The organism is Luteolibacter sp. (assembly GCF_039920825.1).
In the GTDB taxonomy this organism is placed as follows: Bacteria; Verrucomicrobiota; Verrucomicrobiia; order Verrucomicrobiales; family Akkermansiaceae; genus Luteolibacter.
Map to the genome: position 1 here is coordinate 1 of NZ_JBDSCX010000063.1, position 56,999 is coordinate 56,999.

General features: G+C 58.5%; 49 protein-coding genes (1 of these 49 running past the window's edge). 24 read left to right on the forward strand and 25 right to left on the reverse strand.

Annotation, left to right across the window (positions count from 1 at the left end; all coding sequences use genetic code 11):
• The first annotated feature begins 251 nt into the window (after positions 1–251).
• The 4 genes from ABIQ96_RS18505 to ABIQ96_RS18520 all read left to right on the forward strand — a co-directional run bounded on the left by ABIQ96_RS18505 (position 252) and on the right by ABIQ96_RS18520 (position 2,371).
• Positions 252–692 (forward strand): hypothetical protein, encoded by a 441-nt coding sequence (locus ABIQ96_RS18505; protein ID WP_348216114.1) that lies wholly within the window; start codon positions 252–254, stop codon positions 690–692.
• A 116-nt stretch (positions 693–808) separates the two neighbouring features.
• Positions 809–1,204 (forward strand): hypothetical protein, encoded by a 396-nt coding sequence (locus ABIQ96_RS18510; RefSeq protein WP_348216115.1) that lies wholly within the window; start codon positions 809–811, stop codon positions 1,202–1,204.
• A gap of 137 nt (positions 1,205–1,341) precedes the next feature.
• A complete protein-coding gene (locus ABIQ96_RS18515) occupies positions 1,342–1,881 on the forward strand; it encodes a hypothetical protein (RefSeq protein ID WP_348216116.1) in 540 nt (179 codons plus the stop codon).
• A 25-nt stretch (positions 1,882–1,906) separates the two neighbouring features.
• Positions 1,907–2,371: a hypothetical protein gene (locus ABIQ96_RS18520; protein WP_348216117.1), complete on the forward strand. Its 465-nt coding sequence runs from the start codon at positions 1,907–1,909 to the stop codon at positions 2,369–2,371.
• Positions 2,372–2,475: 104 nt separating this feature from the next.
• Here the strand turns inward: ABIQ96_RS18520 and ABIQ96_RS18525 are convergent, their stop codons facing one another.
• Positions 2,476–4,410 carry a hypothetical protein gene (locus tag ABIQ96_RS18525; RefSeq protein WP_348216118.1) on the reverse strand — a complete coding sequence of 645 codons (1,935 nt, stop codon included), beginning with the start codon at positions 4,408–4,410 and terminating at the stop codon, positions 2,476–2,478.
• Positions 4,411–4,529: 119 nt separating this feature from the next.
• Between ABIQ96_RS18525 and ABIQ96_RS18530 the strand changes: the two genes are divergently transcribed.
• Genes ABIQ96_RS18530 through ABIQ96_RS18540 form a run of 3 tightly spaced genes read left to right on the forward strand, consistent with a single transcriptional unit; the run spans position 4,530 to position 6,734 of the window.
• A complete protein-coding gene (locus tag ABIQ96_RS18530; protein WP_348216119.1) occupies positions 4,530–5,468 on the forward strand; it encodes a UbiA family prenyltransferase in 939 nt (312 codons plus the stop codon).
• 46 nt (positions 5,469–5,514) lie between these two features.
• Positions 5,515–5,934: a SufE family protein gene (locus tag ABIQ96_RS18535; RefSeq protein WP_348216120.1), complete on the forward strand. Its 420-nt coding sequence runs from the start codon at positions 5,515–5,517 to the stop codon at positions 5,932–5,934.
• Positions 5,931–6,734 (forward strand): TerC family protein, encoded by an 804-nt coding sequence (locus ABIQ96_RS18540; protein ID WP_348216121.1) that lies wholly within the window; start codon positions 5,931–5,933, stop codon positions 6,732–6,734. Before ABIQ96_RS18535 ends, ABIQ96_RS18540 begins: the two co-directional genes overlap by 4 nt.
• Positions 6,735–6,741: 7 nt before the next feature.
• On the opposite strand, the gene ABIQ96_RS18545 is transcribed toward ABIQ96_RS18540, so the two are convergent.
• Complete coding sequence (locus ABIQ96_RS18545; RefSeq protein ID WP_348216122.1) at positions 6,742–9,270, reverse strand: hypothetical protein; 2,529 nt, start codon at positions 9,268–9,270, stop codon at positions 6,742–6,744.
• 131 nt (positions 9,271–9,401) lie between these two features.
• Here ABIQ96_RS18545 and ABIQ96_RS18550 point away from each other — a divergent pair, with 131 nt between their 5' ends.
• The gene (locus ABIQ96_RS18550; RefSeq protein ID WP_348216123.1) at positions 9,402–10,733 is read left to right on the forward strand and encodes a DUF1501 domain-containing protein; all 1,332 of its coding nucleotides are present in this window, start codon (positions 9,402–9,404) and stop codon (positions 10,731–10,733) included.
• Positions 10,708–13,149: a PPC domain-containing protein gene (locus ABIQ96_RS18555; protein ID WP_348216124.1), complete on the forward strand. Its 2,442-nt coding sequence runs from the start codon at positions 10,708–10,710 to the stop codon at positions 13,147–13,149. The genes ABIQ96_RS18550 and ABIQ96_RS18555 overlap by 26 nt, the downstream gene beginning before the upstream one ends.
• Before the next feature lie 10 nt (positions 13,150–13,159).
• Here the strand turns inward: ABIQ96_RS18555 and ABIQ96_RS18560 are convergent, their stop codons facing one another.
• From ABIQ96_RS18560 to ABIQ96_RS18595, 8 genes are all read right to left on the reverse strand, one after another.
• Complete coding sequence (locus ABIQ96_RS18560) at positions 13,160–14,536, reverse strand: hypothetical protein (RefSeq protein WP_348216125.1); 1,377 nt, start codon at positions 14,534–14,536, stop codon at positions 13,160–13,162.
• Positions 14,533–15,879 carry a hypothetical protein gene (locus ABIQ96_RS18565; RefSeq protein WP_348216126.1) on the reverse strand — a complete coding sequence of 449 codons (1,347 nt, stop codon included), beginning with the start codon at positions 15,877–15,879 and terminating at the stop codon, positions 14,533–14,535. Before ABIQ96_RS18565 ends, ABIQ96_RS18560 begins: the two co-directional genes overlap by 4 nt.
• Positions 15,866–17,389 carry a hypothetical protein gene (locus ABIQ96_RS18570; protein WP_348216127.1) on the reverse strand — a complete coding sequence of 508 codons (1,524 nt, stop codon included), beginning with the start codon at positions 17,387–17,389 and terminating at the stop codon, positions 15,866–15,868. Before ABIQ96_RS18570 ends, ABIQ96_RS18565 begins: the two co-directional genes overlap by 14 nt.
• Positions 17,386–18,402, reverse strand: coding sequence for a prenyltransferase/squalene oxidase repeat-containing protein (locus ABIQ96_RS18575; protein WP_348216128.1), 1,017 nt, complete (start codon positions 18,400–18,402; stop codon positions 17,386–17,388). Before ABIQ96_RS18575 ends, ABIQ96_RS18570 begins: the two co-directional genes overlap by 4 nt.
• Before the next feature lie 8 nt (positions 18,403–18,410).
• Positions 18,411–19,034 (reverse strand): hypothetical protein, encoded by a 624-nt coding sequence (locus ABIQ96_RS18580; protein ID WP_348216129.1) that lies wholly within the window; start codon positions 19,032–19,034, stop codon positions 18,411–18,413.
• The gene (locus ABIQ96_RS18585) at positions 19,031–21,670 is read right to left on the reverse strand and encodes a hypothetical protein (RefSeq protein WP_348216130.1); all 2,640 of its coding nucleotides are present in this window, start codon (positions 21,668–21,670) and stop codon (positions 19,031–19,033) included. Before ABIQ96_RS18585 ends, ABIQ96_RS18580 begins: the two co-directional genes overlap by 4 nt.
• A 315-nt stretch (positions 21,671–21,985) precedes the next feature.
• Positions 21,986–22,915, reverse strand: a complete 930-nt coding sequence (locus tag ABIQ96_RS18590; RefSeq protein WP_348216131.1) for a 2-dehydropantoate 2-reductase — start codon at positions 22,913–22,915, stop codon at positions 21,986–21,988.
• Entirely contained in the window at positions 22,912–23,904 is a 993-nt protein-coding gene (locus ABIQ96_RS18595; protein WP_348216132.1) for a hypothetical protein, read from the reverse strand. The genes ABIQ96_RS18590 and ABIQ96_RS18595 overlap by 4 nt, the downstream gene beginning before the upstream one ends.
• Before the next feature lie 167 nt (positions 23,905–24,071).
• Here ABIQ96_RS18595 and ABIQ96_RS18600 point away from each other — a divergent pair, with 167 nt between their 5' ends.
• Positions 24,072–24,803, forward strand: a complete 732-nt coding sequence (locus ABIQ96_RS18600; protein WP_348216133.1) for an outer membrane lipoprotein-sorting protein — start codon at positions 24,072–24,074, stop codon at positions 24,801–24,803.
• Between the two features lie 106 nt (positions 24,804–24,909).
• Here the strand turns inward: ABIQ96_RS18600 and ABIQ96_RS18605 are convergent, their stop codons facing one another.
• The gene (locus tag ABIQ96_RS18605) at positions 24,910–28,002 is read right to left on the reverse strand and encodes a glycoside hydrolase family 2 TIM barrel-domain containing protein (RefSeq protein ID WP_348216134.1); all 3,093 of its coding nucleotides are present in this window, start codon (positions 28,000–28,002) and stop codon (positions 24,910–24,912) included.
• Between the two features lie 183 nt (positions 28,003–28,185).
• On the opposite strand from ABIQ96_RS18605, the gene ABIQ96_RS18610 reads away from it, so the two are divergent.
• Positions 28,186–28,980 (forward strand): TatD family hydrolase, encoded by a 795-nt coding sequence (locus ABIQ96_RS18610; RefSeq protein ID WP_348216135.1) that lies wholly within the window; start codon positions 28,186–28,188, stop codon positions 28,978–28,980.
• A 130-nt stretch (positions 28,981–29,110) separates the two neighbouring features.
• Here the strand turns inward: ABIQ96_RS18610 and ABIQ96_RS18615 are convergent, their stop codons facing one another.
• Positions 29,111–29,569, reverse strand: coding sequence for a hypothetical protein (locus ABIQ96_RS18615; protein ID WP_348216136.1), 459 nt, complete (start codon positions 29,567–29,569; stop codon positions 29,111–29,113).
• Between the two features lie 278 nt (positions 29,570–29,847).
• On the opposite strand from ABIQ96_RS18615, the gene pdxH reads away from it, so the two are divergent.
• Positions 29,848–30,483, forward strand: a complete 636-nt coding sequence (gene pdxH / locus ABIQ96_RS18620) for a pyridoxamine 5'-phosphate oxidase (RefSeq protein ID WP_348216137.1) — start codon at positions 29,848–29,850, stop codon at positions 30,481–30,483.
• Between the two features lie 139 nt (positions 30,484–30,622).
• On the opposite strand, the gene truA is transcribed toward pdxH, so the two are convergent.
• From truA to ABIQ96_RS18640, 4 genes are all read right to left on the reverse strand, one after another.
• Positions 30,623–31,384, reverse strand: a complete 762-nt coding sequence (truA, locus tag ABIQ96_RS18625) for a tRNA pseudouridine(38-40) synthase TruA (RefSeq protein ID WP_348216138.1) — start codon at positions 31,382–31,384, stop codon at positions 30,623–30,625.
• 37 nt (positions 31,385–31,421) lie between these two features.
• Positions 31,422–31,898, reverse strand: a complete 477-nt coding sequence (msrB, locus tag ABIQ96_RS18630) for a peptide-methionine (R)-S-oxide reductase MsrB (protein ID WP_348216182.1) — start codon at positions 31,896–31,898, stop codon at positions 31,422–31,424.
• Positions 31,899–32,056: 158 nt separating this feature from the next.
• The gene (locus tag ABIQ96_RS18635) at positions 32,057–32,809 is read right to left on the reverse strand and encodes a succinate dehydrogenase/fumarate reductase iron-sulfur subunit (RefSeq protein WP_348216139.1); all 753 of its coding nucleotides are present in this window, start codon (positions 32,807–32,809) and stop codon (positions 32,057–32,059) included.
• 334 nt (positions 32,810–33,143) lie between these two features.
• A complete protein-coding gene (locus ABIQ96_RS18640; RefSeq protein WP_348216140.1) occupies positions 33,144–33,587 on the reverse strand; it encodes a hypothetical protein in 444 nt (147 codons plus the stop codon).
• 32 nt (positions 33,588–33,619) lie between these two features.
• Here ABIQ96_RS18640 and ABIQ96_RS18645 point away from each other — a divergent pair, with 32 nt between their 5' ends.
• Positions 33,620–33,775 (forward strand): hypothetical protein, encoded by a 156-nt coding sequence (locus ABIQ96_RS18645; RefSeq protein ID WP_348216141.1) that lies wholly within the window; start codon positions 33,620–33,622, stop codon positions 33,773–33,775.
• 40 nt (positions 33,776–33,815) lie between these two features.
• Here ABIQ96_RS18645 and aspS read toward each other — a convergent pair whose 3' ends face one another.
• From aspS to hisS, 3 genes are all read right to left on the reverse strand, one after another.
• Entirely contained in the window at positions 33,816–35,636 is a 1,821-nt protein-coding gene (aspS, locus tag ABIQ96_RS18650) for an aspartate--tRNA ligase (protein ID WP_348216142.1), read from the reverse strand.
• A gap of 67 nt (positions 35,637–35,703) precedes the next feature.
• A complete protein-coding gene (locus ABIQ96_RS18655) occupies positions 35,704–36,117 on the reverse strand; it encodes a GxxExxY protein (RefSeq protein WP_348216143.1) in 414 nt (137 codons plus the stop codon).
• Positions 36,118–36,142: 25 nt separating this feature from the next.
• Complete coding sequence (gene hisS, locus ABIQ96_RS18660; protein WP_348216144.1) at positions 36,143–37,438, reverse strand: histidine--tRNA ligase; 1,296 nt, start codon at positions 37,436–37,438, stop codon at positions 36,143–36,145.
• Between the two features lie 423 nt (positions 37,439–37,861).
• Between hisS and ABIQ96_RS18665 the strand changes: the two genes are divergently transcribed.
• Both ABIQ96_RS18665 and ABIQ96_RS18670 read left to right on the forward strand, forming a co-directional pair.
• Positions 37,862–39,397 (forward strand): hypothetical protein, encoded by a 1,536-nt coding sequence (locus ABIQ96_RS18665; RefSeq protein ID WP_348216145.1) that lies wholly within the window; start codon positions 37,862–37,864, stop codon positions 39,395–39,397.
• Entirely contained in the window at positions 39,397–40,707 is a 1,311-nt protein-coding gene (locus tag ABIQ96_RS18670; protein WP_348216146.1) for a hypothetical protein, read from the forward strand. The genes ABIQ96_RS18665 and ABIQ96_RS18670 overlap by 1 nt, the downstream gene beginning before the upstream one ends.
• Before the next feature lie 5 nt (positions 40,708–40,712).
• On the opposite strand, the gene ABIQ96_RS18675 is transcribed toward ABIQ96_RS18670, so the two are convergent.
• Complete coding sequence (locus ABIQ96_RS18675; RefSeq protein WP_348216147.1) at positions 40,713–41,111, reverse strand: DCC1-like thiol-disulfide oxidoreductase family protein; 399 nt, start codon at positions 41,109–41,111, stop codon at positions 40,713–40,715.
• Positions 41,112–41,197: 86 nt separating this feature from the next.
• Between ABIQ96_RS18675 and radC the strand changes: the two genes are divergently transcribed.
• From radC to ABIQ96_RS18710, 7 genes are all read left to right on the forward strand, one after another.
• A complete protein-coding gene (radC, locus tag ABIQ96_RS18680) occupies positions 41,198–41,953 on the forward strand; it encodes a DNA repair protein RadC (RefSeq protein WP_348216148.1) in 756 nt (251 codons plus the stop codon).
• 45 nt (positions 41,954–41,998) lie between these two features.
• Complete coding sequence (locus tag ABIQ96_RS18685) at positions 41,999–44,482, forward strand: AsmA-like C-terminal region-containing protein (RefSeq protein WP_348216149.1); 2,484 nt, start codon at positions 41,999–42,001, stop codon at positions 44,480–44,482.
• Between the two features lie 108 nt (positions 44,483–44,590).
• Positions 44,591–45,031 (forward strand): hypothetical protein, encoded by a 441-nt coding sequence (locus ABIQ96_RS18690; RefSeq protein ID WP_348216150.1) that lies wholly within the window; start codon positions 44,591–44,593, stop codon positions 45,029–45,031.
• A 144-nt stretch (positions 45,032–45,175) separates the two neighbouring features.
• Positions 45,176–45,520, forward strand: coding sequence for a phage holin family protein (locus ABIQ96_RS18695; RefSeq protein WP_348216151.1), 345 nt, complete (start codon positions 45,176–45,178; stop codon positions 45,518–45,520).
• Positions 45,478–45,885, forward strand: a complete 408-nt coding sequence (locus ABIQ96_RS18700; RefSeq protein ID WP_348216152.1) for a hypothetical protein — start codon at positions 45,478–45,480, stop codon at positions 45,883–45,885. Before ABIQ96_RS18695 ends, ABIQ96_RS18700 begins: the two co-directional genes overlap by 43 nt.
• Before the next feature lie 9 nt (positions 45,886–45,894).
• Positions 45,895–46,977, forward strand: a complete 1,083-nt coding sequence (locus tag ABIQ96_RS18705; protein ID WP_348216153.1) for a type IV pilus twitching motility protein PilT — start codon at positions 45,895–45,897, stop codon at positions 46,975–46,977.
• Positions 46,978–47,048: 71 nt separating this feature from the next.
• Complete coding sequence (locus ABIQ96_RS18710; RefSeq protein WP_348216154.1) at positions 47,049–48,158, forward strand: PilT/PilU family type 4a pilus ATPase; 1,110 nt, start codon at positions 47,049–47,051, stop codon at positions 48,156–48,158.
• Positions 48,159–48,214: 56 nt separating this feature from the next.
• On the opposite strand, the gene ABIQ96_RS18715 is transcribed toward ABIQ96_RS18710, so the two are convergent.
• The 4 genes from ABIQ96_RS18715 to ABIQ96_RS18730 form a co-directional block, all read right to left on the reverse strand.
• Entirely contained in the window at positions 48,215–49,216 is a 1,002-nt protein-coding gene (locus tag ABIQ96_RS18715) for an alpha-L-glutamate ligase-like protein (RefSeq protein ID WP_348216155.1), read from the reverse strand.
• A complete protein-coding gene (locus ABIQ96_RS18720) occupies positions 49,209–50,741 on the reverse strand; it encodes a UUP1 family membrane protein (protein WP_348216156.1) in 1,533 nt (510 codons plus the stop codon). Before ABIQ96_RS18720 ends, ABIQ96_RS18715 begins: the two co-directional genes overlap by 8 nt.
• Before the next feature lie 24 nt (positions 50,742–50,765).
• On the reverse strand, positions 50,766–51,464 hold the full coding sequence (locus tag ABIQ96_RS18725) for a RimK/LysX family protein (RefSeq protein ID WP_348216157.1): 699 nt from the start codon (positions 51,462–51,464) through the stop codon (positions 50,766–50,768).
• 146 nt (positions 51,465–51,610) lie between these two features.
• Positions 51,611–52,615 carry a squalene/phytoene synthase family protein gene (locus ABIQ96_RS18730; protein ID WP_348216158.1) on the reverse strand — a complete coding sequence of 335 codons (1,005 nt, stop codon included), beginning with the start codon at positions 52,613–52,615 and terminating at the stop codon, positions 51,611–51,613.
• A gap of 55 nt (positions 52,616–52,670) precedes the next feature.
• Between ABIQ96_RS18730 and ABIQ96_RS18735 the strand changes: the two genes are divergently transcribed.
• Both ABIQ96_RS18735 and ABIQ96_RS18740 read left to right on the forward strand, forming a co-directional pair.
• Positions 52,671–54,284, forward strand: coding sequence for a SpoIIE family protein phosphatase (locus ABIQ96_RS18735; protein WP_348216159.1), 1,614 nt, complete (start codon positions 52,671–52,673; stop codon positions 54,282–54,284).
• Between the two features lie 33 nt (positions 54,285–54,317).
• Complete coding sequence (locus ABIQ96_RS18740; RefSeq protein ID WP_348216160.1) at positions 54,318–55,028, forward strand: GNAT family N-acetyltransferase; 711 nt, start codon at positions 54,318–54,320, stop codon at positions 55,026–55,028.
• Between the two features lie 12 nt (positions 55,029–55,040).
• On the opposite strand, the gene ABIQ96_RS18745 is transcribed toward ABIQ96_RS18740, so the two are convergent.
• Positions 55,041–56,999: the 3' portion of an FdhF/YdeP family oxidoreductase gene (locus tag ABIQ96_RS18745; protein ID WP_348216161.1), read on the reverse strand. Its footprint extends 306 nt past the window's final position; only the last 1,959 of its 2,265 coding nucleotides appear in the window; its start codon lies beyond the right edge, outside the window; it ends in the stop codon at positions 55,041–55,043.

Below are 56,999 nucleotides of genomic sequence, written 5' to 3' on the forward strand. Positions count from 1 at the left end.
GTCCCCCAGGGGAGGCGGGGGGAGATCCCTTGTCCCGCCTGTATCTCCAACCCAATGAACTCCAACGTCCCAAGAAACTCGTGTTGAAGTAAACTTCAATTTCTGTTTGACTGCCTTCTCATGGAAGCCGTCGCCCCGAACCGATCATTAGCGCCTACTTCGAAATCAACGTCTCCCGTTCGCGGTTCAGAGGACTGAAAACGTTCTCAAAAAAGATTCTAAGAATCCTGAAGCCGCCGTTTCATACCTACATGAAAGCAATCTTCGCTCTCCTCATTTGGATCGGACTATTTCACCTTCACGCTGCGGAAGGACCGATTAGTCCACCATTGGGCGGTGCCGATGAAGCTCCTCCAAAGCTATCTCCCGTGACACGACTCCAGACGATGTGGCGTACCGATCTATCCAAACGCGATGTCTTCAAACCACACAAGCAATTACTTTCCCAACAAATATTTGAGAGCGAGCGCATCGTAGTGCGAGAAATCACAGGCGAGGAAGCCTTTAAACGCATAGACGGCACTTTACAGGCGACAGAACGATCCTTAATCCTCACCGGAGATTTGGCAGCCTTGCGCAAGCAATCCAAACTCACTGAGATCCATAACCCAGGAACGTTCGGTAGTGGTTTTTCAGCTTACCTAGCTCCAGATGGATCCCTAATACTTTTATGGGTCATTCCCGAAGGATAACCGTGCCGAGCAAGTCATGGATATCAACCGCCCCACTGCTGTTCAATTTATCTCCAGGTTCACCGCAATGATGCGGTGACATCAGTATGAACGTTAGAACCTACTTCGCGAATCCTATGAAAACACTCCTGCTGGCTTTCACTTTCTCAGCGCTGATTCTGCAAGCAAACTCTACAGAACCGCGCCGATTCGATACGGTCGATGGCAACTCCACAAAAGGCGAGTTCATCGACACCAACCGCAAAACGAGTGAAAGGCTCTGCCTTCGTTACCCTTTGCATTTCGATGGAGGAGCTGAACTCGAACTGACCGTCGGGGATTCTCTTCTATGGCGGGAGTATGTCCAGCCTCTTGGTATCGACCACTCGGCCTATCGGCAAGATGCATCCATGCGAGTCGGCGACGACAAGGTTTTCGTGACCATTAAAGGCGCAAAAACAATCAATGAGGTGCGCGAACTCAAGACAGGGAAGCTTATCTCCAGAGAAGTCGTCGATAGCGCACCCAAATGACCACAGATCCTAACATTACGTGACTGTGCGACCCTTACCAGCCGACCTGCCGACAACGTCACCTTTAACATGGACCTCCCCCCGTTTCAACGCTCGCCCCCGCCAGTGGGATTGCCAGCGCGTGGACGTTCGATCATATGAAAAAACTCTTCACGCTTTTAGCGCTATTGGCAGTTTTACCGACTTCGCTGCTTCTGGCTGATCTCGATTGGAAGCCCATTTCTCTTCAAGAATTAGTGCATCAGAGCGGTCTGATTGTAATCGCCCGGCACACACAAGAAAAGTCCGAGATTGTTGAGAAAAACCAGATCCGCAAAACGTCGCAGTTTGAGATTATCCAAACACTAAAGGGAAGTTCTCCAAAAAATCTGACCATCGAATGCAGATACGAAACATCCGACTTGGATATCCCATATTTCATCTTCCCGGATGCCGGCAACACATTCCTTCTGTTTTTGACGGTGCGTGGCGGCAGATATGAAATTACAAACGGCAAGTTTGGTGCCCATCTCGTTCAAGACGAAAAGATTTTATGGTATACGAACCCGGCACTTGCTCAAGATACTCGAGCATGGGAAAAGCAGCCTCTTAAGGAAGTGACCGCACAGATCAAAAGACATATCGACCAAGGCGGCTCGCCCAATCCCCTCCAGCCTTCGACTTCCGGGGATAGGTGACATCTAACACCTCAAAACGCAGACCATGAAAAAACGTTCAATCTTATTAGGTGCCGTGATCATCTACTTCCTAGCGGTCTTCCTATGTAGACCCCTAGTCCGCAGTTGGACACAGCCTCCATTAAAGAATCAATTTGATCGGTTGGCGGTCTGTCAATATGCGTATTTTGACCAGAATGGTCGGATCCCTGGAGATTTGTCACATCTCCCCGCGGAACTCAAAGGTCTCGTGAATGACGGCAAGTCCGGCATTACGTGGGATTCAGAGAAGAGCACCATGAACTATGTCTTTGCCCATCCTTATCAGATCAATGACTCGGCCATCACCTTCCTCACCTTCGGGTTGGTCGTGCCGTCGCCTCACGCTCTTGGGAACAGCATCACACCCGATATGATCAAGACGAATACCCCGATCTACAAGCAAGCGGGATTGTTACCAGTAGTTCCATCAAACGGAAAGCCGAATAAGTCGAGCCTGCCCCTTCACTAATAACAGTCTTAATTTGCAACCGGAATTTTGAGGAATGCCGCCATGCGGGTATTGAGGTGGATGCCTTGAGCACTGGATTGTGGCGGGCCGGGGATAGACTCTCCTTATTTCCAGGACTCGTCGAAGAAACCGGCGGCGGTGATTTTTCCGGGCCAGCGGGCGTCGGCAGGTGTCGTTAGATCGACGATGGCCCAATCGGGGAGCTTCGGGGTTTGAAGGGCGTTGTTGCCGTAACCGTCGGCGCGGAAATCGAGGCCGCTGTTGAGGACGATGTAGTGGCGCGGATTGAGCGGATTGGGGAAGATGAGGATGGGAGCGTGGCTGGCGGATGGATAGGTTTGGCCGTGGAAGGTAAGGGTTTCCCTAGTCCACTGGAGCGGGAGCTTGGAGAGGATTTTCGCGAGAACCTTGTTGGAAGACGGATCGCCCCAAAGAACGAGATTTCTGTTAGCGATGTCCGCCGGTGTGAGGGCGGTGTCGTCAATCATCGGAGCCTCTCCACGAAAGACGTCGTGCCAGAGCTGACGGGAGGTGCTCATTTCGCTGGAGACCCAGTTGCCGAGTTCGGGATTGAGCGGCTTGCCGGTAGGACGGACGAAGACGAAGGAGTCCATGAAGGCGTCATCGACGGGGCCGGTGAGATAGGGGCGTTTGCGATTGTCGGGATCGGAGGTGGCGAATTTCCACGTGTCCCCGAAGCGGATGAAATGGAGGGATTTCGGTGCGGCGGCGGGTGGGGTTAGAGTTTGGCCGTCGAGGGTGATGGAGGTTGGCTTGATGCCGGTGACGCTGAGAGAGGTGATGTTTTTTGTTTCGATGGCGAGAAGGCTCGCATCGGATAGAGTCGCGTGGACATCGGCGCGTTCCCAATGCTTTTCCATGCCTTCGACACGGAGCCAGGCGGACTCGGGGTAGCGCAAGGTGTAGGTGGAGAAGCGGATTTCCTTCGGAACGGCCGGGCGGCCGGTGGCGATGAGTTCCTCGAACCGCGTGGTGAGATTGGCTTTCGTCGCCGGTTCGTATTGGTGGCCGGTCTTCGGGCCGATGAAGCGTTCGAGCTTGAGATTTTCTCCGGCCATCGCAGCTTCCATTAGATCGGCCGATTCCTTCTGGCCGTCGATTTCTCCGGAGTAGGCGAGCGTGGGAACGTTGAAGAGGTTTTGAGAAATGCCGGTGGCTTCGTATTGGCGCCAGAGGGTTTGTTCCCATGCGGGACGCTGTTCCTTGCCGGGATCGTTGGCCTTGGTGAAGATGGGAGTTTCAGCGAAACCGGCGCCGGGCGAGGCGGCGCACCAGAGGCCGGGAAAATGGGGAGCGAGATGCCATGTGCTGCCACCGCCCATGGAAAATCCGGCGACGGCGATGCGGAGCGGGTCGATCTTGTATTGGGCGCGGGCGGCGGCGAGGGCTTCCATCACGTCGGTTTCTCCGGCGAATTTGGTAGCATTGCAGAAGCGGCCGTAGGGGATGACGGTGATCGTGTTTTTCGGAGTGAGTTGCGGCGGGCCGCCTTCGCGTTCGGCGAGGAAGGCGAGTTCGGTGCGCTTTTCACCGCGACCGAGGAGCCAGACCATGAGCGGAACGGGTTTGGTGAGATCGAGATCGGGCGGGACGACGAGGCCGTAGGGTTGGACGGAGTTGTCGATTTTCGAGCGGTAGCCGCGGACGATGAGGCCTTTCGCGTCGAGCCACGGGGATTTTTTCAGGTCGAGTTGCTTGGCGCGCTCCTTGCCTTCGGAGAGAAGATGTTTGGCGAAGGCGATTTCCTGAGGGGAATAGAACGCGTTGTCGGCGAGCCCCCAAGTGACGGCTTTGTGGAAGATTTCCACGTCGGGCAGGAGCGCGAGGAGTTTGGGATCGTTGGAGAGCTTGCGGGTGAGTGCGGTGATTTCCTTCTGGAGATCGGCAGCTCCGGCGGCGAGTTCCGCGCGGTCGGCATCGGGGACAGAGATGCCCGCGGGTGGGATTTTCGGCGGCGGGTTTTGGGCGAAAGCACTGGCGGTGAGGGCGAACGCGATGAAGGCGGATGTAAGGCGCATGGGAAAGGGAGATTACTGGCGGATGATGTGCTGGTTATCAGATGAAAGCCGCTGATTTTCTTTTGGCCGTGCCGCAGAATCGGGGCATGCTGCGCGGGCCGATGAATCGATCCGGAAAATTGCACGCACTACTATCCACTGCCCGGGTGGCGAATGTGCCGAGCGTGGTGAGCAATGTGTGGGTGGGGGTGGTCCTGGGGATTGTCATGAGGGTTTATGCGGAAGAGTGGATACCAAGCGCCCCTTGGGTTCCAGCGGGTTTCCTAGCAGTTGCGGGAGTGTTGTTATACATCGGAGGAAATTTTTTCAACGACTGGATGGACCACAAGTGGGATGCGGAACACCGCCCGGAACGTGCATTGCCAAGGGGACTTTTCCCGACGCGCCTTTATGCGGCGCTCGCTGTCTGCTTGATGGGTGCTGGCGTTACAGTGGCAGGAGCTGTGAATCTGCGCAGTGGCATGGTGGCGGGAGGAATTGTTTTTTGGATCATCGTTTACACCGTGTGGCACAAGCGGAGCGCGTGGGCCGTAGTGCCGATGGGAATGTGCCGGGCCTTGCTACCGGTGATGGGCTTTTTGGCGCTATTGCCCAAGGTGGATTCGATCTCCATGGTCATCATGATAAGCCCGGTCGCGTGCGGGCTATTCGCCTACATCATGGGGCTTTCACTGAGCGCGCGCTATGAATCGATGGCGAAACCACCGATGCGGGTAGGGGTGATGTCACGGGGGCTATTGCTGATGACGGCGGTGTTCCTCGCGTTGGGAAACAGAATCTTTTCTTTGGATCGACTGGCAAGTATCTGGGGCGTTTTACCTTATCTAGTGTGGACGGGCTGCTGCCTGAGATTTTGGCGAAAGCCGGTTCCCAAGCTCGTGTCCGGCCTGCTGGCTGGGATCCCCCTCGTCGATTGGATGGTCTTGCTGCCTGTGGCAGCGACATTTGCCGGAAATCCGCGGGAGGGCGCATGGCACCTGGCGATAGTAAGTTTCGCCATCCCTCCCCTCGCCTTCGTTTCCGCCCTCCTACTCCAAAGACTCGCTCCGGCGACTTGATCGGGACTTGCGGCGCGGCGTTTCCCGCGCTCCACTGCCGCAGAACATGAGCATTGCAGAGAAACAGGACCTTTTGATCGAGGAACTTGGCTTTTTCCAAGATTGGACGGAGCGTTACGAATACGTGATCAGCCTCGGGAAAAAGCTAGCACCGATGGACGGCGCATCAAAAGACCCGGCGCACCTGATCAAAGGATGCCAATCGCAGGTCTGGCTCGACGCGAAGACCGAGGATGGCAAGGTCCGCTACTACGCGGATTCGGACTCGCTGATCACGAAAGGCATGATCGCCCTTTTCGTCCACGTGCTGGACAACGAAAAGCCGGACGACATTCTAACCGCGGACATGAGTTTCATCGACCGGACAGGATTGAAGGAGCATCTCGCGCCAACGCGGGCGAACGCTTTGAACCTGATGGCGAACCAGATGAAACAGCGCGCACTCGAATTCGCCTCGCTCTCATGATCCTCGCCTCGCTATTCGAATTCAACTGGCTCGCAGAACCTCAGGCTTGGGGAGCGCTGCTCACGCTGACATTGCTGGAGATTGTTCTCGGCATCGACAACATCGTTTTCATTTCAATCCTCGTCGACAAGTTGCCGGAGGAAAAACGCAAGTCCGGCCGCACGCTCGGACTGGGGCTCGCGATGATCACCCGGCTGATGCTGCTCGCCACCATCACTTGGATCATGGGGCTGACCAAGGTGCTCTTCAGCATTCCGATCCCCGAATTCCTGCGCCAGTCGGAAGACGCGATCTCGCAGAGCGCATCCATCGACATGACCGGAAAAGGTCTGATCCTTCTCGTCGGCGGAATTTTCCTGATCTGGAAAGCCACCAAGGAAATCCATCACAAGCTCGAGGATGACGACGATGACACCGCCCACGTCAAAAAGGGAGCGAGCTTCATCGGAGTGCTGATCCAGATCGCAGTCATCGACATCGTGTTCTCGCTCGACTCGGTGATCACCGCCGTCGGCATGGCCAAGCATCTGTCCGTCATGATGCTCGCCGTGGTCATTTCCGTGGGCATCATGATGCTGGCCGCCGGCGCTATCAGCTCATTCGTTTCGAAACATCCTTCGATCAAGATGCTCGCTCTTTCGTTCCTGATCCTGATCGGCACGGCACTGATCGCCGAGGCGCTGCACGTCCACATTCCCAAGGGCTATATCTATTTCTCGATGGCGTTCTCGCTGGCGGTGGAAATGCTCAACCTCAAGCTTCGAAAGAAGACCTCTCCGCCACCGGCCGCGGAAATCTGAGAGACCGTCACTTGAGATCGTCCAACCGCTGGCGGCACCAGGCGAGGCCTTCACTGTATTCCTCGCTCTGCGGACGCGAGGCCACCAGGCTTTCCCACAACGAAACGGCATCCTTGAAGGCTTGGGTGGCGGCGTCCTTGCGGTTGGCGAGTTGGAGAGCATGACCTAGATCGCCTAGCAGATAAGCACCGGAGCTTTGCAATTGCTCCGGGCGCGGGCCGGTGGCGGACTGGTCGGATTCCAATTGACCGAGCAGATCACGCGCCTTGCCGATGAGCCCGATTTCCTCCTCGCGCTTTCCGGCCATTCCTAACATCCGTCCTTTCTGCCACCACAGTAACGCGAGTCGATAGGAAACAATCGCGTTGCCCGGAGACGACGCACGAAGGCCTTCGAGCATGCGGATGCCTTCGTCGTAATCCTTCATGGCTTCCACGGATTGGCCGCGGTCGCGCTGGATGCCGGCCCGCAGGCCGAGCTGGGACGCTTTCCTCGAAACCGCTTCGGCATTGTCCGGTTGCTCGACGACGAGGCGGTCCAACAGCTTCATTGCTTCCTTGGAAATCGACTCGGCTCCCGTAATGTCGCCGGACAATACCGCGGAGTCCGCCATCGCGCCGTAACAACCGGCAAGGTCCAGTCTCAGCGCGAAATCATCCGGCTTGTCTTTGAGCAGTTTCACCAACTCAACAGATGCCAGAGCACGAACCTCTCTCGCGTCGCCAAGACTTCCCATGCCTTCAAGAATGGTCGCAGACGACAGATAACACGCCGCCAGTTCGGATCTCAGGATCGCCACGTCCGGCCGCTGGTCGGCGATGCGGTTGAGTGTTTGGGTCGCCCGCATCAACTGCTCGAGGGCTTTCGGGTTGTTGCCCTTGGCGGCGAAAAGTTTCGCCTCATGGAAATCAAGCACGGCTAACAGTTGATTCAGACGATCGGCGTCAACCTCCGCCTGCGGCACTTCACTCAGCGCCTTGCGGGCGGTCACGAAAGAAGACGCAGCCTCCGGATCCGCATTGGATTGACGGAGCAGCGCGAGGAGCAGCGAATTCGTGGCGACACGGAATTTCAGCTCCGCATCCATCGGCAGCAGCGCCCACGCGTCGAGAGCCTGACCAAGGCGCTTGCTGGCGGTCGCCGCATCTCCCGCGGCGATGGAAATCTCCGAAAGCTGCAAGCGGACCCGCGCTCTTTCGTCGGCCAGCGCGTCGATCTTGGCAGTGCGTGTTAGAAAATCCTCGAAATAGCGTTCCAGCCGTTTCAACCGCAGCTCGCGCCCGTCGAGCGGTGGCAGGAGGCGGTTTCCCTTTTCCATCGCCCACGCGAAAAGCCGGTCGCCGACGAGGCGCGATGCCTCCAGTCGGGCCAGGGCGAGTTCACGCTCGTAAGACAGCGTGTGTTGCGTATCGGCAAGCTGGGCTTCCGCCGATGTCTTGGCTGATAGAGCCGCGTCGCCCGCCGCCCTGAGCATCATCTGATCCGCCTCGTGTTCCTGCCGCTCCTTGAGAAGCTGCGAATTCGAAAGCTGCCAGAGTCCTCCCAGCACCACGGCGGTCGCGGCGGTGGCACCTGCGAAAAAGACCGTCCGCCACGTCCGCCGTTCGGCACGCCGGCGTTGGTCGAGCAGTGCCTCGCGCTCGGCATCGGCCGTCACCTTGCCTTCCAACATCGCAAAGCCGGCCCCGACCTCGATCATCGACGTGGGACGCTTCTCAGGATCGAGCGAAAGGCAGCGGTCGATCCATTCACGAAATCCGATTTCCAAATCGTTCTGCGCTTCATCCGGCCAACTGAATCCGGGCTGCGCTTCGAGATTGCGCGCGATCTTTGTTAGATCCGCCTGAATTCCCTCCTTCTTCGTTTCGCCCGGCGGAGGTGCCACGAAATTGAAAGTGTCGTGACACCGTGGGAAGCGCCCGGTGAGGATCCGGAAGGCCAACACGCCGAACGAGAAAACATCCCAGCGGTAGCCTTCCTCATCGAGGTAGCCCGATGGTTTCCTGAGCTGTTCGGGTGGCTGATAGAGCACGGCGTCGGTGAAATTGAACTGCCTCGCTTCGGGCATGTTGCCGAGCGTCCAGTCACTGAGAAGAACTTCGCCAATGTCGGTTAGAAAAACGTTGCCGGGTTTGAGATTGCCGTGAGGCACACGCCGTTCGTGCATTTTCGACAATCCCCGCACGATGGATTTCACCAACTTCCATGACCCGGTTCCCGGATGTTCGCCTAGTATCATCTGCAGGCTGCGCGGGGTAACTTCCTCGCCATCAACTCCGGCCACCAGCGGCGTGATCCAGAATGGAATATCCGCGGAGAAATCCGCTGATGTCACCGGCATCACTCCCGCCGGCCAACCGCCGGATTCAAGACGCCCGGTCATTTTCTCAAGCAGACGCCGCGAGATCGCAGTGGCCGTAAAAAATTTCACCGCGCAATCCGCGCCACTCTCGTCCGTTGCCCTGAAAACACGCCCGCACCCACCTTGGCCGATTTGCCTGCCCAGTTTCAGTCCAGCCACTCGCGGTGTATCCATCGGGGGGTTTCGTAGCGGATAAATCCTTCCTAGCCAATCCCGAACGTGAAGGGATTTCATTTTTGAAATGAACCATTTATCCTCCGCGTATGGTCGGGTTGAGGCTTCATTCCACCACACCCGCCAATTCCATGAACCACCAGTGCCCGGGCAATCCCCTTGAACGCTACACTTCGCGCCGCGAGTTTTTCTACGTCGGCCTTCTTGGCGGACTCGGGCTGACCCTGCCGCAACTGCTGCGGAACCAGGCATTCGGCGATACGAAAAGCTACGAGACACGGGAAGGCGTCGCCAAGGGCATCATCCACATTTTCCTGCCCGGCGGGATGGCGCATCAGGAATCCTTCGATCCCAAGCCATTCGCCCCTGCTGAATACCGCGGACCGTTCGGTGCCATCGACACCAAGATTCCGGGCGTGCAGTTCGGCGAGTTGATGAAGGAAACCGCGCAGATCGCCGACAAGGTGACGATCATCCGTTCGATGTCCCACGGCGAGGCCGCCCACGAGCGCGGCACGCACAACATGTTCACCGGCTATCGGCCATCGCCGGCGTTGCAGTTTCCATCCATCGGCTCGGTGATCTCGCATGAGCTGGGATCGAAAAACGATCTGCCGCCCTATGTCTGCGTGCCTTCGGTGCCGAATGAATATGCGAATTCCGGTTACCTTTCTTCCGCTTTCGGTCCCTTCGCCCTTGGTTCGGATCCGGCTCAGGGAAATTTCCAAGTGCGCGACCTGAACCTGCCGAAGGGCGTGGACGACGCCCGCTTCACCCGTCGCCGGTCGCTGTTGGAAACCGTGGACCAGCACTTCCGCGCGCTGGAGGAATCCGACGCCATCGACTCAATGGATGCGTTCTATCAGCACGCCTACAAGCTCATTTCCTCACAGAATGCCCGCGAGGCTTTCAACCTCAAGGCCGAGCCGGATGCACTCAAGGACGAATACGGCCGCACCGCCGCCGGCCAGCGGATGTTGCTGGCCCGCCGCCTTATCGAGGGCGGCGTGCGGTTCGTTTCTCTAACTGCAGGCAGCTGGGATCACCACGACAACATCAAAGGCGCCATCCAAAATGAAATGCCACAGACGGACAAGGCCATCGCCGCGCTGATCCGCGATTTGGACCGCCGTGGCATGTTGGACTCCACGCTGGTCATGGTTACCTCCGAGTTCGGACGCAGCCCGAAGATCAATCCCGCCGCCGGGCGCGATCACTGGCCGCGCGTTTTCTCCACCATGCTCGCGGGTGGCGGCGTGAAACAAGGTTATGTCCACGGCGCTTCCGATGCACTCGGTGGCGAGGTGGACACGGACGGTGTCGGTGTCGCCGATCTCGCAGCCACCATCTACAACCAGATCGGGATCAACGCCGACAAGGAACTCATGTCCCCCGGCAACCGCCCGATCGAAATCGTCGCCGGCGGAGAAGTCCTCGATGCCCTGCTGGCAAAACGTGCCTGAAGCCGTGATGCGCGCCGTCCTCATTTTCCTGCTGTCCGCTGTTAGCCCGCTGCTCGCGTTCTCGCCGACCCTCAATCTCGTCAACCCGCGCGGAGGACAACGGGGTACGGAAATGGAGGTTCACTTTTACGGCGAGCGGCTTCAGGAAATCAGCGAGGCTCTTTTTTACGAGCCCGGCCTCGCCCTATCTAACATCGACATCAAGGACGACAAGCATGTCGTCGCGAAATTCACCATCGCTGCCGATTCGGCGCTCGGCGAACACTCTCTGAGGTTGCGCAGTCCGGGTGGAATCAGCGAACTCCGCTCATTCTGGGTTGGACAATTTCCCACTGTCGCCGAGACCGAACCGAACGCCACTTTCGATCAATCCCAGCGGATCGAACTCAACCGCACCGTCGAAGGCGTCGCCGGAAACGAAGACGACGACTACTACGTCTGCTCGCTGAAAAAGGGCCAGCGCCTTTCGGCCGAAGTCGAGGCCATGCGTCTCGGCCGGGTCTTTTTCGATGCCTATGTCGCGATTCTTGATCCGAAGAAATTTGAACTCGCCTCCTGCGATGACACGCCGCTGCTGCGCAACGATGCCTTCGCCTCCATCATCGCACCAGAGGACGGCGACTATCGGGTGCTCGTCCACGAAGCAGCCTACGAGGGAAATGACAACTGCCAGTATCGACTTCACATCGGCACATTCCCCCGCCCCACCGCGGTGTTTCCCACTGGCGGCAAGCCTGGCGAAACCATCGAGTTCACCTTCATCGGAGATCCATCCGGACCGATCAAACAATCCATCACCCTGCCTGCTGCGGCCAATTCGAGATTCCCCGTTTTCCCCATTCAGGACGGTGTTTCCGCACCATCGCCGCATTGGGTCACGGTTTCGCCGTTGGAGTCCGTTAGGGAAGTGGAACCGAACCATGCCCTGAAAACCGCGACTCCCGCGCCAGCGATTCCTTTCGCCATTCACGGAGTCCTGGAAGGTGAAACCAAAGCGGACTGGTTCAAGTTCACTGCGAAAAAAGACCAGAACCTCGTTCTCCGCGTTCTGGCACGCAGCCAGCGCTCGCCCCTCGATTCAATCCTCTCGATCCATCAGGCGGACAACAAACAGATTGCCGACAACGACGATCAGGGCTCGCCCGACAGCATCATCAACTGGACCTGCCCGGCGGACGGCGACTATTTCATCCGGATCCGCGATCAACTCGGCCGCACCGGACCGGACTTCACCTACCGCATCGAAGTCGTTGAAAAATCCCCTTCCATCGCCGCCAACCTGCCGACCGTCGAACGCGTGAACAGCCAGAAGTGGAAGACCTTCCCGATCCCCCGCGGAAATCGCTACGCGGCGGTCGTCAACATCGCCCGCGAGAACATCGCCTGCGATTCCGTGTTCGAGGCCGGTTCGCTGCCTGCCGGAGTCACCCTGCACAGCCCGAAGATTTCCCGCGCGATGACCACATTTCCCGTGGTCTTCGAAGCTGCCGCCGACGCCCCTGTCGCGGGCGGACTCTATCTGTTTTCCTTGAAATCCACCGGCGACGCGCCACCGCTAACAGGTTCGCTGGTCGATACCATCCATCACGTCGATATCAACAACGAAGGCCCCTATCACTCGGCCTCGTTCGATCGCATAGCCACCGCCGTCACCGTTGAGGCGCCTTTCAAGATCGATATCGAAGCGCCGACGGTTCCCATCGTAAAAAACGGCACGCTCGGACTCAAGGTGCGTGTCGCCCGCAATGAAGGTTATGCCGAGAAAATGACCATCCGTTTCCTGTGGAATCCGCCCGGAATCAGCGGTCCTAACACCATCGACCTTCCCGGCGACAAGTCCGAGATTTCCTACGAGCTCAACGCGAACAACGACGCCGCCGTGGGAGAGTGGCAGGTTTGCGTCCTGGCCGAGGCCAACACGCCGCAGGGCCCTGTCCTTGTGTCGTCCTCGTTGGTGCCGTTGAAAGTCGCCGATCCCTACGTTTCCATGACGCTCGATCTCGCTGCCACCGAACAAGGCAAAGACACTTCCATGCTCGCTAAAATCGAAGTGCTCCACCCGTTCGATGGCCCGGCGACCGTCGAGCTGCTAGGACTTCCTCACGGAGCCGCCACCGCGGTAAAAACCTTCACCAAGGATCAGACAGAACTCACCTTCCCCATCACGGTCGCCGCCGACGCCACGGTGGGAAAACACAACGGAGTTTTCTGTCGCATCAATGTCCCGGAAAATGGCGCAACCATTCTCCATCAGGCGGCGATGGGCGGCACCCTCCGCATCGACGCCCCGGCTCCCGCGCCTGTTGCAAAAGCCGATGCCGCCCCCGCGCCCCCAAAGCCCGCCGACGCCCAAGCCAAAGCCGAGCCCGTCAAACCCCTCTCACGCCTTGAGCAACTCCGGCAACACACGAAATAATCGATATCCCTCACCAAGCACCGGCGGTGCGAATGTCCTCGAATTCAGGACTGTAGATGTTGAACTCGATGCGGTTGAAGGCGGAGAGTTTGAAACGGGCGGTGCCGAAGTTCTGGCTGAAGCCGGTGAGGGTGCCGTCTCCTACTTCGTCGAGGCGGAAAACAAGTGATGAACCATCGGGAAACCAAGCCCTGACATCGCCATTCTTCCGGATGCAGCGTTCCAGATCCACCGGCTTCAACGACAACGAGCGCAGCGACTCGATGGGCAGTTTCACTTCCTTGAACGGCGTTTTAACGACGATCAGACCGCCGTTGATCGAAACCACCTCGCCGGCGATGCTGTCACCGTTGCGCATTTCCATTCGCCCGGCCTTCGGTTTGACTTCGGGAGCGGGCTCGGGGTCTTCCTGCATGTCCTCGCCGAAGCCACGGCCGGCTTGGAACTGAGGATCGGGGACTTTCTCCGTTTCGCCATCCCATACTCCGACCTCGATGCGGGAAACCTGCAAAGGAACCGTGGTCTGGCTGATGAAATGGATGCCCTTGCCGAATTCGTTTCTAGCAAGTTCCGTATCGGTCCAGTTTTCAATGACCTGGCCGTCCAGATAGAGTGATATCTTTCCAGACTTCGAGCTGGCGCGGACCTCGACATGGGCCTTTTCGTTTTCCTGAAGGACCGCTGCATTCGGCGAATGGCCGATGAACCGCTGCCCTTTGCAACTGCGGAGCGAGACGTTTCGCTGTTGGAACTGGAGTTCATAACCCGAGGTCGGCCGGTCGCTGGAGAGATCGTCCGAAAAGACGACGAACTTGAGCATGAACCGATCGCGCCACTCGATGTCGAAGGCGACGCTGCATTCCTGAGGAAGCTTCACGTCGCGGGCGATGCTACCGGAACCGGTGGAGCGGAAACCTGAGTTCTGATAGATCCACGCCGGCTTGTCACCGGATTGTTTCCAGCCATCGAGTCCGTTGGGTCCGCGATAGATGAGATCCGGCCGCTCGGCGATGCGGATATCCGAAATCATGAGCCGGTTGAATTTCATCCGCCCGGCATACCACGTATCCAGCTCGACCGCGTCCTCGGAAACGCCGGCGAGCTGGCCACGGACCAAGTCGCCGTTGGTCAGGGTGATGGAAGCTTCATGACGGGCATCGATAACCGGTTGCTCGGCCGCCATGGTCAGCTCCAGCACTTTTTCCAACAGAAATGGCGCGGGCTTTTCCAAGATCGGCGATTTCCAAACGAGCTTCTCGGTAGTGAGGGATTCGAGAGAGCCGGACAAATGATCATTGTTGGAAAAACGAACGGTCGATTCCCCCTCGGCAGCGGCTAACCGGACGAGTGTCAGGAGAAAAACGAAAGTGACGGTAGCGGATTTCATTCCTCGGGTTTTGGATCGCTGTTCGGCCGCAGCCGCTCGAGAGCGGTCACTCCGCCCCGGTTGATTTGAAGGGTTCCCAATAACGGATGCGCGGCGGTCACGCCGGATTCGGAAAATTCACAGGAGGCCATGTGCAGCACTCCGTCGCCACGGAGTTTCAGCACCCACGGAGCTTGAGGCGCCGGGACCGGATCACCCTCCGGCTTGGCGAAGAAGACCGTCGAAACATCGCCTTCAGCAAGTTCCAGCGGTTTGTCCTGAAAATCGCTTTTGAAGGTAAAGACGGCACCGTCCTGTCCCGGACGAACTTCAGTTAGATGACCGCCCCAGCGGTCGTCGTCGCGGCTGATCATGCTGTCAATTTTCACATCGCCGCGGTCCTCCGAATGATGGCGCTCTTTGGAATTGTCGAAATCCAACAGCTCGATCCCGCGGATTTCCTGCGGCGTTCCCGATGGCGAGCTGCTGACAAAGACGAAGCCCGAGCCGATGGGGGCATTGGCAACCGGATCGACTCCAGCCGCTTCCGGCTCGCCGTTGAGCAGCAGGTGGAGTCGCGAGGATTTCCGATCCACCCGGATCTCGACGTCCACTTGGTTCGTCGGGAAGTCGTCCGCATTTCGGGTCAACAGGATCACGGATTGGATCTTCTGACCGGTGGCGGACTCGCGTTTGATTTCCATTCCCGATGCATTGAACTGGAAGAAATACCGATCCACCTGATCCGCCTTGGGCGTCAACGGATCGGCGAAATAAACGGTGAAATTCGGGCTGACCTGCCATTTCAAACCGAACTTGAAAACAAAACGCGAAGGCACGTCGATCTTGCGGATCGCCACTGCAGGACCGCTGGCTGATAGAGCCCCCTTGGTAAAGCGCCAGTTGCGGGAACCTTCCACATCGCCGGACCATTCCTCAAGGCTGCGCGGTCCCGAGTAAATCGCCTTTTGCCTGTGGACCCCGAGTTGCATGGATTGCAGGTATTCCCTCGGAATACTCAAGGCACCGGCGTCCGGGGTCACCACTTTGAGCACCTTGCCATCGAAACCTTCGATCCTGACAGGCAACAGATCGCCGTTGATCAGTTCGATCAGGCTCCCGGAGATCCCGGGCTGTGAATCGGAAGCGGCGAAGGTTATTTTTTTAACAGCATCCGGCTTGAGCTGGAGAGCTTCCGGCGACAAATCCGTCAGCAACTCCACCACGCCTTCACCATTGATCGAACGAACCGTTCCGGTGAGACGGGCATCTTCCGACAAGGTCAGTTCGTCGGCACGGGCATGCGTCGACGCCACAACCATCAGAGCGATTACGGGGCAGGTGAGGCAGTTAGAATTCAGCATCCCAGTCATCGATAAAATTATTGGACCCATGGAAATCGAGAAGAACCGCCGCTTCCAGAGCGACATCGATTTCACCGCACACCGGATTGACCAGGTGAACCGAGGAAGCCGTTCCGGAAACCGGGCGACCGGAAATTTGCCCGAGCGGGCTGAGCTGAACCACGAGATTGTCGGCCGGGGCTTCGCTCTCCTTGGCAAGCGTGTTGCGGGCGAAACGGATCTCGGCGACATCTCCGAGGCTGAATTGGAATTGTCCGAACTTCCCGTCGAACCGGATCTTGCCATCGCGGAAGGACTCGACCTTGCCGGAGAAGCGGTCGGTGCCGTTAGTCAGCAGGACGATGTCCTGATCGTCCGCTTGCAAGCTGCGAGCGGAGTCGGGCATGCCGTTCCATTCGGCGACCATTACATCGGAAACTTTCACGGGGGAATCCTCGGTCTGCACCACGAAACCAAACGCGTTGCCTTTGCCCGCGAACCGAGATGGATCGTAAAGACCGCCGGCGCTCTCGTTCCACTGGGCGACGAACGCGCCGTCCATGAACAGAGAGATCTCGCCGGTTAGGCGGTTGCTGCGGATTTCCACGGTTGCCTTGCCAGTGTCGCCGAGGCGGGTTCCGCCGCCGTTGATTTGCACCCTCTCGACGGATGGCACGCCGTCGCCGTCCACCGATGTCCGATAGAGGATCATCTGCATGGAGAAAATCTGGAGGACGTAACTGTTGCCGAAAAGCTTTGGCAGGATCGCGGAGTCGCCAGGAACGAAGCCGAGAGGGCGACGGCGCGGGTCGTCATGATTCGCCTCGTTTTTTTCCTCGGGCTGCGGCTTGGCAAGATCGGCGTGAAATGCAATGGCGACGGAAAGGCGGTTCCGCCAGGCAAGGTCGAAGCGGAGAATCGCGCGGTCAGGCATCGCGTTCTCGCGGATGATGGCCGTGCCGTAGCTTTTGCTTTTCCAATACCAGCCGGAGCCGGAAAACGCCCAGCGGCCGGGCTGCTCGGGTTTGACGGTTTCATTACCTGCGGCTTCCTTTTCCTCGGCGGGCATCCCCTCGGGAAAAGCGGCGTGCGCCATTTTCCACTCATCCTCGATAAAGGGTCCGTGATAACGGAGACGTCCACCTAACGGATTCGGCGCGAACATCGCCACCTGATCGCGGGGGATTCTCAGCATCCCGGCAAACTCGGTGTCCATCGTGACGGAGCGGTCGTCCATTTCCACGATCTTGCCGGGAATGCGGTCGCCATTGACCAACGCGACATGGGATACGGACGCCAGGGATTTCACCGGCCGGCCTCCGCGCAGCACGATCTGACGGACCTGATCCGCCTTGTATTCCACCGGGGTCGCGACGTCGTCACGCAGCCAGACCGCTTTGGGGCCATCCTTGATGCCTTCGAACGTGCCGTGGAGCTGGTCACCGTTGGTAAAACGCAGCAAGTCGGAAGACTCCGCGGCCCCGAGGACCGCGACGCCTAACAACCATGGAATGACGAGCCTTCGGATCATTTTTCGTAGATCGGCAGGAACCGGTAATTGAGTGCCAGCGAGAGGAGTGCGCCCGCGGTGTTGAAGGATGTTCCCTGATTCCCCGGGAACGAACCCTCGGGAGACTGAATGGTGCCAAGGTAGCGGATATTGCGGGCATTCCATTCCTTCCAAGTCGCCTCGTCCGCGTGGAACAGGGCCTGCGACATGTAATACTCGAAGTAAAACGGATAGTAGCGGTCGCGGTAGTCGAGGCTGTTTTTCAGGTAGGCGAGACTCGCCTGATAGCCGGCTGAATCCTTTTCCTTGGCCAACGACAGGCAAAGCAACCCAATGGCCGTTAGGGTCGGTTTTCCGCCGGAGCTGGAGGTGTATCCGTAGGAGCCATCCTTGGCCCGCATCAGGGCGAGGTAGTCGAGGCCTTTCTTGATCGTGCTGTCGGGAACAGCGAGCCCCGCATTCCGGGCCGCAAACAAGGTGACCATTTGGCAACCGGTCACGGTCGTGTCCGCATCCCGGCTCTCCGGAGTGTAGCGCCAGCCACCGAAACGGTTTCGCTTCTGCGAGCTAACAATCAAATCAACTGCCTTCTTCAGCGCCGGGGCGATCCGGGGGTCGTCCAGAACGCCGTAGGATTCGGCGAGCGCCTTGGTCGCGAACGCGTGGTTGTACATGCTCGATCCGATGTAGCCGTTTTTCTCGTTCTGCTCGGAAAGGATGAAGTCGATGCCGAGACGGATGTTCTTGGAATAGGGTCCGTTGTTAGGATCCTCTCCGTGGGCGAGAAATGACGCGACGCACAGACCTACGACACCCGGTTCCGAACCGACGCTGTCGGACCAGGAGCCTTTTTCATTCTGCGACTTGGCGAGATACTGAAGCCCTCGCTCGTAAATCAGTTCCGCTTGGGACGGAATCGAATCGTCCGCACGGCCCGGCAGATTCTGCGACCATGCGGCTCCGGAAATCGCGAAGGTTGCGCACGCGATAATGAGGCGCGCTGCCGGTTTCAAGTCTGTCGGATGATTCGTCATGGATCGGGTCATTTCACCTTTTTCTCGGCACCGCGGTTATAGGCATCCAGCGCTTTCCTAAATTCCTCAGGCAGGACATGACCGGCACTGCCGCTGGCCTTGGGCACCTTGCGGGCCTCGCTCTTGCCACCGGTCTCGCCGTCCGCCGCGCCGTTGGCAGCATCTGATAGACCGTTCAATCCGTTGCTGCCTGTATCGCTGGCTTGGTTCCCCTTGCCTTTGCCTTTCGAATCTCCTTCCGGGGGTTTCCCCATCATGCGCTCCATCATTTCCATCATGGCGCTGCCGGATTTGCCGCTGCCCTGCTGCTTCTGTTTTTCTTTGGCAGCCTCGTGGATTTTTTCGATGATATCCGTCTGGGCGGCGAGGGTTTTCCCGCCAGTGTCGGATGCGGCCAGATTGTCGGTGGCCTCGACCATGATCTCCTCGACGTTGGTGAGCAACTCGATGACTTTGGGAACCGTCTGCTCGATGGTAAGCTGCTGGACATCAGCCTTGAGTTCGTCCTGCCGGTCGGCCACCTTATTGGCGGCTTCACGGTGTTTTTCCTGGGCTGCGTCGAGCGGCTTTTCGTCCGCAGAGATGATCATCGGGACGCACGAAATCAGAATAGTTAGAGCAAAACGTTTCATGGTGCGTGTGCCGGTGTGGGTTTGTCGCTTCCACGGCGGAGTTGTTCGAGTGCGCGGGTTTGCGCCCTCAAGTCCTGTTCTTGTTGGACCATTTTCATGACCCGCAACATGAACTCGAAATCCTCGTCCTCGGGACTTTGTCCGCCTCCTCCTCCGCCGCCACCGGCTCCGTCCTTGTCTTTGTCGCCTTCCAGTTTTTTGGCCCACTCGGTGAGTTTGTCGGCCCAGATTTTCGAATTCTCCGTGGCGACGTAAGAGTGATTGGTGGTTAGCAAGGCCCGGACCTCTTCGAGACCGACGTCGATGCGGGACTCTTTCATTTCGGTGAGCAACTGCTTGAACGACTCCGTGCTGGTCCGGGCGAAATAATTCGCGAGATCCTCCTGGATCCAGCGGACGTCGGAGGCGGTATTCGCTTGTTGGCTGGTGGCTTCGTTCAACCGCCGCTGGTCGGAGGGATCGAGTTTGCCGCTCTTCACGCCGAGAATCCGGTCGTATGCCTCCACGAGCGAACTGGCGATGCCGTTCTGCTCGCCCGCGGCTTTCTTCAGGCGGTTGACGAAAGTGCCGGCCTCGAACTGGCGGTTCGCATCGTTCGCCTTGGCGAGTGCTTCCTGCATTTTCTCGACCGCTTTTTTCTGTTCCTCCACCGCTTCGGAAACATCCTTGCCGGTCTTCTCCGCGGCGTTCGCCTGATCCTGCGAGTCGTTGAGCTTTCCTTCCACTTTTGGCAGATCCTGTTGGGAAAGCTCCTGCATCGACTTGAGCGCCTCCGCCATTTTCTTCAGCGTGCCTTTCTCGATATCGCCATTGCGTGCGGCGTCCTTCATCAGACTTTCCATGCTATCGGTTAGCTCCTTCATCCGACGCTCGCTCTCGGCCTCGGCCTGCTCTTGATTTTCGAGACGTTTGGTATTTTCCTCCTTTTGAAGCTGCTCGCCGCCCAATTTCTCCAGCCGCTGGTTTTCGTCCAACAGCTCCTGCTCGCGCCGGGCGAGATCTTCAAACTCGGTGATGTTGCGGTCGAACCGGCTCTTGAGCAGTTGCGCATGTTCGTCGCGGGTGAGGACGTAGAGCACCACCGGCTCCGAGTAGGTTCTCTTCCGCTTCGGGAAATAATCCTCGGTGTAGCCGCGCAGCGTGATCTTCTGAGGAGTGATCCCGTAGGCAGCCGGCGAAAACGAAGCGGGCGACATGACCCGGCGCTCTTCAGGTCCGCCATCCTGAAGTTTGATTTCCCCCTTGGCGGGAGTCTCGTCGGTAGGTCGGGTGAATTGTCCGGACCATTCGATTCCCGACGATTTGACACCGAAATCATCTTCCCCCAACACCTCGAAATCAACGGTTTCCTCGGGCAGCATCACCTTCTGGCGTTCAATGCCCTGCAGATAACAGGTCGGCGCGGCGTCACGCACGGCATCGACCCGCAGACGATATCCCGACTCGCCGGAAAGTCCGAGTTCGTCGGCCCATGCAAAAGGAACTTCGAAAGGAACCGCGCCGATTTCAATCAACGGTGTCTTGGCGGTGAAACCGGATAGATCGAGCTTCCCGTCCACCGGTTCGTAAACGGAGTCGCTTTTTTCTTCGATCACCTGCGCCCGTGTCGGTCCATATGTCGCCGAAGCGAGCGGCCGGTTGGTGGTCAGTTCCATCCGGATGGAACTGCCCTCGACCGCGCTCACCACTCCGGTATTCAAATCCACCGTCCGTTGGGGAACCCCGAGATAATCCGGCGAGTTGATTACAGCGACGGCGCTCTCCACACTCGGCCGCGGAACAGGCTCGATCCTAACACGATGGCGCAGGTCGCCGATATGAAAATCGATGTTGCCGGGTTCCTGCTGGCCGGGAAACGTGAAGTGATAGATATCCTTCGCCAGCTTGCTTTCGACGGCGGGTTGCAATCCGTAACGGCCGGTCGCGTGCGAAGGCCGCTGCTCGGAATCGCCTGAAAGCCGCAGCGTGATTTCAAACGCCTCGCCAAACGCCACTGCCCGATAGACCGGCGGATTTTCCAAACGCGTGAAGGTGTAACGCTCGGTTTTTGACAGCGGCATCAGCCAGCGTTCCAGCGCATTCAATCCGGCCCGCGGAGTCAACGTGAATGCCGCTGCTGCAACACCCGCCAAGCCGAGCGCGGCCAACGACCAGCGCCGATGCCGCTGAGGCGGAAGCGCCTCGTCGAGTTTGCGTTTTCCCGTCTCCGCCGCCACCGCTTCCATCGCCGCCTCGCGAAGTCGCGGCGAAAGCGTGTCGGCATTTCCCTCCTGACTCTGAAGTTCGATGACGCCGAGCAAGCGATCGCCCAATCCGGGATAGCGACGGGCGATCAGGCGGGCCAGTTGCTCCTCGCGCCGCTGCCGCCAGACCCAGCGATGCAGCCAAAATGGGGCGAAAACCGTGAACAGCGAAACACCGCCCAGTAGGATGACCAGCCGTGCCCAACCCGGGGTTTGCCACACACGGTCTAGCCCATAAACCAGCAGAAAGGACACCAGCAGACCGATCACTCCGGCAGCGATCGCCTCAAGGATTTTCACCCGCCACAGATGACGCCGAAAGCCGTCCAACTGCACCCGAAGACCTTCGGGGATGACGACTTTGGAAGCGGGCGGATTGGGTGAAGTGGACATCGGGAAAACAACCGGCATTCCGGTCCTGCGGCGAATGAAGGAATCTCCCAAATCCAGCCGGGGACTTCCAGCGCATTCTCGCCGAGATTTGCCGATCCCACAAGTGGCTTTGTCGCCCTTGAGGAAACCTTGATACGCCCGGATTCCCGTATTTTTTCAGGACAACTCCTTGCGCCACTGTTCCGGCTTTTTTTGAAGACCGGCACCTTCGGTACGGTGCTTGCAGGCGATTTCCACAAGCTTCAGAGCGTCTTCCAAATTCGGTTTTTGCTGATCTCGGCGTGGCGGATATAATTGACGGGAAAACACCAGGATTCAAGTCCGAGAGGCCAATCGTTCGCGAATCCGACCGAGCAATTTCTCGAGATGCGGCATTTCCACGCCGACCCCGTTCGCCCTGCGCAACGGCTCCTCCCAAATCGGCGTGACCTCGACTTCACGACCTTCGACGAAATCGATCATGCTGGAGGTCCGATACGGCCCCATCGGCCGAGTGCGGTCGATGTTGAAATCGATGAGGTCTTCACTCAAATCGAGGCCCAAGGCCCGCGCGGCGGCGATGACTTCGGCCATCAGCGCGCGCAGTTCATTTTCGGTCCGTTCGTCGGCGAGCAGGATATCGGTGGTCACGCCGCCTTCCGCGACGGAGAGACCGTTGAACGGGATGTTCCACACGAGTTTTTCCCACTGGGATTTTCCCAGATTCTCCACGGCAACTCCTTGGATTTTCGCCAATTTGAAACGTCGTTCCAGCTCCGAGGCCCGGCCATCTCCACACGGTTGCCACTCGCCGATGGTCATTCGTCCGCCAGCGGAGTGACTAATTAAGCCGGGGGAAATCCGATTGATACAGACGAAGCACAGCCCGCCGAGCACCCGTTTCGGGCCGACGATTTCAACCAAACTCTCGCAATTTCCCAAGCCGTTCTGGAGCGTGAGCACTTGGGTTCCCGCGTGCAGAAGCGGCGGAAGAATGGCGGCAAGTTGATGATTTTCAGTGGCTTTCCATGCAACGATGACCAGATCCACCGGCCCGATTTCCTCCGGCGTTCGATAAACCTTCACCTCCGGCAGCTCGAAATCACCATGGGCGCTTTCCACTTTCAATCCGTCGCGGGAAATCGCGTCGAAATCCGAACGAACGAGAAACCTGACGTCTTCGCCCGCAGCCGCAAGCCGGCCACCATAATAGAGTCCGATGGCTCCCGAGCCGACGACGGCGACGCTTTTGAAAGTCCAGCTCACTCGTCCTTGAATGCTTCTGCGCGGCGTTCGTCGATACAGCGGGTCAACCACAGCACGAGTTTTTCGGCCTCCTCGGACTCGTTGCGCATCGAGCTGAGCGCCGCCCAATCCAGATGCGGACGGGTGCGCGGAGCCGCGATCCGGTTGATGTCGAGCTTGGCCATGATCGCCTCGGTTTCCCGCGGATGAGCATTCAAAATATTCGCCGGACGCGGGAGGTCATCCAAGGCTTCCGGGGTCAGGCCGAACGAAGTGACGCCCACGCCGAAACTCGCACTCAGACGCCGCAAGCTATCCGCCAGCGCCTCGTCCTCGATGGGAGCAGCATAGACAAGTTCCCCACCCTGCGCCCACATCGAGACTGCGAGCGTTTGGAAAAAATCCTCGCGATAGGTTTGCAGCGACGGTTGAATCCGCAGGCGAGCGGCGTGCAGTTTGAATGGAGCAATTCCGAGGCGCTGCTTGAACGACAACATCGTTTCATCCAGCGACATTTCCTCGTCGGGCGAGCCGCCGGTTTCCCAATCGACCAGCACCAGTTCGGGGTATTTCCAAAGATTGCTGATCGGCGCGTCCTTGCCGAATGCCTGGCGAAACGCGAACGGGAAGCGCCCGTTGATTTCGAAATAACGGGTCACCACCGCGCGGAACTTGCGGATCCGCAGCATCGTTTCGTCCACCATGTCCTGGTCGGCGGTCGTTAGATCATCGAGCCGTCCCTGGGTCAGCGCCAGCAACTCCTGCGCTCCCGACAACGCGGGCAGCGGAGCACTCCGGCGATAGTAGCCTTGGCCCTTTTCCACCTTCGCGATCGGCGAGCCGGGATCGCACGACATGATCGAGAAATGATAGCGTAACGAAGCATCCGAATAATTGCCGGTCAGTTGCAGCCGCGTCAGGCGGATCAACTCCGTCCCCTTGATCGAATCGGCGGGATTTCCCGGTAGCAACGTCGGAAGAATGTCTGATAGCTGGTTGCGGAGACTCATGGGGGTTTGGGAACGACTCTTGCGTTTTGGCCATCCAATTCGCCCCGCTGCGGATCATCAAGCCCCAAAAGAACCCGATTTAAAAAATTCACGTCTTCGGGTGGCGCTTTTTTGAAGGAAAGCGCCCTCAAGCTTGTCCAACCGCCCGATTGCCCCATCCTATCACCATGAATTTCAAATCAATCCTCCCCGCGCTGGCCGTCGCCGCCGCCTTCGTATCAACCGCCCACGCCCAACAGCCGGACGCCCAGAAAATCCTCGAAGGAGCCCGCATGTCCGCCACTCTCACGAAACTCGACGACGGGCTCAACGGCAACCTGCGCAAAGGCAATATCAACGTCCCCATCACGCTTTTCCTCAAAGGCAAGGACATCCAATTCCAGTTCTCCGAAAACAAGGGCCCGTGGAGGATCTTCCACATGCGCATCGGCGACGAGGACTTCAATCTGTTTGAAATCATCGAAGGCAAAACCGTCGCTTTTCCCGCCGACAAGATTGTGCAGCCTGTCGCGGGAACCGACCTGACTTACGAAGATCTCGCCCTGCGCTTTTTCTATTGGCCGAATCCCCAGTTCGAAGGCCAGGAGGACGTGGGTGGCGAACCTTGTTATAAAATCCGGGTCAACAAACCCAAAGGCTCGGCAGGCCGCTACGAAACCGTTTACGTCTGGGTGCACACGAAATTCGGAGCCTTCATGCGCATCCGCGGTCACGACAAAAACGGCGGGCTCGTGAAGGAATTCCAAGTCAAGGACGTCATGAAAGTCGCCGACAACGTCTGGACGCTCCGCACGATGCAGGTCGCGACCTGCGACCCTAACAACGAAGGCCGACGCCTCTCGATCACCGACATGACCTTCGATGCGCCGAAAAAAGTCGCCCCCCGCGGCGTGCGGTGAGGAGACTCTTCAATTGGAGCGCGGAATTCATTCCGCGCAAAATCTCCGTGACCATTCGCGCGAAATAAATTTCGCGCTCTAAGTTTACCCGGCATACGGTGATTTTTCAATCCCCGAAACGGAAGACCAGCGAACCCGTCTGCTCGCCACTGACTTTCGCCGGCATGCCGGAAGGACCGGAGTTTTCCGGAGTGAGAAACTTCGAACCGATCGCCGGAATGGCTTTCAGGAAGGACAGATCACCTGCCGGAAACGCCACCGTGGTGAACGGATGGCTGATCCTCGGCGTGCCGACACGCAGATAGGTCTCCGCATCGCGGGCGGTCACGGTTAGATCGCCTGTTTCCGTCGCGAGCCGTGCCCAGCGCAGGCCAGCGAAGCATCCTTGGAACTCGGGGAAGGTCCACGATTCTCCGGGCTGGATGTCGTTCTTCGCGATCTCGTAGGTGCCGAGGGTCGTGCCGCGCAAACGGTTTTGCCAGACGCGGGAAGGCCCCTCGCCCAGCCATTTGACCGATTGGAACTTGTCCTCGGGATGATCGAAGGTGATGCCGTGATAGGTGACATCGCCATCGAGCTTGTAGGAGTAATCGAGACGGAGCCCCTCGCCTTCCGAGAGGGTCCAACGGAATTTCACCGAACCATCTTCGGCCTCGGCATTTACCCAATCCGGTCCGCTCGTGACCTTGGCCGGAGCCGCCATCGCAGGAAAACGCTCCGCCTGATAGGCCACGCGCATTTTCTTCACCGCCGGTAGATTTCCATCCACCTGGCGGAAATTAGACAACCGCACGGCTGCCACCGTTTGGGGAGGGAATTCGTAGGTTTTGCCGTCACTGCTGCGGCGCGTGCCGTCGTAGAGGGTTTTCCAACTCTGGCCATCCAGAGAAATCTCCAGCTTGAAACCGGCCCAGTTGATGTTCTTGCCGAGGTCCAGTTCGATCTCCAGCAGGTTCAATGTCAGAGGCGTTTCTGGCTTCCAGACAATCGGCGCACCGGGCTTCGCCGGAGGATCGAAGCGGGCATCCGTCCAAGCGATATCACCCTTCGCCGGACGCGCGAAAACGACACGCGGTCCGTTCGCAAGTGATGAGGTTTTCCCGCCTTGCGACAAGGTTTTGAGCAGGCCGGTCTTCACGTCGAAGCTGGCGATCAGGTTCCCAGCACGGAGGGAAATGACGCTTCCTGAGTTTTCTACGGATGTCTTGCCGCTGGCTCTCGATGGCCCAGTGAGACGGGCACCGAGCGACGGAGTCGGCCAAGTCCATGTCCACAGGTCCCGCCCGGTGGCATCGGTGGCGGTGAGCGAGAGCGCGTCGGATTTCCCCCAGTCAGCAGGAAGTGATAGATCGAGCGAGCCATCCGCACCCGCCGCGATTTCCGGGGCCGGTTGCTTTCCGCTTGCAATCACGTTCGGCTCGGTGGCTGAGGCCGCGGGATCAGGGAAACGTAAGAGTTTCCACTCAAACCGGCATCCGGCGAGCGATACGAAATCGTAGCGGTTCCGGAGCTTGAGCTTGCCCGTGAATGACTTGTCGAGCGCGGGCCTATCGATCTGCACCGGCGAGAAAACATCCCGCACGGTATAACAGCTGCCCTTTTTCTCGTGATGCGGCCCGACGATGCCGTCCGGCGCGTAGGTGCTGAAGACATCGATGCGATTTCCCTGATCAGTGCGCATGATTCCCTCGTCCGCCAGCACCCAGATGAAACCGCCGCCGCCGAAGGGCGATGTGGTGATGGCCTTCCAGTAATCCTCCAGCCCCGCGCCCGCTCCACCGTCGTAGAGGCCGTGGATCATCTCGGTGGGCATCACGGTGTTGGGACCGGCGAGACGTTTCGTTAGATCGGCGAATGAAGGATAGTGTTTCGTGTCGATACCGTTGAAGGGTTCCCAAGGATGGAGGACGATGCGGTCCTGCGGATCATAGAGTCGGAAATCGCCGTCGAGCTCGCGGTTCCAGCCACCTTCGTTGCCGTTGTCCCAAAAGAGGATGCTCGGGTGACTGACGTCGCGCGTCGCCATCTCGCGGATCAGCTTGCGGCCGATCTCGGTGCCGTGCGAGTTTTGCCAACCGCTGAGTTCATCGAGGACGTAAAGTCCGAGTTCGTCGCAGGCTTCGAGGAACGCGACATCCGGCGGATAGTGGCTCATCCGGACGGCGTTCATGTTCATCGATTTCAGCAAGCGCACATCCTCGTAACTGGTCTCCGGATCAAGGCAACGTCCTGTCTCCGGACGGAAACTATGGCGGCAGACGCCCTTGAGCAGGATGCGTTTTCCATTGAGAAAAAATCCCCCGCCCTTCCGCACCTCGATGGTCCGGAAGCCGAAACGCTGCGTGACCTCGTGCATGTTCCAATTGTCTCGCTTCAGTGCCAGCTTCACCGTGTAAAGATTCGGGGTTTCCGCCGTCCAGAGTGCCGGGTTAGGGATTTTCGTTTCGAGGCTCACCCTGCTGCAACCGCCACCCGGAATTTCCGCAGAGAAAACCTCACCCACCGGATTTCCAGCAGCATCTTGGATCCGCGCCTCCAGCACGGCCGATTCCCGCAAGTTTCCGAAATCCACGTTCGCCTTGAAGACACCGTCCGCCGTCGCGTTCACCGAGACCTGCTCGATGCTGCGATCCGGCACAGCTTCGAGAAAAACCGGCCGGAAAATTCCTCCGAAGACCCAATAGTCCCCGTTGCGTTCGGCACGCTCGGTCAGGGGATCGGACGAGCGTTTCGCAACATCCACTTCCAACAGATTTTCACCGCCCTGATTGAGCAGTTTCGTGATGTCATACCGGAACCGATAGAAGCCGCCCTGATGCACCGGCCCCGCGGATTTCCCGTTCACCTTCACTTCGACATCCGTCATCACCCCGTCGAACACGATGCGAATCCGTCGCCCCTTCCAGTTCTCCGGGACCGTGAAGTGGGTCTTGTAAATGCCATGCTCGTCCGCCTTGCCGCCGGGACTGTCACCGTAGTTGTAGGAACCGAAGCCTTGCTGCTCCCAATTCGATGGCACCGGGATGGTCGTCTTCTCGCCCGCCCGGCGACCACCGGTCACCGAGAAATCCCACGGCACCGCGTCCTTCGGACCGTGACCGGAGAGATAGCGCACTTCCGTTTCCGCGGCAGCGGCAGGATGAATTCCCATCAGCAGGATGCCGGTGGCGAGTATGACAAGGGAGAAACGGCGGTTCATAGGATCCATGGAGATAAAGAAAGAGCTGGGTTTACGAGCGATGCACCCGGAGTGTTTCGTCGTGCTTGAGATTGAAGCAGCCGCCAGGGATCGCGTCCATCGCACGATTGGGTGAACCCGGCCTCACTCTTGCAAACTACCCATTCGGGGTTGATCCCCGGCGTTAGCCAGCCCAGCGTTGTCATGGAAATCATGCTTCACTGGACCGACGCCCACAACCATCTCCAAGACCCGCGTCTCGGAGATCCGGAGCCGATCATCGCCGCGATGAAGCAGGCGGGCGTCATCCACGGTGTCGTCAATGCCACCCGCGAGGCAGATTGGGCGGCGGTGGAAAAACTGGCGGAAACCCATCTGGATTTCATCTCACCCGCGTTCGGCATCCATCCGTGGCACGCCCACACCGCGACCGACGGCTGGCAGGAGCGCCTGCAAAAATTGTTAGAGAAGCATCCACAATCCTCCATCGGCGAGTGCGGTCTCGACCAATGGATTTCCAAACCCGCACTCGATCTCCAACGCCCCGTCTTCATCGACCAACTCCGCCTCGCCCGTGAAATGAATCGCCCCGTCACCATCCACTGCCTGAAAGCGTGGGGCGCGTTGTTCGATTCCTTCGCAGAAGCTCCCCCACCCCCGCGATTTCTCATGCACTCCTTCGGCGGCTCCATCGAGATCGCCCGTCGGCTGATTCCGCTAGGCGCATATTTCTCCTTCTCCGGCCACTTCCTCCATCCGAGAAAATCCGCCGTGCTCAATGTCTTCCGACAGCTTCCCCCCGACCGCATCTTGTTGGAAACCGACGCTCCCGACATGCTCCCGCCGCCGGAATTCATCAGCCATGCCCTGCCGGAAAACCACAACCACCCTGCCAATCTACCAGCCATCGGCCAGGCGCTCGCGGCTGCGCTCGGGATGACAGCCGATGCGCTCGCCGAAGTCACCCGCGGAAACGCCAGCCGTTGTTTCAAAGTTTAATCTGACGGACCGCGAAATTTATTTCGCGTGTCCTCGGAAGACTCCTAACGACCCCAAGCTCAACGACTGCGGCCACGAGACGCACCGATTGCAACCGCGATGGCCCGCCGCCCTTCGCTGCAGCGTATGGCTAGGCCACATCTTCGTCCTTTCCGTTGGCTGTCCAGCAAAGCGTCTCAACGATGCGTCCACTCGCACGCCGCGACGCCTCGCGGAAGAACGCCAAATGGTAGGGCCGAAACCAAAGAAAGCGATGCCGAACCACGTCAACGAGTATGCGGCCAGAAAGAATGTCGCGCAGAAAATCGACTGTCGCCGAAATCGCGCCGGACAAATCGCTGCCGATCAGAATCTGTCGCTCTGCTGGCCCGCGCGCCTCGGAGACAGAGAACGAAATCTCGAAACAATCGTCGGGAGAATAAAACGCTCCGAGACTAATTCGGCTAGGATTGGCCGGCCACGGGACATCCAGCACGACGTGATTGCCATACCCATCCGGCGTGCCTCCGCGCAATCCTGTAGTCAACTCAGGCAACTTCTCACGCACCAGACTCTCGAAGGCTTGAACCACCTGACTGGAATCACTCATGGCGCGTGATGTGGCCTAACTTCCTATTATGTGACTGGCGGATTTTGCCAGTCGTATAGCAGGAACTGCAGAAATTACGGTTCTGCAAGGTGTTGGGTTGGGTTGAAGAAGTTCCGAAGGCACACTCCAGTCGTATAGCAGAAACGGAAAAACGGGCGAGAAGAATTCCCAGGCACGGCAACTTCCGCCCCCTTGGACTGCGTGCAGCCTGCTGCCGCAGTCCATGGTGCCGTCGCACAACCCTTGCACGCTTGTGATCTCTCGTCTAAAACTCCGCCATGGACCTTGCCGATTTCCGCAAAGAATATTCCGACCGTGGCCTGAAGCGCGAGGAGATGAACGCCGACCCGGTCGCGCAGTTTTCCGAATGGTTTGCCCAGGCAACCGAGCTCGGCCTGCACGAGCCGAACGCGATGACGCTCGCCACCGTCGATGAAACCGGCATGCCCTATCAGCGCACGGTGTTGCTGAAATACTTCGATGGCGACGGCTTCGTCTTCTTCACCAACTACCAAAGTCGGAAAGCGAAACAGATGGCGCAGAACCCTCGTGTCAGCCTGCTGTTTCCGTGGATCACGCTGGAGCGGCAGGTCATCATTCAGGGCACTGTCGAGAAAATCAGCACCGCGGAGTCGTTGAAATACTTCACCTCCCGCCCGCGAGAATCACAGATAGGCGCGTGGGTTTCCAACCAGAGCGAAGTCATCACCTCGCGGAAATTCCTGATGCAGAAGCTCGCGGAGATTGGTGAAAAATTCAGCAAGGGTGAGATTCCCCTACCGTCGTTCTGGGGTGGCTATCGCGTGAAGCCACAAATGATCGAATTCTGGCAGGGCGGCCCGGCGCGACTTCACGATCGTTTTCTATATCAGAGGAATGCCGCGGAGTGGAAGATCGACAGGCTCTCGCCTTGATAGAAAGTTCAAGGAGCGGCGGACTCCGATCGGCCGAAGCCAATGAAGTGCCAATGTCTGGCGGATAACCTCGGATCATTGGCTTCCCATTGTCTAGGGCGATTCGGAGATCGCCCCTCCTTGGGAATAAGCCGGCGGCTTACATTCCCCGATAGAACACCTTCCACAGCACCAGTCCGTGGGCGGGCGCGTTCATTCCTGAAATCCGGCGGTCGCCCCGGGCGAGCATGTTCTTGATCTCCTCCGCCCGGAACTTCCCCTCGCCCACCTGCACCAAGGTTCCGACGATGCAACGGCACATCTTGTAGAGAAACCCTTCGCCTTCGATGATGAAGGTCACTTTCGCTCCCTGACCGCGGATTTCGCAACGTGTCAAAGTCCTCACCGCGTCTTCGAGCACTACTCCTCGGTTGGACGTGAACGAGCGGAAATCATGTCTGCCCACAAGCAATTCCGCGGCTTCACACATCGCCGCCAGATCCAGCTTGCGAGCCACATGCCAAGCTTGCGTGCGCATCAGCGGATTCATCACCGGGCCATTCCAAATCTGATAGCGATATTGTTTGCCAACCGCATCGAACCTTGCGTGGAAATTTCCCGGCACCCGCATCGCCGACCGCACGCGAACGTCATCCGGCAGGCAGGCATTGATCGCCAGCGCGAGCTTGCCAGGCGGCATCTTGAATTCGCCGCGCGGCACTTCGAAGTGCGCCACCATTCCCCAGGCGTGCACGCCCGAGTCTGTCCTGCTAGAACTCTCTATCCGCGGCGCGCTGGAGAACAATTTCGCCAATGCCGCCTCTACCTGATTCTGCACGCCCGATCCATCAGTCCGCGACTGCCAGCCATGATAGGCCGCGCCGTCGTAAGCGATAGTCAGTTTGAATTTCAGCGGGATCACGGGACTTTCAAACGATGGGCTGCCCGCCATCAGCCGATCACTTCTTCACCGGCTCGTCTTTGGCGGGAGCATCTCCTTTGGCAGGAACGAAAACCAGACCTCCGCCGTTGATGCAATAGCGTTGGTCGGTTGGGGTGTTGAATCCTTCGCCTTCGAAAACGTGGCCAAGGTGACCGCCGCATTTGGCGCAAACGACTTCGATCCGAGCCATGCCGAGAGTGATGTCCTTCTTGAGAATCACATTCTCCGCCTTCGCCGGATCATAGAACGACGGCCAGCCGCAGCCGGAATCGAATTTCTGTTTGGAGGTGAAGAGCAGCGCGTTGCAGCCGGCGCAGTGATAAGAGCCCACACCCTGTTCCTTGAATTGTTTGTAAACCTGGCCATGCGCGGCTTCCGTGTGCGACTTGCGCAGGATGGCGTATTGCTCGGGAGTGAGGAGCTTCTTCCACTCTTCGTCGGTCTTCACGACCTTTCCTTCAGGCTCGGCGGGTTGATCGGTGCGGACTTCCATAACATCTTTCTTTTTGTCTTCAGCGGAGCACGCCGCGAGGGCGAGCGAGAAAATCAAAGTGGTGGCGGAGCGGATGGTGATCATTTTGAGAATCGGGGTTTAACTGCAAGGGAGAGCATTCAAACCGTCATCTTATTCCGCGCATTTGCAATTCCCCATCAGGCGAACTGTTCCTGAAGCACGGCTTTTGTGTAGTCGCGATTCATGAGAGCGATGTGATCGACACTGATTTCCTTAGGACAAGCGGCTTCGCACTCGTATTGGTTGGTGCAGTTTCCGAAGCCTTCGGAATCCATCTGGCGGACCATGGCGAGCACACGTTTCTGGCGCTCCGGCTGACCTTGCGGAAGGTGAGCCAGATGGGAGACCTTGGCCGCAACAAACAACATGGCGGATGCGTTTTTGCAGGAGGCCACGCAAGCCCCGCAGCCGATGCAGGCGGCGGCGTCGAAGGCGGCATCCGCGTCCTTCTTCGCAATCGGGATGGAGTTGGCATCGACACTGGAACCCGTCCGGACGTCAATGTAGCCGCCAGCGGCGATGATCCGGTCAAACGCGGTGCGGTCCACCATCAAATCCCGGATCACCGGGAACGGATTCGCGCGGAATGGCTCGACCCAGATGGTGTCGCCTTCGGAAAATTTCCGCATATGGACCTGGCAGGTCGTGATGCCGCGCTCCTTGCCGTGCGGGATGCCGTTGATGGTCAACGAACAAGTGCCGCAAATGCCTTCGCGGCAATCGTGATCGAATTGGATCGGATCGCCGCCTTTCTCGATGATCCGCTCGTTGACGATGTCGAGCATCTCAAGGAACGACGCTTCGGACGGAATGTCCCTCGCGTCGTAGGTCTCGATCTTGCCTTGGGCCGAGGGTCCGGACTGCCGCCATACTTTGAGTGTCAGATTCATGGGAAATTCGATGCGATTCAGAGGAATGTGACGGGTGGATTCCGTCATTCACGTCACGGCCAGAGTAAATACCGATGGCGACCGCGCTAGGATAAAAATCGCCTTTTGTGGGCGGTTCTCGCGATTTTCAGTGCATGGATTCCTATGATTCGCAATGCCCGCGAAATCTCCGAAAATTTTCACGAAAAAATTTCCAAAAATCAGTTGCGCGTCATCCGGGCCAGTGCTTTTTTCCCGGCGTCGCGACAAACACAAGGCGGCCCGATTGAGTTTCCCTTAGGGTTTTGGGTTTTTCCCGGGGATTGTCGATCGGGCCGCTTCTTTTTTGGCCTGATCAATTTTCAAGAGCATCCACATCGGCCAGATCCTTGGGTCGTGCGCTGGCCTTCTTGTTCGCGATCAGATCGGGCAGAGCGATCACGGGAATGGAAATCCCCTTCTCGATCATCGTTTCGCAGCGGCTCCGGCAGTCAGCAAAGTCCACCCCGCTGATTCTTGTCAGCAGTTCGATCCTCATGGGTGGCAAACCCATCCTAACAACAAAACCCGGTCGCGTGAAAAGGCTCTCCGTGGCCTCATCATGGGTAAAACCGAAAAGCTTGAGGGCCTGAACGATGCGTTTCGCGTTTTCCGGATCACAAGCGACCCAAACATCCATGTCGGCGGTGGCACGTGGGTAGCCATGGAAGCCGACCGCCCAGCCACCGATCAGGAGATATTCGACTCCCGAGTCATTCAGAAATCTGAAGAAGTCTCTGAAGTCTTCCGGTAGCTGCATCTTGGCCATACATAACGGTGCGCATGAACTGAATGGCGGAAATTCTCTCCTCCACCGGTCTCGCCCGCCACGACGCCACATACTCCGAAGTCTGTTCGTCGAGCGTTCCGATAGAAAACGCCGCACGATCCAGCTTGGGAGCGGGAGCCTCGCTTCCGACCGATGTGGTTTTGGAAACCATGCTTTGAACTATCGCGTGAAGGACCGAATGTCGAACAGAAAGCCGAATCAGGCTTTCACCTCAGCCTTCGCTTCCACTGCGAGTTTCGGATCCTTGTAAGTGGACTGGACGTAAACCTCGCGCAGCAGCTTGTGCTCGATCTGGCACGGACTGTGGGCCATGAGGTCGGCTCCCTTGTTGTTTTTCGGGAAAGCGATCACCTCGCGGATACTGTCCTCACCGGCGACGAGCATGGCGATGCGGTCGAGGCCGAGAGCGAGTCCACCGTGCGGCGGCGCGCCGAAACGGAACGCGTCGAGAAGGTGGCCGAATTTGATTTCCTGCTCTTCCGGGCCGACGCCCAAAACGCTGAACATCTTCGCTTGAAGATCCTTTTCGTGAATCCGGATCGAGCCACCGCCGAGTTCGTAGCCGTTGAGAACGACGTCGTAGGCGACCGCTCTAACGTTCGCATAGTCGCCGGCATCGAGTTTTTCGATATCTTCGGGATGGGGACGGGTGAACGGATGGTGAACGGCGGCCCAGTGACCGGATTCCTCGTCGTGGGCGAGCAGCGGGAAATCGACCACCCAGAGGAAGTTGAATTTCGTCGGGTCGTTGTTGAGTTCCATCATCACGGCACATTCGGTGCGGACGCGGCCGAGGATGGTGCTCACGTTTTCGCGCGAACCGGCGGCGAAGAAGACGATGTCGCCTTCCGCCAGATCGAGCTTGGCGGCGACGGCGGCTTTCTCCGTGTCGGTGAAAATTTTCCAGAGCGGGCTCTTGTATTCGCCGTTCTCCAGTTTGATGAACGCGAGGTTCTTCACGGGAAGTCCGGCTTGCACGGCGATCTCGTTGAGGCGGTTCATCTGGCCGGTGGTGATGCCGGCGAAGCCCTTGGCATTGATTGCTCTAACGACGCCGCCGCTGTCGAGCGTGCCGCGGAAGATCTTGAACTCGGTGGCTGCGAAGACGTCGCCGAGGTCGGTGATTTTCATGTCGAAACGCGTGTCCGGTTTGTCGGAGCCGTAGATGTCCTCCGCATCGCGATAGGTCATGCGCGGGAACGGCGAAGGCACGTCAATGCCAAGGCCGGACTTGAACATGGAAGCTAACAAACCTTCCACCAGTTTGATGATGTCTTCCTGCGTGACGAAACTGGCTTCGATGTCGATCTGTGTGAACTCAGGCTGTCGATCAGCGCGAAGGTCCTCGTCGCGGAAGCAACGGGCGATTTGGAAATATTTCTCCATGCCCGCAACCATCAGCAATTGTTTGTATTGCTGCGGCGCTTGTGGCAGCGCGTAGAAACGACCCGGGTTAAGGCGCGACGGCACTAGGAAATCCCGCGCGCCTTCCGGCGTCGGGTTCGACAGGATCGGCGTTTCGATTTCATAGAAACCGGAATCGTCGAGATAGCGGCGGGCGGCGGAAGTGATCACGCTGCGCTGGCGGATGTTCTTGTTCATGCGCGGGCGGCGCAGGTCAAGGTAGCGGTATTTCATCCGCAGGTCTTCGTTGGAAAGCTCCTTGTCCAACTGGAACGGAAGCACGTCCGCCTTGTTGACGATGACGAGCTCGGCCGCGACGATTTCGATGCCGCCGGTTTCCAACTTGTCGTTGGTGGTGTCCACCTCGTCGGTCTTCAACCGGGCCTCGACCTTGCCGGTGATTTGCACCACGTCCTCGACGCGGAGCTTGTGCGAAAGGTCGCTGGCTTCCTGCGAGATCTCGCCGCGGAACACGCACTGGGTGACGCCCTCGCGGTCGCGCAAGTCGATGAAGATCACGCCGCCTTGGTCACGGGCGGAATTCACCCAACCGATGAGTGTGACGGTTTGGCCGATGTGGGATTCGCGGAGTTCGTTGCAATGATGGGAGCGCATTTGGAAAATGGATTAAGAGTTTTTCAACCACAGATGGACGGGATGAACACAGATGGAAGAGATGGGATTAAGAGTGAAGAGGTGGGGCTGCAGGTGGAGTCAGGGTGACGCGGCGGAATTGCAGCTTGGCATGTTTGAAATTGAGAATGAGGCCGACTTGAAGGCATGTTGCACGAAGATAATTCAGCATCCGACCGACTTCGTGATCCGTGATGCGCTCTATCGTCTTGGTATCAACAATGACTTTTCCGAAAACAACGAGATCGGGAACATACTCACCCACTTTCGTGTTTCGATAGTGAATCGGGAAACGTGCTTGCTGCGCGTATGGGATGTCGTGATGGCAAAAATCGACGACCAGCGCCTCTTCATAAGGCTTTTCGTGAAAGCCATGTCCCAACGCATTCAAGACGGCAAAGGCGCAACCGATGATCCTCTCGGTCTCGCCTACATAAATCCCATCTCTTCCATCTGCGTCCATCCTGTTAATCTGTGGTTCTATTTCTTCAGGCCAGCAACGGACCATCCGGCTGGAGCAGACGGTCTGTTAGCCAATCGATGGCGGTGGCGGCGTTACCGGATTCCTCGGTGCGGCTGGCGAGGATCTTGAGTTTGAGTTCGGGATATTCGGCTCCGACGACGAGAGCGAAGCGGGCACCGGATTTCTCCGCGCTTTGGAATTGTTTCGCAACCTTCGGAAGTCCTAACGGCAGATCGGCGGAAATACCCGCGCGGCGCAGGTCGGTGACGAGACGCAGAGACTGGGCGCGCATTTTCTCATCCGCAACGACGACGAAAATATCGCAAGCGGCGGCATTGCGCTGGAGCCAGACTTCCAACTGCATCGCGGTGTGCGTCGTTTCCTCGATGAGGTTGCGGATGACGTAGTCGCCCATCGCAAACCCGGTGGCCGGCATGTCGGTAGCTCCGTCCGAGATGGTGGAAATGAGCGTGTCGTAGCGACCTCCACCGGCGACGGCGCGCATCGATTTCTTCGCGTCGAAAACTTCGAAAACCACGCCGGTGTAATAGGCGAGGCCCCGGACAATGGAGAGATCCAGTTCGACGAAATCGGCGAAACCGCGCGCGGTTAGATCCTCGCGGATCGCGAGGTAGGCGGCGGAGGCATTCGCCGGATCAGCGATGAACGCACGGACTCCTTCCGGCGTTAGCGAGAACGCGGCGAGCTTCTGTTCGAGCACTTCCGGTTTCTCGCGCTCGATTTTGTCGATGATGCCGAGGAAGTCCGGAATACTGTTTTCCGCGATTCCGTTCGCCTCGGCGAAATCAATCCACGCCTTGCGGTCGGAAATACGGACGACGAAATCCCCCGCGACAAATCCGAAAGCGAGCATCGTCTCGATCGCCAACGCGACCAATTCCGCATCGGCGGCTGGTCCGGCTTCGCCGAGGATATCGACGTTGAACTGATGGAACTCGCGTCCCCTGCCCTTCTGCGGCTTTTCATAGCGGAAACATTGTCCGATTTCGAACCACTTGAGCGGCTTCGGGAAATCCCGCTGGTGTTGTGCGACGATCCGCGCCAGCGAGGCGGTGACTTCGGGACGCAGCGTGACATCGCGACCGCCCTGGTCCTCGAAACGGAAAAGCTGTGAGGAAAGCTCGCCGCCGGATTTTTTCAGATAGAGTCCGGTGTCTTCGAGGATCGGGGTTTCGTATTCGACATAGCCGCAGCGGCGGGCGACATCGCGCCAGGTCTCGAACAAATAATTGCGGACCGCGCATTCACGGGGAGTGAAGTCGCGGAATCCTGGAAGTGCTTGGAAAGTGGGTCCTGCCATGGGCGGGCGGCGAGGATGCACGGCGTTTCCGGCATTTCAAGGCGGGATTGCACGGACTATTTCGGGGAACCCCGCTGAGCCTGCAACGGCACCCGGCCGAGGCCATACCGGGTCGAGATCCCTAAAATGAACCCGATGCTGTGTTTTCGGAGGGATGGGGAAACCCGGCACGCATCTTCTTGACCGTTGAATGCCAACGTCTATCAAGACTCCGTGGCCGCATTTGTAAAATCAATCCGATGGCATGCCTGGGTAGCCGTGGTCGCGGGCCTGCTCGCCGGATGGTTTTGCCGCAGCACCATGCAGCGCGAACCCCAGCCAGACCGGGATGCAACTGGGGAAGCGAGGCGGGAGGCTCGAATCAAGACGGCACGCCATGGAACGGTGCCTAGGAACGGCCCCACCATCCGCTATCTCAATGAAATGGCCGGGATCTCGGCCAGCCGTTGCGAGGAATTGTTCCGCGAAATCTGCGTCTCAGGAGAATTCCCCGATGTCATCCGCCTTGAATTTGTGTTCCGCCGCTGGCTGGAGTTGGAAGACCCGAAACAATTGCTGGCACGCTTGGCAGCGGAAAAGCAAATCCAGCAACGGACTTGGACAGGCCCGTTTTTTGAAGCTTGGGCGGCCATGGATTATAAGGGAGCGATCGCCGGGACCGCCGATAACGGCGGGTTCTCCGAGGTTCGGACCTTGGTCGCCCTACGCAGGCGCGATCCCTCAATTCTAAGCGAATCCTTGCAGATCGGAGACCCCGACAAATCCGCTGTGGCTAAAGCTCTCGCACTCCTCGGACGGAACGATCCGGAATTGGCTCGCAACGTCGCCACCGGCAAGGGCAAGCCGGACAACAATGCCGATCTGATCAACGTCGTCGCCGGAGGCTGGGCAACCCAAGGTCCCCAAGCCGCGCTCGACTGGGTGAAATCGCTCGACCTCAGCGCTGACAACCGTCTCAAAGCCTTCAACAAGATCTTTGCGGAGTGGCTGAAACTCGATTTGGCGGCAGCGACCGAAGCGTTCAAATCCAGCGATTTGGCCTCCGAAGTAAACCGGGGAAAACTCGACGAATCGCTCGAAGTGCTCCGAGCGCCCGAAACCGCCCGCAGCCAGATCTTCAACGGCGTTCATCTCGATCCGTTTCTCGACCTTGCCGGTCTCTATCAAAAAATTTCCGCCACAGCCATTGATTGGGACCAACGGCAGTCCGTCAATCCGCCGATCGACCACGATGGCTGGTTTTGCACCGACCCGGCGCGGACGGCGGAGGAAGCCAGCCGTTTGCCACCCGGAAAGGCGCGCGATTTCATCATGGGCTACATTTGCGGACAGTGGGCGGATCAAAATCCGGAGGAGGCGACCACTTTCGCGAAACTTCACGGCCTTCCGCCCCCCTACGTCAGAGAGGAACCTTCTGCGGAAATGGTTCATGCCGCTCTGGCCGCGCCGGAGGAAACCTTTGCTAATTTGGTCTCGCCGGGACAAGAGCCGATGGACGCGAACCTCGCCAAACTCGCGGAAAAATGGGCTGCCGCCGATCCGCAGACCGCTGCCGAATGGCTGATCGCGCGGATGGACGTCGCGGACGATGCTACTGCGGCGAAGACGGCACAAAGCTCGATGTACCAGAATTTTTTAGGCTACTACTGGGCGAAGGTGGATGCCGCAGGCGCGAGCGAATGGTTGGAAAATCTCCCGGCGGGTCCGCGCAAAACCGAAGCCTGTCTGGCAATGGCCGACGGGATTCAAACCTACAGTCCGGATCTCGCCTTCACAGTTTCCGCCAACATCCTCGAAGGCGAAACAAAGATGAGGATGCTGGGATCCGCGATCCAGAAGGTCGCTGAGAAGATCGGTCCTCCCGCCGCACGCGAGTTGCTAGGGAATTCAGGCCTCACTGCGGACGAACAAGCCACTCTGGGCAAGGTCATCGATGGAATGAAACCACCCGCCCGCTGATGAAATCCATTGTTCCAACGCTATTGCTCGCCACCATCGGTTTCCTAACCGGTTTCGGTCTTCCGCATGAAGGAGGCGAGGGCGCGAACCCATCAACTTCGCCCGCCCGGCTGTCGCCGCGAAAAACAGGTGGAGGAGAATCCCCCGGAGGCACCGCCAGCGACCGCATGCGCTCCTTCGCAAATCACGCCGCCACCCTAACACCCGCGGAATGGCCTGCGTTTTTCCGCGCACGGCTGAACGATCCCGAGGGCACGCGGCTGGCGGAGCGCCTGTGGGCGGAACAGGATCCCAGTGGATTCTGGGATTGGCTCAAACAGCAGCACGATGGGACAACGTTGAAAAACTACGGCGTAAACCTGCTTCAGGTGTGGGCTGCCGCGGATCCGGACGCCGCGATGGCAGCGGCAAACGCAATCACAGACAAGGAATGCGGCGACCTTTTGCGGCGCGAAGTCATCGAGACGGTGATCTCGAAGGATCTGACAAAAGGCCTCGAACTGGCGGCGGAGGTTCGGGACTTCAATCGATTTTCATGGGGCACGAGGGAATGGATGAAAACAGATCCCGCCGCCGCGGTGGAAGGTCTGGCGAAACTGCCGAAGCGCAGCGAATACCGCGATTACCTTGGATATGCGGTCGCACAGTGGGCCAAAAGCGATTCCCCCGCCCTGCTCGAATGGCTGAAAACCCAGTCAGTCCCTCAAGGTGAACGATGGTTTGGAGAGGCCTTCAAGTCCGCGGCGGCGATCGACTCACGGGCCGCGCTGGAGGCGACTTCCCACCTGGCGGATCCCACTGCACGGGATGCCGCGATCGCAGGTGTGCTGGCCAGTGGTAAAGTTCCAGCGGGCAGTTTGCCGGAATTGCTTTCCCATCTAACGCTTCCGAAACGGTCTGAAGCCACATTGGCAGCGCTGGGTGCCATGCCGCTCAGAGACCCCGGACAGTTCGCCGAGGCGACGCAGCTTCTGATAGATGCGCCCGCCAACCGGAATACCCTCAATTCAACCGACACGATGATCGGCAAATTCACGGATTGGAACCAAGGGCTGATTTGGGCGTCTCTCCTACCTGATTCCGCGATGCGCCGCAGGGCGTTGGAATCATTGGCGTCGCGTGCGGATTCGGAACAATTGGACGATCTCTCCGCCACGGTCGCCACCGCGCCATTGCTCGATCTATCCAACGAATTGTTCCGCAATATCCTAACAACCATCCCCGACGAGCAGGAAGCCGCCTGGATTGCGAAACTTCCGCCCGAACGGGCCGCATGGGCCAGGGCGGTCGCGGAGTCGCAAAAGCCGTGAAGCGTCTACTCGCGCAGCCTTTTCAGGACTTCCGGATCGGGCAGCGAGCAGGTATCGGATTTCCCCATGAAGCGGTAGCGGTTGTTGGCGATCCAGCCGTAAACCGAATCGCGCAGGAATTTCGGGATGAAACGGGCCAGCGTCGTGAGCCGCCACCAGCCGCCGAGCACTCGGGCCAGTTCGATCAACGCATCGCTGCGCGTGAAGACTTTTCCGTCGGATTCCCGCAGCAGGACCATGGTGCCATTCTCGGTCGCGGCGAATTTCGAAAATCCTTTTTCGCCAGCGAGCTTTCCTTGCAAGGGGGCGAATTCGACGCGCCCTTCCTTGTCCAAAGCTACCACGCGCCGCACGGAGGCCGAGCAGAACGCGCAGTCACCATCGAAAAAAAGAACCCACGCCATGCCGCGAGAGTAATCTTACCGCGTTCCAATTTCCAGCCTGTGTTTCCAGTGCTTGCCAACCGGAATAAAATCGTTAGCGTGTTCAAATGCTCACAAAAGCGTCCCCTACTCCATTTCCTACCAGCCTTCAGGACGGTAATGAATTCCAGAGTTCGCGCATCCAAGACATGCCATACGACCAGCGACCGAGGGAAAAACTAGCTCAACTCGGCCCCGCTTCCTTGGACAACGCCGAGCTGATGGCGCTTTTCATTTCCACCGGCACGAAAGGACAAAGCGCGATCGACATCGGGCGCAATTTGATCGCGAAATACGGCTCGATGGGTGCTTTGGGCGGGTTGCCGGTCGCGGAATTATCCAAGGTCAAAGGGCTGGGACTGGCCAAAGCGTCCAAATTGGCGGCGGCGTTCGAACTCGGCACCCGCGTGGCTCGCGAGCAACTGCGGGAGATCCCGCTCGATACTCCGGAGCTGATTCACGATTTTTTCGGCCCTCAAATGCGGCATTTGGCGCAGGAACAGGTGGTCGTTGCCGTCCTCGACACGCGGCTGCGACACGTCGGGACCACGGTGGTCTCCGTTGGAACGGTCAATGAATCCAACGCCCATCCGCGCGAAGTTCTGAGGCCGGTGATCACCCGCGGGGCCTACGGTTTTATTTTGATTCACAATCATCCCTCGGGCGATCCGAGTCCGAGCCGGGCCGACGAACTCGTCACAAAGCGGCTCGTCGAGGCGGCCGCCTTGATGCAGGTGAAATTCCTCGATCACGTGATCATCGGCAAACCCTCGCCCGGGCGTGTGGCTTACTATTCATTTCGCGAAGCAGGATTGGTGCCCTGAGTTGCTTTTCAAATCCGGGCGACCTAAGGTCGGCGCGACTTACCCATGTATCGCCTTCACCTTGCCCGGAACCTGCGCTCGCTTGCGTTCCTGCTGGTCTTCGCCGCCATTCTCGCGGCGATCGGTGGTCTCTGGTGGGCGAATCACACGGGCATGCCGGAGTCATGGCGGGTCGCCATCGAGAAGGCGGTCTCGAAACAAGGAGCGCACATCAAGATCGGCAGCCTGCGTTACGTTCCGTTAAAGGGAGTCATCGCCAGCGATCTCCGCGTTTACTCCGAACCCGAACATTTACGGGAAATCTCACGACTCGAACGGGTCATCTTGGATTTCGACAAAACACGGCTCGCCCGCGGCATCATCCATCTGAACAAGATCCAGCTCAAGGACGCCCAACTCGTGCTGCCGGTCGATCCAGACGATCCGAAATCCGATACCCTCAACGTCACCGACGCGTATGGCACCATTTTCATGCCGGGCGACCGGCGCCTCGAAATCCGAGGCGCCCGCGGAAAAATCGCGGGAATCGATGTGAGCCTCAACGCCCGCCTCATTGGCTATCAACAAGCCGGGAAAACGCCTCCCGACGACAAAAACGCGGGCAAACGCCGGGAACTTCTGGCACGCGTGATCAGCGAGTTGGGCAAATGGCATTTCAATGAGGATCACCCGCCGGCGCTTCAGATCGTCGTGGAGGGCGATGTCAACGACCGCTCCTCCATCACCGCGAAAGTCGGTTTGCAAATCAAGGGCATGGAGAAGAACGGCCACATGCTCGATCAAGTTACCGCCCAAGCCGATCTCGCGGGAGATCTGCTCACGATCACCTCGCTCAAGGCGACCGACTCACGCGGAGTGCTCGACGGACACGTGGATTATGACATCCATTCCCGCGAGGGCCGGTTCGACATTTCCTCGTCGCTGGAAATCCCGCAGCTCCTAACAACATGGCTCGGCCTGCCGTCACTCCAACAAGTATTAATTGGCGGCAAACAAATCGTGGAGGCCGAAGGTGATTTCAAACTGGATGAGAACAACAAGCCCGAGATCCGCACCACCGGCCATGTCCGTTGCGAGTCAGTGATGCTGCGGGGTGTGCTTTTCGATTCCGTGGAAAGTTCGTTTTCCTGGCGCGACAACATTCTTTTCCTTCGCGATGTCGAGCTGGCTCGGGGTGACGGCGCGGCCCACGCCAAGGCGCTGATCGAATGGCCGGTGGTAAGACTGGACCTCAAGACCACGCTGCCGATACCGGTCTATCGGCCGTTCTTCGTGGGCCAGCCGTTGGAAATGGTTCTCAACGATTTCAGCGAACGGGAGGGTGCCACGGTGGACGTCAAACTGGAGGGCAGCTTCGACGCATCCAACAAAACCGCATGGGCCTACACCGGCGGCGGCACCGTGAAAAACGTCAACTACAAGGGGGTGCCGGTGAACTCCGCGAATTGCAAGTTCACCCTCAATCATTACGAGCTCGATTTCCACGACGGCACCGTGGTCTTTAATTATTCGAAATATCCGCTGCGCAAAGCGTTCGGCGGCCCCGCGGAAGCCACCGCCAAAGTGGGCCGCATCCGCTACGACGCGCCTAACAAATTGGTCGAAGTGGAAAATGTCGTCGGTGCCATCTGGGCCGCGCCGATGGTCCGCTTTTTCGCCACCCCGGTGGCCGACTCGCTCGAACAATACCGTTTCCATCAGCCTCCGGAGCTCAAAGCATCCGGTGTCGTCGATGTCACTCCGCAGGGCCGGACGGATCTGCACATAGCCTTCAGTTCGAGCCACCCCGCCGACTATCTGTTTCTGGGAGAAAACGTGACCCTCGGCCAGCCCTCCGGCAAGGTGGACATCCGTGGCGAGCGGACGATTGTTAGCGATTTGAAGGTGGATGCCTTCGAAGGTCCCGTTGCGGGTCGGATCGAATATCTCGGCAAAGGCCGACTCGAAGGCGACCTGAGCTGGACCAAGCTCTCGATCCCCCTTGTGACCTCGACTTACGGATTCCAGATGAAAGGCGGCGGGACCACGACCGGACGGATCGATTTTTCGCTGGCTGATGGAAAAGTGGAAACCATGGGTGGCGAGGGCCTGCTGGCGGTGGAGAAAACCGAGTTGTTTTCCGTCCCCATGTTCGGCCCGCTCACTCCTCTGATCGGCGGCGTGCTCAATGACGAAACGGCAGGAACACAAATGGCGAAAAATGCGTTCTGCACGTTCAAGATCGAAAACGGTATCCTAAGCAGCAACGATTTCCAAACATCTACCAAGTCGCTGAACTTCGCCGGCGACGGTTCGGTGAACATGAACGATCGCACGATCGACATGACCATCCGCATGAACGCGCGCGGCTTTCTGTTGGGCCTCATCACGATGCCGCTCCGCCCGTTTTCCGGACTTTTCCAATTTCATGGCAGCGGGGCGCTGAAAGACCCGAAATGGGAGTCCATGAAATTCACCTCTCCACCGGAATCCCAAAACCAGATCCTGCAGACACCGCCGAGGGCTAGGGTGATCTCGGGCGGCGAATGACTGACATTTTTGAAAGTCACGCCTTGCGCAGGGCGGTGGGAGGTGTCACAAATCTTTCCGAGAAAAGTTGCATCATGAGGATTCAGCTGACCCTCAAAACCAAACGCCATGTCCAGTCCCTTCTCCACCCCTAACAGTCTCGATCCGGAAGCGGGTTTCACCCAAACTCCGTCCGTGGCACAAGCCGCCAACGATCTCCGTGCCGCCGCCGGTGAAAAGGCTCGCGAATTCGTCCATACGGCCGAGGAAAAAGCGACGGTCCTCAAGGATCGCGCCATCGAAACCGCCCAGCAGTTCCGCGATACCGCCTCTGAACGGGCAACTCAGTTCAAGGCAGCCGCCACGGAAAAGGCCAACGCCTTCAAAGCTGTCGCCACCGACAAGGCCCAGTATTTCAAGGAATCCGCCACGGAACAATGGCAGGACACCCGGGTCAAAGCGAAGGAACTTCACGTCACAGCGGAAGATTACATTCGTCAAAATCCCACCAAATGCGTGCTCAGCGCCCTCGGTGTGGGATTCCTCGTCGGCCTCATCGTCCGCCGCTAAGAATCCTGACTTGTCGTCAGGTGAATGTTTCATCGCAGTCTCATGAGTTCTTCATCTGACAGGGGTTCCGCGGCTGACGCGGGACCCGGTGGGTTGGGTTCGAGTTCCCATCCACTTCCGCCAGCCAATTGGCGCGAGGCTCTCATGGGCCTAATCGCATCCCGTGTCGCCCTTATCCAACTGGAATCCAAGGATGCCGCCAGAGACGGTGCCAAACGCGCCGGCCTATTTTTGGCAGTGGTGGGTTGTGTCTTTTTCGCATGGACCCTTCTGCTGGCGGGCGGTGTTTCCCTGATCGCCAGTTCCACGGGTTGGCCGTGGGCTTGGGTCGCCATCGGGGTCGCCGTTTTCCATCTCCTCCTTGCCGTCATTTTCGCCAAACTGGCAAAACCATCGGGAAATCCTGCATTTCCCCACACCCGCGCTGAATTTCAAAAAGACCGCGAATGGATCGAAAACTTTCAAAAAGCCAAGAAGTCGAACGATTGATCCGGCTGGGCGAAAGCGCCCGCGCGTGTCTGGAGGACGAAGCGATCGCCCTGAAGCATCGGCTCGATGTCCCGGCTCGTGTCCGGAATTCGCTGAAGAGCCATCCGACAGGCTGGTTGTTCGGATCGCTGGCATCGGGTTTGGCCGCCAGTTTGTTTTTGCGACGCAAGCCGGCTCGTGTTGAGAAGGCAAACCAAAGTTTACCCATTAGGATTATCGGTCTCATCTTGACCGTCGCTGGTCCTCTGGCAAAAGTCTGGCTCTCCGGTCAGGCAAAACACTACCTTTCCGGTCACCCACGCGGCAACGGAGCCTTCGCTCCCCAAGCCGTGGATCCATCCCATTCACCAACTCCACTCCAATAAACCCATCTCATGGCTGAACATCAGGTTCTTGATCACGTCGATCAATATCTCCAACTCGGGCGCGACTACGACTGCTCCGATCTCCATCTTGCGACGGCATACCCGCCCGCTTGGAGACGCTTCGGCCAGCTCTCCCCGATCTGGGGCGACCATCCCCCGTTGACCGCCGAGGATACCCATCGCCTTGCCAAGTCGTTCCTGGGCGAAGCGGAATGGAATCGTTTGAATACCCACGGCGACATCGACTTCGCCTACTCCGCGCCTAACGGCCGTTACCGGGCCTCGGTCGTGAAGCAACGCCTCGGGCTCGATCTGGTTTTCCGGATCATCAACGACAAGATCAAATCTCTCGAAGACATCGGCCTGCCGCTGGAGCACATTCTGCCGCTCACCCGCTATCAGAACGGTCTCGTCCTCATCACCGGCTCGGTCGGTTCCGGCAAGTCCACCACCCTCGCCGCCCTCGTCGATTTTATCAACCGCGACCGCGAGGACCACATCCTCACACTCGAGGACCCCATCGAATACGTCTTCGAATCCAAGGGCTGCCACGTCAACCAGCGAGAGGTCCACAAACACACCGAATCCTTCGCACGCGCCCTCCGCGGTGCCCTGCGGGAAGACCCGGACGTCATCATGGTCGGAGAAATGCGCGACTTGGAAACCATCCAGCTTGCCCTAACCGCCGCCGAAACGGGCCACTTGGTTCTCGGCACGCTTCACACCGGAAACGCTCCGCGGACCCTCGACCGGGTGCTCGACGTTTTCCCCACTGACCAGCGCGAACAAATCCGCATCATGGTCTCCGAGTCGCTCCGCGGAATCCTATCCCAGCAACTCGTGCCCAAGGCGGACGGAACCGGCCGCGTCCTGGCACTCGAACTCCTCGTCAACACGCCCGCCGTCTCCAACTGTATTCGCGAGGGAAAAACCTTCATGCTTCCCGGCGTCATGCAGACCGGTAAGAACGTCGGCATGATCACGATGGACGAGTCGCTCCGGCAGCTCTACGTCAAGGGCGTCATCTCGCGGGACGAGACGCTGTTCCGTTCCGATGACAAGAACCAGATGAAAACGTTCCTCGAATCCTGATAGGAGCCGTCTTCACAAACCCACCTTCCCCGGACACCGTTCCTTTTTCCCATTTTCCTTAATCTTCCCACATGGCCAAGATCGACACCCTCTTCCGTTATCTGATCGCTACCAAAGGCTCGGACCTTCACTTGTCCGAAGGCCAGCCGCCAAAGATCCGCGTCCACGGCGCGGTCACCCTGATTCCAGATCAGGAAGTCCTTCTGGGCGAAAGCTTCAGGGATTTGCTGGCGGAAATCTGCGATCCCAAGGCCTTTGCCAAATACATCGAAGGCGGCGACCTCGACTTCGCCTACGAAATGGACTTGGACTCCCGTTTTCGTTGCAACTATCTGAAGCAACAAAACGGACTTGCCGCCGTTTTCCGGTTGATCCCCACCGAGATCGCCTCGCTGGAAAGCCTCGGCGTGCCGGATGTCGTCAAGGAATTCGGCCACATGCGCGCCGGCCTTGTTCTGGTGACCGGACCCACCGGTTCCGGGAAATCCACCACCCTGGCGGCACTGCTAGACTACATCAATATCAACTTCAACCGCCACATCATCACGGTTGAGGAGCCCATCGAGTTCGTCCATCGCAACAAGCAATCGATCATCACTCAACGCGAGGTTCCGATCCAAACCCCGTCCTTCGCCGACGGCCTCCGCGCCGCCCTGCGTGAAGATTCGGACATCGTTCTCGTCGGAGAAATGCGCGACTTGGAAACCATTTCGCTCGCGCTGACGGCCGCCGAGACCGGACTCCTCGTCTTCGGTACGCTGCACACCAACAACGCCCGCAAGACAGTTGACCGGATCATCGACGTGTTCCCCGCAAACCAGCAGTCGCAGGTCCGCACCATGCTCGCCGCCTCGCTGCGTGGCGTCGTCGCCCAGCTTCTCTGCAAGCGCGTCGACAAACCCGGCCGGACCGCCGTTCACGAAATCATGTTCGCCACCCCCGCCGTGGCCGCCATTATCCGGGAAGGTGCCACCCAGAAACTCTACGACGTCATCACCGGCGGTAAAAACGAGGGCATGCAGTTCATGGACGAATCCATCTGGTCCAAGCTCCGCGAAGGCATGATCTCGCCCGAGGAAGCCTACATGAAGGCCATCGACAAAACCCGCTTCAAGAAATTCCTGCCGGAAAACATGTCCCACCTCGGGGATGCTTCCGGAGAGAGCCCGCTCGGGCACTGAGTCCCCACAGCCGTTAAAAAAAGTCGCCAAAAGCACCTGACGGGGAGAATTCCGTCTCACTTGCCGGATGCCCCAAAATGTTTCCGCGAGTATTCGATTTTCTCGGAATGCCCGGCTCCTGGATGAAGCTGGTGCTGCGCGGCCACCGGCTCTAACCGCCGCAGCAGCCCGACACCGTTGGCCATCTGGATGGCCAGTCCGGGGCGGGCGTTGACCTCGATCATCAGCGGGCCGTGGGTTTCGTCGATCATGAGATCCACGCCAAGGTAACCGAGTCCGGTCATCTCCTGACAAGTGACGGCGATGTCGAGGATCTTGTCCCACCCGGGCATTTGGATTCCTATCAAATCGATTTCCAGATCCGGATGCCGGGTGACCGGCTTGCCATGATGCACGGCCCGGACGGTGCGACCGGTGTCAATGTCGATCCCGATGCCGAGCGCCCCCTGATGGAGATTCGCCCTGCCATCAGACTCCAGCGTCGCGGCCCGCAGCATGGCCATGACCGGATAGCCGTGTAGCATCACGATCCGGATGTCCGGAGCGCCCTGATAGCTGATTTCGGTCATCTCGTTGGCGGGCCGAACCCGATATTCGACGAGAGCGCAGTCCCGTTGGCCGCCGAGGCTGAAAAGCCCCGCCAGGATGTTGGAAACGTGGTGGCGGATCTCATCGCCAGTAAGAATACTCCCGCTGGGTTTGACGTAGTTTTTCCCTTCGCGGCCGTCGATGACGAGCACGCCCCTGCCGCCGGAACCACGCGACGGCTTAATCACGAACGCGGCGTGCTTTGCCAGCGTTTCCTCGATCCGCGCGGATTCGTGGGGCGAACGGATGATCGCGTAGGTTTCCGGCACCGAGAGTCCCTCAGTCTCGGCGAGTGCCTTGGTTTGCAATTTGTCATCGACCAACCGGTAAAGAGCCCTGGGATTGTTAGGCAGCAGGAACCGTGCGTTGCGCATGTTGATGCCGACGACGCCGAGTTTGCGCAGTTCGGCCGGAGTGCGCATCCAGCGATGCCACCATTTGCCTTTCACTTGCTGCGGGACATCAGGCATCGGCGAAAGTTTTGAAACGGATCAATTCTGATATCCGATAGCCGGTGTAACGGCCGATAATCAGTATCCCGGCCAACAGCACCAATAACAGTTCAGGAAAATAGAACGCCCAATACTGGATCTGCGGCACCCGCATGAACAGATAGGCGAGCACCGAGACGATCAACGAACCTCCGACTTGGGTGATGGCACTGCGTTTCCCCTCCTCTTCCCAGATCAGCGACATGCGCTCGATGGTCCATGCGAGGATGATCATCGGAAACAATGTGATCTGAACGCCACCACTCATGCCCATACGGTATCCGACCACCGTCATCATGATCATCAACAGCGTAACGATGACCACGCACGCCGCCACCCGCGGCACGACGAGGAGATTGAGCCGGGATAACAGGAAACGAAACCACAGCCCGGTGGCCACGATGATCGCGAACATCAGCAGGCCGCGCAGCAACGGAATTTCCAACAAAGCCAGCGCCAGCAGCACCGGCATGAATGTGCCCAGCGTCGGCACGCCGACGATGTTGCGCATCAGCACGACGACAAAAGCGCCTAACGGAATGAGAACAATATAGCGAAAAGCGGCCCGCTCGGCGACGGGGAGACCGAGGATCGTGGAAACCATCAACGGCGAATCGCTGAGGTCGGTCATGCGTGCCAGGGGAATCCGATCCTTGACGACGGTGAACGCCACGCGCGAGTTCTCACCGCCCGTAACGTCCAGTAAAGGACCTCCGCCGCGATGCCAGACAAAGATCGAACGTCCATCGAGCACAGCCGCCGGTTCGGCCGGATCGCGGACTTTCCAATACGCGCCGTCATAGTATTCGACAAGCGGCAACGGCGCCTGACTTCCCGTTTCTTCGTCCAGTTTCACCCCGTAGGCAAGCCGGGCGGGAACACCGGCCATCGCTAACAGGTCGATGCCCATTGTCATGGTGGCATTGCGCTTGAATTCCTTTTCGTAGTGCCGCTTCACCAGCACGAACTCCTGGGAGGACTCGCCTATCTTGATCTGGTCGAAAAGGGAAATGAACAGCGAATCGGGATCGCTTGAAATGCCTTTCGCGCGGTTGACGATGTTGTTCGCCGCCTCGCCGAGCGAACCAGTTAGATTCGGAGTATCGGCATCGGAAGATTGAACTTCGCCGGGTTCCGGCTCACCTCCGCTGCGAACTCCCTCGGGGAAACGCACGCGGAAATAGAGCGCCTGGCTATCCTCGCGGTTGTCGGCCGACCAAACCGCGGTGTATTCGCCCAGGTTTTTCTCCACGTTGTAATGATAGCCGAGCGATCCAGCTTCCTGACCGCTCTTCTGCTCGACGGCGGACGACGGCAGTGACAGGCGCGCCTTTACTTTCTCACCGGTAGCAAGGAACGAAACCCGCGCCTCGACCTGCCATTCATTCACCTGCTGGCCTTTCCAGAACGGAACTCCGAGCGACTTCACCTTGTAAATGGCAAGCCCGCCGCCCAGAGCGATCAGGAGGAAAACAACCGTAATTAATTTCCACCTTGGACTCATGCGGGTCGGATCAGGGGAAGGCGTTCAGCGAAAAATCTTTTGTTCCGCCAGATAGGTGCGGCTGGGATCGACCCACCCCAGCACCTTGATCATGTTTCGTCCGATCAAAACTGGGGCCAGCATGTTCGAGCGGTTGTTGAGCGTGAATTCTCCGCCGCATTTCCGGTCGCCGATCGTGAAACTCAATCGTACCACCTCGCGCGGCGTGGACTGCCCTCCCGGCTCCTTGATGCGCGCGATCCTAACAAGCGGCGCTTCGATTCGCGTGCGCACCGGTTTTTTCAAACTCGGATCGGTGACGATAAAGCGGACCCACTTTTTCCCGTCGCGTTCGAAGAGTTCCTTTTCCTCGGCGTGGATCGAGCTGGTTAGCGCGCCCGTATCGAGCTTGGCCTGGGTTTTCTCGACGACTCCCTTGATGAAGATGTGCTCGCGCCAACCGTAGACCTGCACGAGGTCCGCCGTCACGGGCTTGGCCACCGCGGCCTTCTGAGCTTCGAGATTTTCCGCCGCCGCTTCGTCATCAGGATCGATCCCCACCGCCGGGTCGGCAGGCTTTTCAGTGGTGGCTTTCACTGGTTCGCCGGGAGGTTTCACTTCCTTCGCGGGAACGGGAGCCGGAAGCGTGGTTTCCTTGGGAGCCTCCTTCACTTCCGGAGCCGTTTCGACCGCAGCAGGCGCGGCATGGGATCCCAAAACAGTTAGTCCACCGGCGATCAGCATCAGAACGCATCGACGAAGAAAATGGGCGGATTTACAGGCGGTCACGTGGGCGGACTATCGCCCTCGGCTCCACCTCATTGCAACGGAATTCCGCGATCACCAAGCCGCGCATTTCCTTGGTGGCCATGGTTTGCGGAGGAAATCATTCATCGGCTCATGCTTCCCGGAGCCGTGGTAAATGCCCTGAAGAGCGACAGGTAAACAAAACTCCTCGGCACCTTGATCCGCGTATGAAGTCGGTCCCACGTCGCACCTGCCATCGACTCCACGGTCTTCTTTGCGATCAATGCCGGCAATGCGGTAGCGGCCCGCAGTCGGCGGGATTTCAACGTGGCGGCGTAGCGCTCCCCTTCCCTCACCCAATCGATGGTGCGAGCCAGCCAGCGCGCATGGCATTCAAGCAACGCGACACGATCGTGTGGATTCGCAACCGGAAGATAGCATCTGCCGCAGGCGAGATCCTCACCGACATCCCGCAGGATATTCACCAATTGAAGCCCTTTGCCGAAAGCGATTCCGCGCTCCAACAGATCCGCCTCGGTGGAAATTGAGAACCGGTCTCCCAGTGTCAAAAATCCAAGCTTCGTCCAGAACGCCCCGACACAACCTGCGACCCGCCATGCGTAGTCTTCCAATGCGGCGTCATCAGAAAGTGCGACCGGATGCTCGCGGCGGGCATCGGCGAAGCGTTTCAAGTCCAATCGTTGTCCGCCGATGATGATTTCCACGACCTCCCGCACCAACTGCGCCTCGCCGGCAGGAAGTTTGCGCAGCCACGCAATCAAATCCGCCGAGCCCTCTAGCAGATTTCGTTCTCTGGCATCTGGCACCGAGTTCAGGATCGACACCGGCCATCGCGGCGCATCGCGGTCTCCGGAAACCGCCACGCCGAACTGGTCGAGAAATTGTAATCTCGCCTCGTAAGGTGCCTTCGCCGAATCCGCCAACGTATCACTGGTGCGCGCCAACAGGTAACCAAGACTGGCCGCCCCGCGCATCGGAACCGGCAACATCCTCAGCGTCAGGTAAAACGAGCGCGATACTCCCTTGAGCACCTGTCTTCCCGTTTCATCAATCACTTCGTTCAACCAAGGTCCGCCAAGGCCAAATGTCAACCCGCCAGCACCCGGCCGTCCGCGAGCGACTTTCATTTCCCGGCGAAATCCGGTTGCGATCCGGGCAAACACCACGCAATCTGCTAGCGGAATGAACGAGAACCCGGAGATATTGAGGGAACGGAATGTCGTCAAGCTGGAGCGGTTGGAACTGGCGCTGCGGGCGTCCAACGAGGGAATCTGGGACTGGCAAATCGATCAGCAGGACATTTTCTACTCCCGCCGGATTCTCGAGTTCATCGAATGCGGCACAAGTCGCGCCCCGAATCTTTTCATCCCGCCTTACGAGAACATTCATGCGGAGGAGCAACGTGCGTTTGAATTGGCCGTCACCCAAGCCCTTCAGGACGGCGGGCCTGAAACCCTGGCCGTGGACGCCCGCGTCCGCACCGGCAGCGGCGACTGGCGGTGGTTGAGAATCCGCGGAACCGTCGTCCGCGACCGCGAGGGCAAAGCCCGCCGGGTCGCAGGCTCGATGATCAACATCAGTTTGCGCAAAGCCGCCGAAGCGCAGGTCGAGGAAGAGCGCCATCTCCTGCGGCAATTGATCGACCACGTCCCGCTGCAAATTTATTTCAAGGACCTGAACTCGAATTTCTCCATGGCCAACCAAGGCATGGCCGAGTGGATGGGATTCGACCACGAACGCGAATTGATCGGAAAGCATGACCGGGACTTCTTCGACTTCGACCACTGGAAGCCTGCCGAGGATGACGAAAAACGCATCATTGAAACCGGCGAGCCCATCATCGACCAACTCGAGCACGAAACCTGGCACGAAGGCACGGAAACCTGGGTCATTACCTCCAAATTTCCATGGCGCGGTCGCCAAGGCCAGATCAAGGGAACCTTCGGCGTCTCCAGCGACGTCACCAAACTGGTCCAAGCCGAGCGCGAAGCCACGCATCTCGCCCACCAGTTGCAGTTGAAAAACGAGGCTTACGAAGAAGAACTCCTGCTCGCCCGGGAAATCCAGCAAGCCCTCGCCGGCGAAGGATTTCCAACGGCCAACGGCAGCGATGGAAGCCAGCTGCTTTTCGGTGCCCGTTACATCCCGATCTCCGGACTGGCGGGTGATTTCTTCGAAGTCATGAAAGTCACGGAAACGAGTTTCGGCGTCCTGATTTGTGACGTCATGGGCCACGGCGTCCGATCCGCCCTCATCGTCGCCATGCTCCGCGGCCTCTTGGAAAAACAACGCGCCCAAGCCAACGAACCCGGCCATTTCCTCCAAGGTCTCAACGACGGACTCGCCGCCATCCTCGAACGCGCCGGCACCACGATGTTCGCCACCGCGTTTTATGGCCTCATCGATCTCGATGAGGGAACCTTCCGATACGCTTGCGCGGGCCATCCCGGGCCAATCATCGCCGGGCGCAACGGCGTCCGCCAGATCGCCAACGAACGGGCTCACAAAGGCCCGGGCCTCGGCCTGATCCATGGTGCGTGCTACCCGACTAACGAGATCGAACTCTCTGATATCCGACGCATGATTCTGTTCACGGACGGTGTCCTCGAAGCGGAAAACCAGAGTGGCGAACCGTTTTTCGAAAACCGCCTGATGGAAATCATCCGCAACCAATCCGACGAACCGCTTGAGCAGCTTCTCGACGGCATCCTCTCCAGCGTGCTCGCCTTTTCAGAAGGCCAGCACTTCGACGATGATGTATGCTTGTTAGGAATCGAGATCTCCCGGGCAGAGTGAGCCGATTGTGTCGCAATCCTCGCAGTCCAAGCCATGCTGGACCACCACACAATCGCCGTCGCCGATGCCTATTGGGCATCTCATTTCGGTTGCGTAGCCGACGAGCTTTTCTCGGGATCGTTCCATCTTATCACTCACGGTGGAGAATTGATCGATTACTGCGGAGTGTTCGCTATTTTTCGTGGTGGCAAGGTCACGGTATCCATTCCACCCGATCAGGCTGAGAGTCTTCGCGGAATACTATCCGATCTAACCAATGACTGTTCGCCCGACAGTTTGGCGTCCGCTCTTGAGCCCGTCGCAACGAGAGTCATCGGACCAGCGTATATCGGTTACGCATCGGCGGTTTCCGGACCTTCGCATCCTGTGCGATCTTTGAGCTCCAATGACGTGACGGCACTGATGGCCTTGGAGCAATCGTGCGACACAACCGAGTGGGAACACGGCGGCAGTCCAGTTGAGAATCCATGCTCGGGTGTATTCTCCGGGGAGAAACTGGTTGCCGTCGCAGGCTACGAAATTTGGGGTGGTAGCATCGCTCACATCTCCATCATCACTCATCCCGATTTTCGAAATCAAGGTTTCGGTCGCAGTGCGGTGGCACATCTAGCAGTAAAAGTCATTCAAGCCGGGCTGCTTCCCCAATATCGGACATTGGAATCGAACCGCAGTTCCATCCGCATCGCCGAATCACTGGGATTCCAGCACTACGCCACTTCGATGGCGGTGAGGATAACCCGATAAGAAGCGGGAACATTATTTGGGACTGCTAGCAATCTCGATCTCCACCGCCTTGCTCGTCGGAGTTCCGCTGCCTTCGGCTTGGCTGCCAACGGGGACCAGCACGTTGGCCTCCGGAAAATAGGCTGCGGCGCTGCCCTTGGGCATCTCGTAGGGGATTGCGGTGAAACTCTTTGCGATGCGGCGTTCGTCGCCCCAGATGCTGGTGATGTCGACTGGAGAGCACGGAGCGATTCCCCTTTCCTTCAGGTCTTCGGGATTGACGAGGATGATGCGGCGCGCGTTGGCAATGCCGCGGTAACGGTCATCCATTCCGTAAATCGTGGTGTTGAACTGATCGTGGCTGCGAAGGGTTTGGAGAACGAGGCGGCCGGAGGAGGGCTCGAAAACATCCATCGGAGCGAGGCTGAAGTTCGCCTTGCCGGAGGTCGTTTCCCAAACGCGCTTCTTGGCGGCATTGGGTAGATAGAAGCCGCCGGACTCGCGGGCGCGGCGGTTGTAATTATCAAATCCGGGGACCACCCGTTCGATGAGATTGCGGATGCGATCGTAGTCCTCGGCCAGCCAGCGCCAGAGGATGGGACTGTTAGCGCCATGCACCGCTTCCGCGAGACGGGCGATGATTTCGACCTCGCTGAGCAGGTATTCCGATGCGGGGGCGAGGACACCACGGGACATCTGGACGACGCCCATCGAGTTCTCACAGGTCACGAATTTCCCGTCGCCATCGCGCTCGCTGCGGCCAAGGCACGGCAGAATGAGGGCGGTGCGGCCTGTGACAAGGTGGCTGCGGTTGAGCTTGGTGGAGATGTGGCAGGTGAGATCGCACTTCCGCAGCGCATCGGCGGTGTAGCCGGTGTCGGGAGAAGCCTGGAGGAAATTTCCGCCAAGGGCGAAGAAGACCTTGGCCGCACCTCGCTGCATGGCGTGGATCGCGGCCACGGTGTCGTAGCCATGGGCACGGGGTGAGGAAATTCCGCACTCGCGGTCGAGTGCCGCTAGAAATGGCTCGGGCATTTTTTCGAAGATCCCCATGGTTCGGTCGCCCTGCACGTTGCTATGACCGCGCACCGGACAAAGCCCGGCACCCGGACAACCGATGGATCCTAACAACAAATGAACATTGACGACCTCGCGGATGGTGGCAACGGCATTGCGATGCTGCGTGAGTCCCATCGCCCAGCAGGTGATGACACGGCGGTCGCCGCCCAACAGGGTTTCCGCGAGTTCGCGGATTTCCACCTCGCCAATGCCGCTCATGCGGATGATTTCGGGCCATGCGGTCGCATCGACGAGCGATCGATAGGCCTCGAACCGCTCCGTGTGTTCGCGAATGAAGGTGGAATCGATGATGGTTCCGGGGGCGAAGAACTCCTTTTCCAGGAGGACCTTCGCGATGCCCCGAAACAGGGCGAGGTCGCCATTGACCCGGACCGCCACGAATCGCGAGGCGAGCGGCGAGGGCCGGCCTAACAAAGCTGCGATCGGATGCTGGGGATGAACGAAACCGACGAGCCCGGCCTCGCGCAACGGATTGATCGAAACGAGGCAGGCCCCGCGCTTCACGGCGGCTTCGAGAGTGGAGAGCATCCGCGGATGGTTGGTTCCGGGATTCTGGCCAACACAGAGAATGGTGTCGGCTTCGAGAAAATCATCGAGAGTGACGGTGCCCTTGCCAATGCCAATGGACTCCTTCATGGCGAGCCCGCTGGATTCGTGACACATGTTGGAACAGTCGGGCAGGTTGTTGGTGCCGTAGCTGCGGGCAAAGAGTTGATAGAGAAACGCCGCCTCGTTGCTCGCACGTCCCGAGGTGTAGAAAACGGCTTCGTCCTGCGAGGCCAGTTTTTTCAAATGTGAGGCGAGAATCGAGAACGCATCCGCCCATGAGACAGGAGAGTAATGGGTGGCTCCTTGCCGCAAGACCATCGGCATCGCGATCCGGCCCTGTTGTTCGTGCCAGTGGTCGCTCTT

Excerpts from the sequence above, each read along its gene's own strand:
- ABIQ96_RS18505 (WP_348216114.1), top strand. The coding sequence starts at position 252 with ATGAAAGCAATCTTCGCTCTCCTCATTTGGATCGGACTATTTCACCTT.
- ABIQ96_RS18510 (WP_348216115.1), top strand. The coding sequence starts at position 809 with ATGAAAACACTCCTGCTGGCTTTCACTTTCTCAGCGCTGATTCTGCAA.
- ABIQ96_RS18515 (WP_348216116.1), top strand. The coding sequence starts at position 1,342 with ATGAAAAAACTCTTCACGCTTTTAGCGCTATTGGCAGTTTTACCGACT.
- ABIQ96_RS18520 (WP_348216117.1), top strand. The coding sequence starts at position 1,907 with ATGAAAAAACGTTCAATCTTATTAGGTGCCGTGATCATCTACTTCCTA.
- ABIQ96_RS18525 (WP_348216118.1), bottom strand. The coding sequence starts at position 4,410 with ATGCGCCTTACATCCGCCTTCATCGCGTTCGCCCTCACCGCCAGTGCT.
- ABIQ96_RS18535 (WP_348216120.1), top strand. The coding sequence starts at position 5,515 with ATGAGCATTGCAGAGAAACAGGACCTTTTGATCGAGGAACTTGGCTTT.
- ABIQ96_RS18540 (WP_348216121.1), top strand. The coding sequence starts at position 5,931 with ATGATCCTCGCCTCGCTATTCGAATTCAACTGGCTCGCAGAACCTCAG.
- ABIQ96_RS18545 (WP_348216122.1), bottom strand. The coding sequence starts at position 9,270 with ATGGATACACCGCGAGTGGCTGGACTGAAACTGGGCAGGCAAATCGGC.
- ABIQ96_RS18550 (WP_348216123.1), top strand. The coding sequence starts at position 9,402 with ATGAACCACCAGTGCCCGGGCAATCCCCTTGAACGCTACACTTCGCGC.
- ABIQ96_RS18555 (WP_348216124.1), top strand. The coding sequence starts at position 10,708 with ATGCCCTGCTGGCAAAACGTGCCTGAAGCCGTGATGCGCGCCGTCCTC.
- ABIQ96_RS18560 (WP_348216125.1), bottom strand. The coding sequence starts at position 14,536 with ATGAAATCCGCTACCGTCACTTTCGTTTTTCTCCTGACACTCGTCCGG.
- ABIQ96_RS18565 (WP_348216126.1), bottom strand. The coding sequence starts at position 15,879 with ATGCTGAATTCTAACTGCCTCACCTGCCCCGTAATCGCTCTGATGGTT.
- ABIQ96_RS18570 (WP_348216127.1), bottom strand. The coding sequence starts at position 17,389 with ATGATCCGAAGGCTCGTCATTCCATGGTTGTTAGGCGTCGCGGTCCTC.
- ABIQ96_RS18575 (WP_348216128.1), bottom strand. The coding sequence starts at position 18,402 with ATGACGAATCATCCGACAGACTTGAAACCGGCAGCGCGCCTCATTATC.
- ABIQ96_RS18580 (WP_348216129.1), bottom strand. The coding sequence starts at position 19,034 with ATGAAACGTTTTGCTCTAACTATTCTGATTTCGTGCGTCCCGATGATC.
- ABIQ96_RS18585 (WP_348216130.1), bottom strand. The coding sequence starts at position 21,670 with ATGTCCACTTCACCCAATCCGCCCGCTTCCAAAGTCGTCATCCCCGAA.
- ABIQ96_RS18595 (WP_348216132.1), bottom strand. The coding sequence starts at position 23,904 with ATGAGTCTCCGCAACCAGCTATCAGACATTCTTCCGACGTTGCTACCG.
- ABIQ96_RS18600 (WP_348216133.1), top strand. The coding sequence starts at position 24,072 with ATGAATTTCAAATCAATCCTCCCCGCGCTGGCCGTCGCCGCCGCCTTC.
- ABIQ96_RS18605 (WP_348216134.1), bottom strand. The coding sequence starts at position 28,002 with ATGAACCGCCGTTTCTCCCTTGTCATACTCGCCACCGGCATCCTGCTG.
- ABIQ96_RS18610 (WP_348216135.1), top strand. The coding sequence starts at position 28,186 with ATGGAAATCATGCTTCACTGGACCGACGCCCACAACCATCTCCAAGAC.
- ABIQ96_RS18615 (WP_348216136.1), bottom strand. The coding sequence starts at position 29,569 with ATGAGTGATTCCAGTCAGGTGGTTCAAGCCTTCGAGAGTCTGGTGCGT.
- pdxH (WP_348216137.1), top strand. The coding sequence starts at position 29,848 with ATGGACCTTGCCGATTTCCGCAAAGAATATTCCGACCGTGGCCTGAAG.
- msrB (WP_348216182.1), bottom strand. The coding sequence starts at position 31,898 with ATGGAAGTCCGCACCGATCAACCCGCCGAGCCTGAAGGAAAGGTCGTG.
- ABIQ96_RS18635 (WP_348216139.1), bottom strand. The coding sequence starts at position 32,809 with ATGAATCTGACACTCAAAGTATGGCGGCAGTCCGGACCCTCGGCCCAA.
- ABIQ96_RS18640 (WP_348216140.1), bottom strand. The coding sequence starts at position 33,587 with ATGCAGCTACCGGAAGACTTCAGAGACTTCTTCAGATTTCTGAATGAC.
- ABIQ96_RS18645 (WP_348216141.1), top strand. The coding sequence starts at position 33,620 with ATGGCGGAAATTCTCTCCTCCACCGGTCTCGCCCGCCACGACGCCACA.
- aspS (WP_348216142.1), bottom strand. The coding sequence starts at position 35,636 with ATGCGCTCCCATCATTGCAACGAACTCCGCGAATCCCACATCGGCCAA.
- ABIQ96_RS18655 (WP_348216143.1), bottom strand. The coding sequence starts at position 36,117 with ATGGACGCAGATGGAAGAGATGGGATTTATGTAGGCGAGACCGAGAGG.
- hisS (WP_348216144.1), bottom strand. The coding sequence starts at position 37,438 with ATGGCAGGACCCACTTTCCAAGCACTTCCAGGATTCCGCGACTTCACT.
- ABIQ96_RS18665 (WP_348216145.1), top strand. The coding sequence starts at position 37,862 with ATGGCCGGGATCTCGGCCAGCCGTTGCGAGGAATTGTTCCGCGAAATC.
- ABIQ96_RS18670 (WP_348216146.1), top strand. The coding sequence starts at position 39,397 with ATGAAATCCATTGTTCCAACGCTATTGCTCGCCACCATCGGTTTCCTA.
- ABIQ96_RS18675 (WP_348216147.1), bottom strand. The coding sequence starts at position 41,111 with ATGGCGTGGGTTCTTTTTTTCGATGGTGACTGCGCGTTCTGCTCGGCC.
- radC (WP_348216148.1), top strand. The coding sequence starts at position 41,198 with ATGCTCACAAAAGCGTCCCCTACTCCATTTCCTACCAGCCTTCAGGAC.
- ABIQ96_RS18685 (WP_348216149.1), top strand. The coding sequence starts at position 41,999 with ATGTATCGCCTTCACCTTGCCCGGAACCTGCGCTCGCTTGCGTTCCTG.
- ABIQ96_RS18690 (WP_348216150.1), top strand. The coding sequence starts at position 44,591 with ATGTCCAGTCCCTTCTCCACCCCTAACAGTCTCGATCCGGAAGCGGGT.
- ABIQ96_RS18695 (WP_348216151.1), top strand. The coding sequence starts at position 45,176 with ATGGGCCTAATCGCATCCCGTGTCGCCCTTATCCAACTGGAATCCAAG.
- ABIQ96_RS18700 (WP_348216152.1), top strand. The coding sequence starts at position 45,478 with ATGGATCGAAAACTTTCAAAAAGCCAAGAAGTCGAACGATTGATCCGG.
- ABIQ96_RS18705 (WP_348216153.1), top strand. The coding sequence starts at position 45,895 with ATGGCTGAACATCAGGTTCTTGATCACGTCGATCAATATCTCCAACTC.
- ABIQ96_RS18710 (WP_348216154.1), top strand. The coding sequence starts at position 47,049 with ATGGCCAAGATCGACACCCTCTTCCGTTATCTGATCGCTACCAAAGGC.
- ABIQ96_RS18715 (WP_348216155.1), bottom strand. The coding sequence starts at position 49,216 with ATGCCTGATGTCCCGCAGCAAGTGAAAGGCAAATGGTGGCATCGCTGG.
- ABIQ96_RS18720 (WP_348216156.1), bottom strand. The coding sequence starts at position 50,741 with ATGAGTCCAAGGTGGAAATTAATTACGGTTGTTTTCCTCCTGATCGCT.
- ABIQ96_RS18725 (WP_348216157.1), bottom strand. The coding sequence starts at position 51,464 with ATGCTGATCGCCGGTGGACTAACTGTTTTGGGATCCCATGCCGCGCCT.
- ABIQ96_RS18730 (WP_348216158.1), bottom strand. The coding sequence starts at position 52,615 with ATGAAAGTCGCTCGCGGACGGCCGGGTGCTGGCGGGTTGACATTTGGC.
- ABIQ96_RS18735 (WP_348216159.1), top strand. The coding sequence starts at position 52,671 with ATGAACGAGAACCCGGAGATATTGAGGGAACGGAATGTCGTCAAGCTG.
- ABIQ96_RS18740 (WP_348216160.1), top strand. The coding sequence starts at position 54,318 with ATGCTGGACCACCACACAATCGCCGTCGCCGATGCCTATTGGGCATCT.